Origin of the sequence: uncultured Kluyvera sp., from assembly GCF_902485085.1 — a bacterium.
GTDB classification, from domain to species: Bacteria; Pseudomonadota; Gammaproteobacteria; order Enterobacterales; family Enterobacteriaceae; genus Kluyvera; species Kluyvera ascorbata.
Map to the genome: position 1 here is coordinate 1 of NZ_CABTJS010000115.1, position 52,886 is coordinate 52,886.

The window sequence follows — 52,886 nt, forward strand, 5'->3', positions numbered from 1 at the left end:
CGTTGTTTTTGAGGATATAAGCCACTGCGTTCTCCGACCAACCCCAAATTGGTCGCTTTTCCCAGCCCAAAACGTGAGTAAGTATCTACTAACGCTGAGGACGGCATCGCTAACGCCAGCTTGGAAACACCGACGTTACTCGACTTCTGTAGTACCCCGGTCAGGGTCAATTCGCTGTAGCGCGCCACGTCTTTGATTTCGTGGCCGTTAATACGGTAAGGGATGGTATTCAGTACGGTGTTTTCACGCACCACGCCGCGCTGAAGCGCGGTCATCACTACCATCGGTTTCACCGTGGAACCCGGTTCAAACACGTCGGTAATGGCCCGGTTACGCATGGTGTCTTTCGCGGTACCGGTAAAGTTGTTCGGGTTGTAAGACGGGCTGTTAGCCATCGCCAGCACTTCACCGGTGCTCACGTCGACCAACACGGCGCTGCCGGATTCCGCTTTGTTAAACGCCACGGCGTTGTTCAATTCGCGATAAACCAGCGCCTGCAGGCGTTCATCAATGCTCAACGCCAGGTTATGGGCGGCCTGACTGTCGGTTGAGGAGATGTCTTCAATCACGCGACCATAACGGTCTTTACGGACAATACGCTCACCCGGCTGACCGGTAAGCCATTTATCAAAACTCTTCTCAACCCCTTCAATCCCCTGGCTGTCGACGTTGGTGAAGCCAATGAGGTGAGCGGTTACTTCCCCTGAAGGGTAGTAACGACGAGATTCTTCACGCAGATAAATCCCCGGCAGCTTGAGCTTTTTGATGTAGTCAGCCATATCAGGGTTAACCTGACGCGCCAGGTAGATAAAGCGCATGCGTGGGTTGGTATTGATACGGTTTGCTAGCTGGTCCAGCGGGATGTTCAGGGCATCTGCCAACGCTTTCCAGCGGTTGTTCAGCACCACGCCGCCCGCTTCGTGCAGCTCTTTCGGATCGGCCCAGATAGCTTTCACCGGCACGCTCACCGCCAGCGGACGACCTGAACGGTCGGTAATCATGCCGCGGGAGGTAGAAACCTGCTGAACGCGCAGGGAGCGCATATCGCCTTCGCGAACCAGCTTATCCGGGGCAATAATTTGTAGCCAGGCAGCGCGTCCCAGCAGGAACGCGAGCGCCAGAAAAATACAGCCGCAAAGCAACGCAAAACGCCAACTGATAAAGTTGGCCTGTTCTTCCTGACGTTTTGGCTTAAGCGTTTTTGCCGCTGGTTTCATGCGTTGCAATAATCCTTATTTCTGAACAACAATGTTTTCTTTTGATGGATCAACATGTTGCATCTGCAACTTTTCGGTAGCGATACGTTCAACTCGGCTATGATCGCCCAAAGCATTCTCTTCGAGGATCAGGTTTCGCCACTCAATGTCTAACGCGTCGCGCTCCAACACCAACTGTTCGCGTTGGGCTGTTAACAGGCGAGTATGGTGAGCCGTCGTCACCACCGTTACCGCCGTGACAATAATGCAAATGAACAGACAGAGTGGCAGCTTCCCAAACTGCAAAAGGTCGTCGCGAATAACGCCAGGCAAGGCATGGCGCTCGCCGTTTCCTAACGACCCGGTTACTTTGCTTAGGGCTTCTGTCACTCTGCCGATCATGCGTTCGTCCTTTCTGCAATACGCAGCACTGAACTACGGGCACGCGGATTCTCTGCCACTTCATCTTCGCCCGGCATCAACTTGCCTAATGCTCGTAAATGACGGCCACCCAGCTTCCTGAGTTGCTCTTCAGTCATCGGGATCCCCGCCGGAACCTGAGGACCGCGGCTTTGTTCACGCATAAAGCGTTTCACAATGCGGTCTTCCAGCGAATGGAAACTGATGATTGACAGCCGCCCACCCGGGGCCAGCACGCCAAGCGAGCTTTTTAGCGCTTGCTCTATCTCCTCCAGCTCACTATTCACCCAAATGCGCACCGCCTGGAAGGTACGGGTTGCGGGGTGTTTGAATTTGTCTTTCACCGGCATGGCCGCCGCGATAACTTCCGCCAGTTCTTTCGTGCGGGTCATCGGCTCAACGCGATTGCGTTCAACAATGGCGCGGGCAATACGTTTGCCAAAACGTTCCTCGCCGAAGGTTTTAATCACCCAGGCAATGTCCGCTTCTTCTGCCGTTTGCAGCCATTCTGCTGCTGATTGACCGCGGGTTGGGTCCATACGCATGTCCAGCGGGCCATCGCGCATAAACGAGAAACCGCGTTCTGCGTCATCAAGCTGCGGTGAAGAAACACCAAGATCGAGAAGAATACCGTCGATCTTGCCAACAAGGTCGCGCTCGGCAACGTAGTCCGCCAGCGCAGAGAAAGGACCATGCACGATGGAAAAGCGTGGATCATCAATGGTCTTAGCCACCGCAATCGCTGCGGGATCGCGATCGATCGCAATCAAACGCCCCTGCTCGCCAAGCTGCGACAGGATAAGACGCGAATGACCACCGCGACCAAAAGTGCCATCGATATAGATACCGTCAGGACGAATATTCAGGCCGTTAACGGCCTCGTCCAGCAGTACCGTAGTATGTTTAAAATTTTCCATCATATTTATAAGGACAAATCCTGCAATCGCTCCGACAGCGCCCCTGAAGCAGATTGCTCAGCGTCGATATCTTCCTTGACCCGTTGATACCAGGCCGTTTCATCCCACAGTTCAAACTTGTTGAACTGCCCGACCAGCATCACTTCTTTGGTCAATCCGGCATGTTGCCGTAAAACCGGCGCAATCAATAATCGCCCGGCATTATCCATCTGACATTCGCTAGCATGCCCTAACAACAGTCGCTGTACGCGACGTTCAACGGGGTTCATGCTCGACAAACGCGAGAGTTTTTGCTCGATAATTTCCCATTCGGGCAGAGGATAAAGCAGCAGGCAGGGGTGATGAATGTCAATGGTACAAACCATTTGACCGGTAGCGCTCTCGACAAGCTGGTCCCGATATCGGACAGGGACGGCTAAACGCCCTTTGCTGTCGAGATTGACTAACGTTGCCCCACGGAACATGCCAGCCTCACCCCCATTTACCACTTTGCCCCACAAATTCCCACTTTAAGGAGTTTACGGAGCAGAGGAAAAGCTTGTCAAGCCAGCATGAATGCCAACAGAGTCCAAAAAACCACTATTTGCGGCCGACAATAGCCCTGATTAATAATTATCCAGCAGACGAGGCAAATTAACGCCATGAATACCCGTAAGAAAAATACAGGCTCATTCACATTGCTTTAACGCAACTAAATATCATCGAAAAAATATATAAAGTGCCAGTTTGCGACGCGAGCGGCATTTTAGGACATTCTGTGGCTCGTTAACAGTCCCTGCGGCGCGCCCTTACGAGGAATTCAAGACAGGCCAGTAGCCTATTCTGGTAGGCCAGCTAAGAAGTGTTTGTTATTTCGGCAATCCGCCGTGAGAATGTAACAAAATAATTCAGAAATAATATATTTTTACTTTGCGTTCACATTAAAAACGCTATTTCGCTATCTTATTAGGGGAATTAAATAGAAAGCTAACTAAAATGTAGAATTATCTTAATATTAAAGAAAATAGGGTTTTTATCTAATGAAGGCCACAGCGTGTAGCCTTCATTGAGGTATTGCTTATCGGCGATTCAGACTACCGCGGCGATAGAGGTTACGACGAATACGGCTTAAGCCAGGCTTCGGTTTACGAGGCTCATCAAGGCTTGCCAGCACTATCTCCAGCACTCGTTCTGCAACATCGCGGTGACGCTGAGCAACCGCAAGCACCGGGCATTGCAGGAAGTCGAGCAGTTCGTGGTCGCCAAAGGTGGCAATGGCCAGATCGGTCGGTAGTTTCCCTTCACGACGCAGCGTTACGTCCATCACCCCTTGCAGCAACGCAAATGAAGTGGTGAACAGCGCCTGCGGCATCGGGTGCGTTTCCAGCCATTTTTCAAACAGCTGCGCCGCCGCCTCACGCTCATAGCTATTGGCATAAAGATAATGTACGTCGCGCGGATCGTCTTTCCAGGCTGTACGGAAGCCCTGTTCGCGCAGGAAGCTTACCGACAGTTCCGGTAGCGCGCCAAGATAGAGGACGGTTTCTGCCGGGAAGGTACGCAGTTCTGCGGCGAGCATTTCCGCGTCATCCTGGTCGGCGCCCACGACGCTGGTGAAGTGTTCACGATCGAGCGCACGATCGAGCGCGACAATCGGGAATGAATCGTTCGCCCAACGCTGGTAGAAAGGATGCTCCGGCGGCAACGATGTTGACACGATGATCGCATCTACCTGACGTTGCAGCAGGTGTTCAATGCAGCGCATTTCGTTATCAGGCTGATCTTCCGAGCAGGCGATCAACAGTTGATAGCCACGCTGGCGTGCCTGGCGTTCAAGATAGTTAGCAATGCGCGTGTAGCTGGTGTTCTCCAGATCGGGAATGACCAGCCCAATAGAACGCGTGCGTCCTGCACGCAGCCCGGCGGCTACCGCGTTAGGATGGTAGTTATGCTCACGCACAACGGCCATCACTTTTTCAACAGTTTTATCGCTGACGCGATACTGCTTCGCTTTACCGTTAATCACATAGCTGGCGGTGGTTCGGGAAACACCGGCAAGCCGGGCGATTTCATCCAGTTTCACAATTGCCCCTTGCTTTATAAGTATAATCCGTAACATCTAAACGCAGATTGATCTCATCGGCAATAGCTTTTCTTCGCACTTATTGCTGATTTCGCAAAAAAAAGCCCGACGTCTGGCCGGGCTACGATAAAGCGATGAGACGTGATTAGCGCATAATCTTGTCGCCGCGCGACAAACCGACCACGCCGGAACGTGCCACTTCCACGATTCTCGCCACATCACGCAGTGAAGCGAGGAACGCATCCAGCTTGTCGCTCGTGCCCGCAAGCTGAACAGTATAGAGCGATGGCGTGACGTCGATAATCTGCCCGCGGAAGATTTCCGTGTTGCGCTTGACCTCGTCGCGACCATAACCGCTGGCCTGCACTTTCACCAGCATGATTTCGCGTTCAACATGCGCGCCCTGCCCCAGCTCATTCACCCGCAGCACGTCCACCAGCTTGTGCAGCTGCTTTTCGATCTGTTCGATGGTTTTTTCGTCACCGACCGTCTGGATAGTCATACGAGAGAGCGTCGGATCGTCGGTTGGCGCCACGGTCAGACTTTCGATGTTGTACCCACGTTGTGAAAAGAGGCCAATCACGCGCGACAGCGCGCCGGACTCGTTTTCCAGTAATACAGATAATATCCGGCGCATAATCAGGTTCTCTCCGTTTTGCTCAGCCACATCTCGTCCATTGCCCCGCCGCGAATGTGCATCGGGTAGACGTGCTCGCTGCCATCGACGCAAACGTCGACAAATACCAGGCGGTTATTGCGCACCTGCTCCAGCGCCTGCGCAAGTTTGCTCTCAAGCTCGGATGGTTCGGTGATGCGAATGCCTACATGACCATAGGCCTCAGCCAAGCGGACAAAGTCCGGCAGCGATTGCATATAGGACTGGGAGTGACGGCCAGAATAGATCATATCCTGCCACTGCTTCACCATTCCCAGATAACCATTGTTCAGGTTCAGAATCAGCACCGGCAGCTCGTACTGCAGCGCGGTCGACAGCTCCTGAATATTCATCTGAATACTGCCGTCGCCGGTCACGCAGACTACGGTTTCATCTGGCAGCGCCATTTTCACCCCAAGAGCCGCAGGCAAACCGAAGCCCATGGTGCCGAGACCGCCAGAGTTGATCCAGCGACGAGGTTTATCAAACGGATAATAGAGCGCCGCAAACATCTGGTGCTGGCCCACATCAGAGGTGACGTACGCCTCGCCGTTGGTCAGCTTCCAGATGGCTTCCACTACCGCCTGCGGTTTGATCTGCGCGCTTTGAGTATCGTATTTCAGGCACTGGCGCGCCCGCCATTGTTCAATTTGCTGCCACCAGTCGCGGATCTCATCCAGCGGCTGCGCCGCGCTTTCCTGATCCAGTAGTTCCAGCATTTGATCCAGTACTATTCCCGCATCGCCGACGATCGGAATATCTGCCGGAACCGTTTTAGAGATCGATGTCGGATCGATATCAATATGCAGCACGGTGGCATCCGGGCAGTACTTCGCCAGATTGTTGGTTGTGCGATCGTCAAAACGAACCCCAACGGCAAAAATCACGTCAGAGTGATGCATGGTCATGTTAGCTTCATAGGTACCGTGCATCCCCAGCATGCCCAGCGCCTGACGATGTGTCGCCGGGAAAGCGCCTAACCCCATCAGTGAAGAAGCGACAGGCAGGTTCAGCTTTTCAATCAGCGTACGCAGCTGCGTATGGCACTCGGCGTTCACCACCCCGCCGCCGACATACACCACCGGTTTTTTCGCGGCGATGAGCGTTTGCAGGGCGCGTTTAATCTGCCCTTTATGCCCGGTCGTCGTTGGGTTGTAGGAGCGCATGCTGACCGTATCCGGCCAGACGTACGGCAGCTTATTCGCCGGGTTCAGAATATCTTTCGGTAAGTCGACCACCACCGGGCCAGGTCGGCCGCTGGATGCTAACCAGAATGCTTTTTTGAGCACGCCGGGGATATCCTCGGTCTGCTTCACCAGGAAGCTGTGTTTGACGACCGGTCGCGACACTCCGACCATGTCGCACTCCTGGAAGGCGTCATAGCCAATCAACGAGGTGGCAACCTGGCCGGAAAGTACCACCAGTGGAATGGAGTCCATATAGGCCGTGGCAATACCGGTGATGGCGTTGGTCGCGCCAGGGCCGGAAGTCACCAGCACAACGCCGACTTCGCCGGTCGCACGCGCCAGGCCGTCGGCCATATGCACCGCCGCCTGCTCATGGCGCACCAGCACATGGTCAATACCCCCCACCGTGTGTAGCGCGTCATAAATATCGAGGACAGCGCCTCCCGGGTAGCCAAATACCTGCTTCACGCCCTGATCGATTAACGATCGGACGACCATCTCGGCTCCAGACAACATCTCCATGGTTTGCCTCCAGGCTTCTGTTCTTAATGACCCGAGAATTCATTTCTCTGCGCCATACGCCCGACGGAAGAATTTGTCCGCCGACGCTAAATTATCGGTAAAGAACTAACATAACCGCTCACCACAAGGCAGGCAATTCACACGTCTGGAGTAGAAGCCGTACTAAAAAGAGGAAAAATAAAGGGAAAAGGGAGAATGATGGATGATTACTTCAACGCCAGGAAAAAGAGAGCGTAGATGCTCGGGCGAAACGCGGCATTACAGCAAAACCTGCATTTTTCACATTATTGCTCCCACCGCCAGAGAGTGATAACAGCATAATATTTTTCATTATCATAAAAAAACAAGACAAACAGAATGCATCAACACTCTGTTTGTCTGACGGGTTATTACTGCGGACGGCACGCGCTAATCAGTAACTCTTCCATCCATTGATGGCCTTTATCACGGCCTGCCGCTTCATGCCAGGAAAGATAGCAGGTACGGCTATTTAACTTCATTGGCAACGGTAAAATCTGTAGGCCCAACTGCTCGGAAAACTCTTCCGCCAGACGACGAGGAGCAACGGCAACCAGCTGTGTCTGGGACACAACATTGAGTACGCTTATCAATGCCATTCCCTGATAGGCAATACGACCCTGCTTATCAATGGTGTCATACCAAGGCTGGCTAAACGATGCATAGCGATCCAGAGAAACAACGGCGTGTTCTTCGCTATAAATATCGGCTTCAGTTACCGGTCCATGTATACGGGGATGCTTGTCGCTCGCCACCAGAACCATTTCATCATTGAATAACGGCACACAGGCAAATTCAGGGCGACGGAACTCTTCATAGCCCAACACAAACTCGATTTCCTGATAGCGCAGCTGATGTTCAGTATTTTGATTTAATGACGATTTGAAAACCATATGAATATGCGGCGCTACTTCACTTACTTTATTAAGAATGATTGAAGTTAAATAGTTATCCAGAGGGCTGCATACGCAAAGATTAAATACTCGCTCACTGCTTAATGGTTCAAAACCAGAACCCGGCAATTCATTTTGCACGAGCTGCAACGCCTGGCGGACAGAACCAAACAGCTGGAAGGCACGTGCTGTCGGCTGAATACCGCGGCCATACCGCACAAATAATTCATCATTAAACATCACTTTCAAACGAGCGACAGCGTTACTGACCGCAGGCTGTGACATTCCAAGAATATGAGCGGCGCGAGTAATGTTTTGTTCTTGCATCACCGCGTCAAATACGGTCAGCAAATTTAAATCCACCATCCGCAGCTGGGGTTTATTTCCTTCATTTATTGATGTGCGCTGCTGCTCCGGCGCATTAATGACGCTATCAGACTCCAATGTCATACAAAACTCCCTTTGCTAAATAGCAAAAATAAACTGAGGCTATATGATTTACCATGCATATAAGATCCAAAAAAGAGAATTCAATAAAAAATAGGAATATATAAAGATAACAAGGCAAGTTTGCTGATGAGCAAAATTCAAACCCATCAATATCACCAAGTGAATGTCATGTAGTTTACCCATAGATTGCGCGAATAGACAACATTCCAAAATCGGACGAATATATTAAGTATTATTAAAGTGTTTTATTTTACTGGCTTTAATAATTAACATTTTATATCAAAAAGAGTTCTCTTAAATTCACAACACAACAGAAAAAGAACAACAACCATATATTTATCATAGAGATAGATCGAAACCTCAAAAATGTCAAACTCATGAGCGTTTGCGATGATTCATGTTTAAATGCGACAAAATATGAAAGTCATGAATCAACGCATGAAACGATCATCTATAAAATGCGACCTCCTTCAGCACAATTAGCTAATTCTACCGTTTCGGTTTGATAACGAAATCGGCTTCATTTCACCTGCCAGGGTTGACATCAGAAACCATATCCAGTACCACTAAAAGCATATCGAATTCATCTGGAGAATGATGACATGTTCCGTACCACTCGCTTCAACGGCCTACTACTACTAAACGCCTCTTCTGTGCGCGGTAGGCTGGTGTGCGACGTTCAACGTTAAGTCATCATCAGTAAACGAAAAACCCGCGCCGCTGCGCGGGTTTTTTTATGCTCGTAGCAAGGCGCCCCAAGTTAACCAAGGACCTAAACCATGAGCCAGCAAGTCATTATTTTTGATACGACCTTACGTGATGGTGAACAGGCATTACAGGCAAGCCTGAGCGTGAAGGAGAAGTTGCAGATTGCTTTTGCCCTCGAACGTATGGGCGTTGACGTGATGGAAGTCGGGTTTCCGGTCTCTTCTCCGGGCGATTTTGAATCAGTACAAACCATCGCGCGCAACATTAAAAACAGCCGTGTTTGTGCGCTGGCTCGCTGCGTAGAGGCGGATATTGACGTTGCCGCCGAGTCATTGAAAGTCGCGGAAGCATTCCGTATCCATACTTTTATTGCCACCTCTCCGATGCACATCGCCACCAAGCTGCGCAGCACGCTGGATGAAGTGATTGAGCGCGCGGTGTATATGGTGAAACGCGCACGTAACTACACCGACGACGTTGAGTTCTCCTGTGAAGATGCCGGTCGTACCCCAATTGATCAGCTGGCACGCGTGGTAGAAGCGGCGATTAACGCCGGTGCCACCACCATCAACATTCCAGATACCGTCGGCTACACCCTGCCGTTTGAGTTCTCCAACATTATTACCGGCCTGTACGAACGCGTCCCAAACATCGATAAAGCGATTATCTCCGTTCACACCCACGATGACCTGGGCATGGCGGTCGGTAACTCTCTGGCAGCGGTCCACGCGGGCGCTCGTCAGGTTGAAGGCGCGATGAACGGCATCGGCGAGCGCGCAGGCAACTGCTCGCTGGAAGAAGTGATCATGGCGATTAAAGTGCGCAAAGACATCATGAACGTGCACACCGCCATCAACCATAACGAAATCTGGCGTACCAGCCAGACCGTCAGCCAGATCTGCAACATGCCGATCCCGGCCAACAAAGCTATCGTCGGTACCGGCGCGTTCGCCCACTCCTCCGGTATCCACCAGGACGGCGTGCTGAAGAACCGCGAAAACTACGAAATCATGACCCCTGAGTCCATCGGTTTGAACCAGGTCCAGTTGAACCTGACCTCCCGCTCTGGCCGTGCTGCGGTGAAGCACCGCATGGAAGAGATGGGCTACAAAGATACCGACTACAACATGGACCACCTGTACGACGCGTTCCTGAAGCTGGCGGACAAAAAAGGTCAGGTCTTCGATTACGACCTGGAAGCACTGGCGTTCATCAATAAGCAGCAGGAAGAGCCAGAGCATTTCCGCCTGGATTACTTCAGCGTGCAGTCAGGCTCCAGTGATATTGCCACCGCCTCCGTGAAGCTGGCCTGCGGTGAAGAAACCAAAGCCGAAGCCGCGAACGGTAACGGCCCGGTTGATGCGATTTACCAGGCGATTAACCGTATCACCGGCTACGACGTTGAGCTGGTGAAATATGACCTGAACGCCAAAGGCCAGGGCAAAGACGCGCTGGGTCAGGTCGATATCGTCGTTAACTATAACGGTCGCCGCTTCCACGGCGTCGGTCTGGCGACGGACATCGTGGAATCCTCCGCAAAAGCAATGGTTCACGTGCTGAACAACATCTGGCGCGCCGCTGAAGTTGAAAAAGAATTGCAACGCAAAGTTAAGAATAACGAGAACAACAAGGAAACCGTGTAATGTCGAAGAATTACCATATTGCTGTGTTACCAGGTGACGGTATTGGCCCTGAAGTCATGACACAGGCATTGAAAGTACTGGAAGCCGTGCGCCAACGTTTTGATATGCGCATTACCACCAGCCATTACGATGTTGGCGGCATCGCCATCGACCGTCACGGCGAACCGCTGCCACAGGCGACCGTTGAAGGCTGCGACCAGGCTGACGCCATTCTGTTTGGTTCCGTGGGCGGCCCTAAATGGGAAAATCTGCCGCCAAACCAGCAGCCAGAACGCGGCGCACTGCTGCCGCTGCGTAAACACTTCAAGCTGTTCAGCAACCTGCGTCCAGCGAAACTGTACCAGGGGCTGGAAGAGTTCTGCCCGCTGCGTGCCGATATCGCCGCTAACGGCTTCGATATCCTGTGCGTCCGCGAACTGACCGGCGGTATCTACTTCGGTCAGCCGAAGGGTCGTGAAGGCAGCGGTCAGCACGAAAAAGCGTTTGATACCGAGGTATATCACCGCTTTGAGATCGAACGTATCGCCCGTATCGCGTTTGAATCTGCGCGCAAGCGCCGTCACAAAGTGACCTCTATCGATAAATCCAACGTGCTGCAGTCCTCCATTCTGTGGCGCGAAATCGTCAGCGAAATCGGCAAAGAGTATGCCGACGTTGAGCTGGCACATATGTACATCGACAACGCCACCATGCAGCTGATTAAAGACCCGTCACAGTTCGACGTGGTGCTGTGCTCTAACCTGTTCGGCGACATTCTCTCCGACGAGTGCGCGATGATCACCGGCTCTATGGGTATGTTGCCGTCTGCCAGCCTGAATGAAGAAGGCTTTGGCCTGTACGAACCGGCCGGCGGCTCGGCTCCGGATATCGCTGGCAAAAACATCGCTAACCCGATTGCGCAGATCCTCTCTCTGGCGCTGCTGCTGCGCTACAGCCTGGACGCCAACGACGCGGCCACCGCCATTGAAAATGCCATTAACCGCGCACTGGAAGAAGGCGTACGAACCAGTGATTTAGCGCGCGGCGCCGCGGCAGTCAGTACCGATGAAATGGGCGACATCATCGCCCGCTATGTTGCCGAAGGGGTGTAATCATGGCGAAGACCTTATACGAAAAATTGTTTGATGCTCACGTGGTTTACGAAGCGCCAAACGAAACGCCGCTGCTGTATATCGACCGCCACCTGGTGCATGAAGTGACTTCACCGCAGGCGTTTGACGGCCTGCGCGCGCACAATCGTCCGGTGCGTCAGCCGGGTAAAACCTTCGCCACCATGGATCACAACGTCTCTACGCAGACCAAAGACATCAACGCCTCCGGCGAGATGGCGCGTATCCAGATGCAGGAGCTGATTAAGAACTGCAACGAATTCGGCGTCGAACTGTATGACCTGAATCACCCGTATCAGGGCATCGTCCACGTCATGGGGCCAGAACAGGGCGTTACCCTGCCGGGCATGACCATCGTCTGCGGCGACTCCCATACCGCGACGCACGGCGCATTCGGCGCGCTGGCGTTTGGTATCGGCACCTCCGAAGTGGAACACGTGCTGGCAACCCAGACCCTGAAGCAGGGTCGCGCCAAAACCATGAAGATTGAAGTGAACGGCAAAGCCGCACCGGGTATCACCGCCAAAGACATCGTGCTGGCAATTATCGGTAAAACCGGTAGCGCAGGCGGCACCGGCCACGTGGTGGAATTCTGCGGTCAGGCGATTCGCGACCTGAGCATGGAAGGCCGTATGACCCTGTGCAACATGGCTATTGAGATGGGGGCGAAAGCGGGCCTGGTTGCGCCAGACCAGACGACCTTCAACTATGTGGAAGGCCGTCTGCACGCGCCGAAAGGCAAAGATTTTGACGAAGCCGTCGCCTACTGGAAAACCCTGCAAACCGACGACGGCGCGGCCTTCGATACGGTGGTTACCCTGCAGGCGGAAGAGATTGCGCCGCAGGTGACCTGGGGCACTAACCCAGGCCAGGTGATTTCCGTGAATGACAACATTCCGGACCCGTCATCGTTCAGCGACCCGGTTGAACGCGCCTCCGCGGAAAAAGCGCTGGCGTATATGGGTCTGAAATCCGGTATCCCGTTGACCGACGTGGCTATCGACAAAGTGTTTATTGGCTCCTGCACCAACTCGCGTATTGAAGATTTACGCGCGGCGGCGGAAATCGCCAAAGGCCGTAAAGTCGCCCCAGGCGTACAGGCGCTGGTCGTGCCTGGCTCCGGCCCGGTGAAAGCGCAGGCGGAAGCAGAAGGTCTGGATAAGATCTTTATCGAAGCCGGTTTTGAATGGCGTCTGCCGGGCTGTTCTATGTGTCTGGCAATGAACAACGACCGTCTGAACCCAGGCGAGCGCTGTGCTTCTACCAGCAACCGTAACTTTGAAGGCCGTCAGGGCCGCGGTGGTCGTACCCATCTGGTTAGCCCGGCCATGGCCGCAGCGGCCGCGGTAACCGGCCATTTCGCCGACATTCGTAGCTTGAAATAAGGAAACACCATCATGGCTGAGAAATTTACCCAACATACGGGACTGGTGGTGCCTCTGGATGCCGCGAACGTCGATACCGATGCCATCATTCCAAAACAGTTTTTGCAGAAAGTGACCCGCACCGGTTTTGGCGCGCACCTGTTCAACGACTGGCGCTTCCTCGACGACAAAGGCGAGCAGCCGAACCCTGAGTTCGTGCTGAACTTCCCTGAGTTCAAAGGTGCTTCCATTTTGCTGGCGCGCGAAAACTTCGGCTGTGGTTCATCACGCGAGCACGCACCGTGGGCGCTGACCGATTACGGTTTTAAAGTGGTCATTGCCCCAAGCTTCGCCGATATCTTCTACGGCAACAGCTTTAATAACCAGTTGCTGCCGGTGACATTGAGCGATGCACAGGTGGACGAGATGTTTGCGCTGGTGAAAGCCAACCCGGGCATTACGTTTGAAGTGGATCTGGAAGCGCAGGTGGTTAAAGCGGGGGAGAAATCCTACAGCTTTAAGATTGACGACTTCCGTCGTCACTGCATGTTGAACGGGCTGGATAGCATTGGCCTGACGCTGCAACACGAAGACGCTATTTCGGCTTACGAAAACAAGCAGCCGGCGTTTATGCAGTAATCCGTAACGCCGCTGCCTCCCCGGAGGTGGCGCGTTCGCGCCTTATCCGGGCTACCAGCCCAGATAAGGCGGGACGGCTCCAGACTAAACGTCCTTCACCCGCCCGGTCATCACCAGCGTCACCAGCGAAATCCCGGCAATCACCCAGTACACCGAGAAATGGCCAAAGCTCTGCGCCAGCGCCCCCTGAATAATCCCCGCCAGAATCACCCCGGTTGAAATGCTGTTGGTAAACAGCGTGGTCGCTGCCCCCGCACGCCCCGGCATCAGGTCCTGGAACCACAGCATGCCAATCCCGGCAACAATACCGATAAACACCGCGTTAAACAGCTGGAGCACCAGCAGCGACGTGTGGCTGTGGAAGAAGATCAGCCCGACGTAGAACAGCACCCCGGCGGCTACCGCCGTCACCATCATCCGCCGCTTACCAAAGCGCTTCACGTAGTAACCCGCGAGGATCATCGCCGGAATTTCCAACCCCGCCGCCGTCCCCATCAGGATCCCCGCCAGGCTATCCGACAGACCGAGATCGCTACTGATCCACAGCGGCATATCAATGATATACATGGTGTTGCAGGTCCACATCAGCGTGGAGGCAATAAACAGCATCCGCACGTTGCTGTCCTTCCAGCCGCTAATCTGATTCTGCACCACGTCGGCGGGCTGTTCGACCCTCGCCACCGACGGTAGCGTCAGAGCAATCAGCGTCAGGCTAATCACGAAAATCACGGCGGCAATAGAGAACATGGCGGTAAAGCCATAGTTGAGCGCCAGCATAAAGGCCAGCGGCGGGCCAATCACCCACGCCAGCGACAGCTGCGCACGCATCACCGAGCTGAACATCACCACTTCACGCGCCGAGCTATCGGCATATTCACGCGCCAGCGCAAACAGCTGCGGCATCGCCGCATTGGCGATGGAAGCCAACAGCACGCCGCAGGTAATCAGCGTCAGGTAGTGGCGGTTGAAGGCGAAAAGCAGCGCGTTGCCCACCGCCATCAGGCAGCAGAACATAATCAGCTTACGTCGGGCACCCCGGTTATCGGATCGTTTTGCCAGCCCCAGGCTGACGACGATCCCGGCGATAGCATTGACGGTGTAGAACAGCCCTACCCAGAACGGCTGCACCCCAACTTCTCGACTGAGATACAGGCTCAGCGTTGGCGCCTGCAACGCCCCCGCCACGCCCATCATAAACGCCACCAGCATAAAGGCGGCATACACACCGTTGAGACGTCGTCCCATCGTCATTAACCAGAGCATCAGAAATCCTTTCGCGAAAGAATAAAAAAAAGCCAGCAGATGATACCTGCTGGCAAATACTCAGTCACACATGATTAGGCGAATTAATACTCAGAGGTCGGGTTCGTAACTTCCCATTGCATCAGATAGTTCAGCACTTCAAGCCGCTGTGCAGTCGCCTGACGGGCCAGCCAGGAAACATTTTTGGTGGCAGAGAAATAACGCCGGTAGAACTGATACATGGTGACCTCCTCATTTCCCCTTCGCTTCATCGAAATCAATTATTGGCTTAATATAGGGATTAATAAATTGCTGAGTTTTTATCAGGAGTTCCCCTTTTATGCCTTCAGGTCGATTACAGCAGCAGTTCATCCGTTTGTGGCAGTGCTGTGAGGGAAAATCACAGGAAACCACGCTCAACTCACTGGCCGAGCTGCTGAACTGCTCTCGCCGTCATATGCGTACGCTTTTAAACACCATGGAGGCACGCGGATGGTTGACCTGGGAGGCGGAAGCCGGGCGCGGCAAGCGCTCTAAGCTGACTTTCCTTTATACCGGGCTGGCGCTTCAGCAACAGCGCGCGGAAGATTTGCTCGAGCAGGATAGGATCGATCAACTGGTACAGTTAGTCGGCGATAAGGCGGCGGTGCGCCAGATGCTGGTGTCGCATCTTGGCCGCAGCTTCCGTCAGGGGCGGCATATTCTGCGGGTGCTTTACTATCGCCCGATGCACAATTTACTGCCTGGAACGGCGCTTAGACGCTCGGAAACCCATATCGCGCGGCAGATATTCAGCGCACTGACCCGAGTAAACGAGGTAAATGGGGAACTGGAAGCGGATATTGCGCACCATTGGCAGGCCATTTCCCCATTACACTGGCGTTTTTACTTGCGCCCCGGCATTCATTTTCATCACGGTCGCGAACTGGAAATGGAAGACGTCATCAGTTCGCTGCATCGCAGCATGACGCTATCGCTCTTTTCCAACATCACGCGCATTCATTCTCCTACCGCCTGGACGCTCGACGTGCATCTGAGCGAGCCCGATCGCTGGCTGCCGTGGTTGTTCGGCCAGGTATCGGCGATGATCCTGCCCCGCGAATGGCAATCGCTCAGCGACTTCTCGCGCATGCCGGTGGGGACCGGGCCGTATGCGGTCGCCCGCAACAACCAGAACCAGCTGAAGATCCACGCCTTTGACGACTACTTCGGTTTCCGGGCGCTGATTGACGAGGTGAACGTTTGGGTACTGCCAGAAATCAGCGAAGAACCGAACGGCGGCCTGACGCTTCAGGGCACCACCCAGAGCGAAAAGGCAGTGGAAAGCCGTCTCGAAGAGGGCTGCTACTATCTGCTGTTTGACGCACGCAGTTCGCGCGGCAACAACCCGGCAGTACGACAGTGGCTGAGCCACATTTTCCACCCGAACAACCTGCTGTATCACGCAGGCGAGCAGCACCAGAGCCACTGGTTCCCGGCCTACGGCCTGCTGCCCCGCTGGCACCATGCCCGTAGCCACACCTGTGAGAAACCGGCAGGTCTTGAGTCGGTCACCCTCACCTACTATCGCGATCATGTTGAACACCGGACTATCGGCCAGATAATGGAAGCGCTGCTGGCGGCGCATCAGGTCAAGCTGGTTATTCAGGAAGTGGACTATGATGAGTGGCACCGCGGCGAGGTGGTCAGCGATATCTGGCTTAACAGCGCCAACTTTACGCTGCCGCTCGATTTCTCACTCTTTGCCTATCTTTATGAAGTCCCGCTGATTCGCCACTGTATCCCCATCGACTGGGAACAGGACGCGCAGCGCTGGCGCGCGGGGGAGCTGTCGCTGCCTGACTGGTGCCAAAGTCTGCTGGCAAATCAGTCTATTGTGCCGCTGATCCACCACTGGCTGATGCTACAAGGCCAGCGCAGTATGCGCGGCGTTCGCATGAACACCCTCGGCTGGTTCGACTTTAAATCCGCCTGGTTTGCACCGCCGGATCCTTAAGGCTTTTGATTTATTCACGTAATCATTACAATGTGCCGTTCTCAACGGGGTGCTGATAAACATACACAAAATAATTCGTGCTGTATCAAGGCGGCAAGTGAGTGAGTCCCCAGGAGCATAGATAACTATGTGACTGGGGCGAGCGAGCGTAGCCAACGCAGAGACAGCGCGAAGGATGAAGTGTATGGGCTGAGAAAATACCCGTCGAACCTGATCCGGATAATCCCGGCGAAGGGATTTGAGGCTAACTCAAAATCCTTTGCCACCATTTTATAAAGGTGCAAAGTGCTCAAAAAATTACTCCCCCTGCTGGTGCTGGTTGCCGCTCCGGCCCTCGCCAAGCCTGTACTGACCGTCTATACCTACGACTCTTTTTCGGCTGATTGGGGCCCGGGCCCGGCAGTGAAAAAAGCGTTTGAAGCCAATTGCAACTGCGAGCTGAAGTACGTGGCGCTGGAAGATGGCGTTTCGCTGCTCAACCGCCTGCGCATGGAAGGCAAAAACAGCAAAGCCGACGTGGTGCTGGGGCTCGATAACAACCTGCTACAGGCCGCAACCGACACCAGGCTGTTCGCCAAAAGCAACGTCCCAACGGATGCCGTGACCGTACCAGGCGGCTGGAACAACGACACCTTCGTGCCGTTCGACTACGGCTACTTCGCCTTCGTCTACGACAAAAACAAGCTGAAGAACCCACCGAAAAGCCTGAAAGAGCTGGTCGAAAGCGACCAGAAATGGCGCGTGATTTATGAAGATCCGCGCACCAGCACGCCGGGTCTCGGCCTGCTGCTGTGGATGCAAAAAGTCTACGGTGACAAAGCGCCAGAAGCCTGGCAGAAGCTGGCGGCGAAAACGGTCACCGTGACCAAAGGCTGGAGCGAAGCCTATGGCCTGTTCCTGAAAGGGGAAAGTGACCTGGTGCTGAGCTACACCACCTCTCCGGCGTACCACATCATCGATGAGAAGAAAGATAACTACGCGGCGGCGAACTTTAGCGAAGGCCACTATCTGCAGGTGGAAGTCGCGGCCAAAACCGCGGCCAGCAAACAGCAGAAGCTGGCCGATGAGTTCCTGAAGTTTATGGTTTCTCCGGCCTTCCAGAACACCATTCCAACCGGCAACTGGATGTATCCGGTGACCAACGTCACGCTGCCTGAAGGCTTTAATAGTCTGGTGAAACCGCAAACCTCTTTGGAATTTACCCCACAGCAGGTGGCCACCGAACGTCAAAACTGGATTAACGCATGGCTTCGCGCAGCCAGCCGCTAATTCCCCGCTGGCTGTATCCAGGGCTAACGGCAACCACGCTGATGGTTGCCGTCGCGCTGGCGGCGTTTCTGGCGCTGTGGTTGAACGCGCCGGAAACATCGTGGTCAACGCTGCTCGGCGATAGCTACCTGTGGCACGTGGTGCGCTTCTCCTTCTGGCAGGCGTTCCTGTCGGCGCTGCTGTCAGTCGTACCCGCTATTTTCCTGGCCCGAGCGCTTTACCGACGGCGTTTCCCTGGCCGCGCGCTGCTGCTGCGGCTGTGCGCCATGACGTTGATTCTCCCGGTGCTGGTCGCCGTCTTCGGCATTCTAAGTGTGTACGGACGTCAGGGCTGGCTGTCCCAGCTTTTTGCCTGGCTTGGCTGGCAGTGGCGCTTCTCGCCTTACGGTCTGCAGGGCATTCTGCTCGCACACGTGTTCTTTAATATGCCAATGGCGACCCGCCTGCTATTACAGGCGCTGGAGCAAATCCCCGGCGAGCAGCGCCAGCTTGCCGCTCAATTAGGCATGCGTGGTTACCCGTTTTTCCGCCTGGTGGAATGGCCGTGGATGCGCCGACAGCTCCTCCCCATCGCCACGCTGATTTTCATGCTCTGTTTCGCGAGCTTTGCTACCGTACTGTCGCTCGGCGGTGGGCCTTCGGCGACTACCATCGAACTTGCTATCTACCAGTCCCTGAACTTTGACTACGACCCCGCGCGCGCCGCGATGCTGGCGCTTATCCAGATGGGTTGCTGCCTGATGCTGGTGCTGCTGAGCCAACGGTTGAGTCGAGCCATCGCCGTAGGTAATAGCCAGGTTCACGGCTGGCGCGATCCGGACGACCGCTGGCACAGCCGAATAACCGACACCCTGTTGATTATTCTCACCCTACTGCTGCTGCTACCGCCGCTGCTGGCAGTAGTGATTGATGGGGTGAATCCATCGATGTTCCAGGTCTTTACCCAGCCGGTACTCTGGCAGGCGCTTGGCACCTCATTGCGCATCGCCGTTGCCGCCGGGGTTCTCTGCGTGGTGCTGACCATGATGCTGCTATGGAGCAGCCGCGAGCTGCGCGCCCGCAACCAGCCGCTGGCCGGGCAGGCGATGGAGCTGAGCGGCATGCTGATCCTCGCCATGCCGGGCATCGTGCTGGCCACCGGCTTCTTCCTGCTGCTCAACAACACCGTTGGTCTGCCCGACTCTGCCGACGGTATTGTGATTTTCACCAACGCCCTGATGGCGGTGCCTTATGCCCTTAAAGTGCTGGAAACGCCGATGCGCGATATTACCGCCCGCTACAGCATCCTGTGTGAATCGCTGGGGCTTTCTGGCTTTAATCGACTGAAAGTGGTTGAGCTTCGCGCCCTGAAACGCCCGCTGGCGCAGGCGCTGGCCTTTGCCTGCGTGCTGTCGATAGGTGATTTCGGCGTCGTGGCGCTGTTTGGCAATGAAAATTTCCGCACGTTGCCGTTTTATCTCTATCAGCAAATTGGCGCCTACCGCAGCCAGGATGGCGCGGTGACCGCGCTGATTTTGCTGCTGCTCTGCTTCCTGCTGTTCACCGTTATTGAAAAGTTACCCGGACGCCATGTTAAAACTGAATGATGTCACCTGGCTTTACCAGCACCTGCCGATGCGCTTTAACGCCTCGATTGCCCAGGGCGAGAAAGTGGCAATCCTCGGCCCTAGCGGCGCGGGGAAATCCACGCTGCTGAACCTGATTGCCGGCTTTCTCACGCCGGCCAGCGGCACGCTGATGCTTGAAGGCCGAGTGCATACCCATACGCCGCCGTCGCAGCGCCCGGTGTCGATGCTGTTTCAGGAAAATAACCTCTTCAGTCACCTGACCGTGCGCCAGAACATTGGGCTGGGCATGAGCCCGCGCCTGTCGCTCACCGCGGAGCAGAAGCGAAAGTTACAGGTGATTGCCGGGCAGATGGGCATTGAGTCCATGCTGGACAGGCTACCCGGTGAGCTCTCCGGCGGCCAACGTCAACGCGCGGCGCTGGCGCGGTGTCTGGTGCGCGAGCAGCCGATTTTACTGCTGGATGAACCGTTCTCGGCGCTTGACCCGGCGCTACGGCAGGAGATGCTGCAGCTGGTTGATGAAGTGTGTCAGCGGCAAAACTTAACGTTGCTGATGGTTTCGCACAGCGTAGAGGACGCCGCAAGGATTGCACAGCGCGCGATGGTCGTTGCGGAAGGGCGTATCGCCTGGGACGGCGATACGCAGGCGTTATTGAGCGGGAAAGCCAGCGCGTCCGCGCTGCTTGGCATTCGGGCGTGATGTTCTGCCGGATGGCAGCGATGCTTTATCCGGCACACTACAGCCCCACCACCTTCCGCAAAATCTCGATATACACCGGCATCAGCGGGTGACGAATCACGCTTACCAGCGCCACCACGCCAACGCCCAGCACCAGCGGGGCCAGCAACAGCAGACGCTGACGCGTTAACAGCGCGCTCAGGCGGTCATGATTCTCTTTGGCGCTGCGCCATAAGCGCCAGCACAGCCATCCCGCTACCCACAGCAGCAGCGCCGCCGCCAGCAGCAGCCATTTAAAGCTGGCGCTGTGTTCATCCGCAGGAATGTCGATTGCCGCTCCGGCCAGAATGCCCGGCAGGAAGTAAAGCGGTGGCCACAGCACGCAGCCAATGATATTGGGGGTGATAAACTTGGCGATCGGCAGGTCGAGTATACCGGCCACCATCGGCACCAGCGGGCGCGTCGGGCCGACAAAACGGCCCACCAGGATAGTGAACATGCTGTGCTGATGCAGCGCATGTTCGGTTTTATCCAGCAGCGATTTGTTTTTCTTCATAAATGACCAGCGATGCAGCGGCTTTTTAAAGCGCCATCCCAGCCAGAAAGAGACCCAGTCACCCAGCAGGCAGCCAATAATACCCACCAACCACGCCTGCCAGAAATTCACCTCGCCGCTGCCAATAAGCGCCCCCAGCCCCGCCATCATCACGGTGCCTGGCAGAATCAGCCCCACCAGCGCCAGTGATTCCAGAAACGCCACCAGCGCCACCGCAATCAGCGAGTAGGTTGTGGACTGAGTAATAAAGTGTTCCAGCAGTGCTTGCATAGTGTGCCCGGTTTGAAAACGAAGCAGGGATTCTCCAGAGCGTCTCCCCCATCGTCAAGCCTTCAATTGTCTTTAGAGTTTACTGGCAAAGACAAAAACCAACACACCGCATTTCCTTTTCTTTACTTTTTATTCACACCCCGCGCGAAATTCGCTGGGACTCGCGCCGGTGCATTTTTTAAATACGCGGGAAAAATAGAGCTGATCTTCAAAGCCGACGTTGCGCCCCACGGTGGCGATAGGCATTCGCGTGGTGCTAAGCAGTAGCTTGGCCTGGCTGATGCGCTGATCCTCGCGCCAGCTCAGCACGCTGACGCCAAGCTGCTGGCGGAACAGGTGCGACAGGCGCGACGGCGACAGGCAGACGTGCTGCGCCACGCTTGCAATATCAAAGTGGCTATCAGCAAGGTGGTCGCTGATGTACTGGCACGCATCGCGCACACGGTTATCCATCGGGGGATGCAGCGATTCATTGATGGCTTCCATGCGGCGCAGCAGCAACTGTTCCAGCAGGTTAATCGCCAGATGCTCCGAGTAGCGCCCAATTCCCTGCCCGGCGTCGATTATCTTGCCAAACAGTTCAGAAATTTCCGTTTGATGCGCCTCGTCCGGGCGATAAAAACCAGTTTGCGCGACGATAGCGGGCCAGTTCAGCCACTCGTGCCAGTAGGCGCGCGGGCGGAAATAGACCCATTGGTGATACCACTCACTGGCATCCGGGTGACGGCCATAGTGGTGAATTTCGCCCGGCGGAAACAGCAGCATATCGCCCTGACGGCAGACGAACTGCTTGCCCTGGTTCTCAATCACCCCTTCACCACGCACCGTCAGGTTGAGGATAAACCCTTTCATCCCCAGCGGACGGTCGATAAAGAAATCCAGATAACCACCGGCTTCAATCGGCGTTAAACCCGCGACCAGATGGGCGTTAAAGGAGTAGCCCGGTAGCAGGGGATCGTTTTGCATTTCAGCCATTTCTGCTCGCTCTCGCTTCGCTCTTAAGAAACCAATTATCCATACTCCGCTTTTTAGCGTTATCCATGCCGTGCTGTCGATGCAGCGAGGAAGGAGTGACAGACATCCCTTGATGAACAAGGCATTTAGAGAATAAACCCTGCTAGACGCCACCTTCAGGATAACAACTGAAGTGTCTATAAGGACGGCAGAAAAGTCCACATTGAATATTTGCACGGCGTCACACTTTGAACAGTCACAGCAAGATAATCCATAAGATTAGCGGTTCCAGCCTGACGGTTTTTTGCGGGGATATCTACTGTTTCACTATCACGTATTCTTTGAGATGGAGTAACACGATGGCAATCGCAATTGGCCTCGATTTTGGTAGTGATTCAGTCCGCGCCCTGGCGGTAGATTGTGCGACGGGCGAAGAGATCGCGACCAGCGTCGAATGGTATCCACGCTGGCAGGAAGGGCGTTTCTGCGACGCGCCAAATAACCGTTTTCGCCACCACCCGCGCGACTATATCGAATCCATGGAAGCCGCGCTGAAAGGCGTACTGGGTGAACTCTCCAGCGCACAACGCGCCGACGTCGTCGGTATTGGCGTCGATAGCACCGGCTCAACGCCTGCGCCTATTGATGCCGACGGTAACGTCCTGGCGCTCAAAGAAGAGTTTGCCGACAACCCGAACGCCATGTTCGTGCTGTGGAAAGACCACACCGCGGTGGAAGAGGCCGAAGCCATCACCCGCCTGTGCCACCAGCCGGGCAAAGAAGACTACTCCCGCTATATTGGCGGCATATATTCCAGCGAGTGGTTCTGGGCCAAAATCCTGCACGTTACCCGCGAAGACAGCGCCGTTGCGCAGGCTGCGGCCTCCTGGATTGAGCTGTGCGACTGGGTGCCTGCTCTGCTCTCCGGCACCACACGTCCGCAGGACATCCGCCGCGGCCGCTGCAGCGCCGGGCATAAATCGCTGTGGCACGAAAACTGGGGCGGCCTGCCGCCAGCGGCATTCTTTGACGAACTCGATCCGATTCTTAATCAGCACCTGCCTTGCCCGCTGTTTAGCGAAACCTGGACGGCCGATATTCCGGTTGGCAACCTGACCGCTGAGTGGGCGAAACGCCTGGGGCTGTCGACGAACGTGGTTATCTCCGGCGGCGCATTCGACTGCCATATGGGGGCGGTCGGTGCGGGGGCTCAACCGAATACGCTGGTAAAAGTTATCGGCACGTCAACCTGCGACATCTTAATTGCCGATAAAAACAGCGTCGGCAACCGCACGGTAAAAGGCATCTGCGGTCAGGTTGACGGCAGCGTGGTGCCGAACTTTATCGGCATGGAAGCAGGTCAATCTGCCTTCGGCGATATCTATGCCTGGTTTGGCCGCGTTCTCGGCTGGCCGCTGGAGCAGCTTGCGGCTCAACATCCAGAGCTAAAAGCACAGATCAAAGACAGCCAGAAACAGCTGCTGCCAGCCCTGACTGAAGCCTGGGCGAACAACCCTTCTCTCGACCATTTGCCGGTCGTCCTCGACTGGTTTAACGGTCGCCGTACGCCAAATGCCAACCAGCGTCTGAAAGGGGTCATCACCGACCTGAATCTTGCTACCGATGCCCCGGCGCTGTTCGGCGGGCTGATTGCCGCCACGGCTTTTGGTGCTCGCGCCATTATGGAGTGCTTCACCGAGCAGGGCATTCCGGTCAACAACGTTATGGCGCTGGGCGGTATCGCCCGTAAAAACCGCGTCATCATGCAGGCCTGTTGCGACGTACTGAACCGTCCGCTGCAAATTGTCGCCTCTGACCAATGCTGTGCGCTGGGCGCGGCCATCTTCGCCGCCGTTGCCGCACGCGTACATACCGACATTCCGGCTGCCCAGCAACAAATGGCAAGCCAGGTCGAACACACCTTGCAACCACAGCCACAGCAGGCTCAGCGCTTTGAAGAACTCTATCAGCGCTATCTGCAATGGGCCGTGAGCGCCGAACAACATTATCTCCCGGCTGCATCCGCGGAAAAATCCGCCGCTTCTCAGGCAGCCCTGACTCATTAAAGGATACGACTATGACCGTTTTTGATAATTATGAAGTGTGGTTTGTCATTGGTAGCCAGCACCTGTACGGGCCGGAAACGCTGCGCCAGGTGACGCAAAACGCGGAGCAGGTCGTCAATGCCTTAAATGCGGAAGCGAAACTGCCGTGCAAACTAGTGCTAAAACCGCTGGGCACGCGCCCGGATGAAATTACCGCCATCTGTCGCGATGCCAACTACGACAACAAATGCGCCGGTATGATCGTCTGGCTGCACACCTTCTCACCCGCGAAGATGTGGATCAATGGCCTGACTATCCTCAATAAACCGCTGCTGCAGTTCCACACGCAGTTCAATGCCTCCCTGCCATGGGACAGCATCGATATGGACTTTATGAACCTGAACCAGACCGCGCACGGCGGCCGCGAGTTCGGCTTCATCGGCGCGCGTATGCGTCAGCAGCACAGCGTTGTAACCGGCCACTGGCAGGATAAACACGCCCACGAGCGTATTGGCTCCTGGATGCGTCAGGCCGTCTCTAAACAGGATACCCGTCAACTGAAAGTGTGCCGCTTCGGCGATAACATGCGTGAAGTGGCGGTCACCGACGGTGATAAAGTCGCCGCGCAGATTAAGTTCGGTTTCTCGGTCAATACCTGGGCTGTCGGCGATCTGGTGCAGGTGGTTAACGCCGTGACCGAAGGCGAAATCAATGCGCTGATTGACGAGTACGAAAGCAGCTACCGCTTCACGCCCGCCACGCAGATTCACGGGGACAAACGTCAGAATGTCCTGGACGCGGCACGCATTGAACTGGGAATGAAACGCTTCCTGGAAGAAGGCGGTTTCCACGCGTTCACCACCACCTTTGAAGATTTGCACGGCCTGAAGCAGCTCCCGGGCCTCGCCGTGCAGCGCCTGATGCAGCAGGGCTACGGCTTTGCGGGTGAAGGCGACTGGAAAACTGCCGCCCTGCTTCGCATTATGAAAGTGATGTCGACCGGTCTACAGGGCGGCACCTCATTTATGGAAGACTACACCTACCACTTCAACGGTGGGAACGACCTGGTACTGGGCTCGCACATGCTGGAAGTCTGCCCATCCATTGCTGTGGAAGAGAAACCACTGCTCGACGTACAGCACCTGGGCATTGGCGGTAAGGCCGACCCAGCGCGTCTTATCTTCAACACCCAAACCGGCCCGGCCGTCGTGGCGAGCATGATTGACCTCGGCGACCGTTATCGTCTGCTGGTCAATACCATCGAAACGGTGAAAACCCCTCACGACCTGCCGAAACTGCCGGTGGCCAACGCGCTGTGGAAAGCTCATCCGAACCTGGAAACCGCCTCAGAAGCGTGGATCCTGGCCGGTGGCGCGCACCACACCGTATTCAGCCATGCGCTGACGCTGGACGACATGCGCCAGTTCGCCGAACTGCACGATATCGAGATTGCCGTTATCGACAACGACACCCGCCTGCCGGCGTTTAAAGACGCGCTGCGCTGGAACGAAGTGTATTACGGGTTCAAACGTTAAGCCGATTTTCCCCTCACCCAACCCTCTCCCCGAAGGCGAGAGGGTACCGATAGCGCGCATAGTCGCCCTTCCTCCTCTCCCTCCGGGAGAGGGCCGGGGTGAGGGAAATTCAGACTCGGAGCAAAACATGTTAGAAGATCTCAAACGCCAGGTGCTGGAAGCCAACCTGGCACTGCCAAAGCACAATCTGGTGACCCTGACCTGGGGCAACGTCAGCGCCGTTGACCGCGAGCGCGGTGTGCTGGTTATCAAACCTTCCGGCGTCGACTACAGCGTGATGACCGCGGACGATATGGTGGTGGTGAGCCTGGAAACCGGCGAAGTAGTGGAAGGTAACAAAAAACCGTCCTCGGATACTCCAACCCATCGCCTGCTGTATCAAGCATTCCCAACGCTCGGCGGCATTGTCCACACCCACTCCCGCCACGCAACCATCTGGGCGCAGGCCGGACAACCTATCCCCGCCACGGGAACGACCCACGCGGACTATTTCTACGGCTCGGTGCCCTGCACCCGCCTGATGACCGATGCGGAAATCAACGGTGACTACGAGTGGGAAACCGGCGCGGTCATCGTCGAAACCTTCCGCGAGAACGACATCGACCCAGCGCAAATGCCCGGCGTGCTGGTGCACTCCCACGGCCCATTTGCCTGGGGCAAAAACGCCGAAGACGCGGTGCACAACGCTATCGTGCTGGAAGAGATTGCCTATATGGGCATCTTCTGCCGTCAGCTCGCGCCACAGCTTCCGGATATGCAGCAGACGCTGCTGGATAAACACTACCTGCGTAAGCACGGGGCAAAAGCGTATTACGGCCAGTAACTCCGGCAGCGCTCTCTGTAGCCCGGATGAGACGCAGCCGACTCCGGGATCTCACCGATAACACCTGTATAAACCACCAGCACTCTCCCTTAAACCAGGCTATAATCAAGCCTGGTTTTTTTATGGATGAGCTCACGCGTGACCCAGCCACAAGCAGGTTTTCTCCTTACCCGTCACTGGCGGGATACCCCGCAGGGTACCGAACTGGCTTTCTGGCTAGCGACGGACGACGGCCCGCTACAGGTTACCTTACCGCCGCAGGAGTCGGTGGCGTTTATCCCCGAGGCTCAGCGCGCACAGGTTGAACGCCTGCTGAAGGATGAAAACGGCCTGCGCCTTGCGCCGCTTACGCTCAAAGATTTCCATCGCCAGCCTGTTTTTGGCCTCTACTGTCGCGCGCATCGCCAACTGATGCGGCTGGAAAAACTGCTGCGTGAAAACGGCATTACCGTCTACGAAGCTGATATCCGTCCGCCAGAGCGCTATCTGATGGAGCGCTTTATCACCGCACCGGTTTGGGTAGAAGGCACCGCGCGCGGCAACGCATTGACCCAGGCGCGCATGAAGCCCAACCCGGAATACCGTCCGCCGCTGAAGTGGGTATCGTTAGATATCGAGACCAGCCGCCACGGCGAGCTCTACTGCATTGGCCTTGAAGGCTGCGGGCAACGCACCGTCTATATGCTCGGCACCGAGCCAGAGCAGCAGCCGCAGGTCGATTTCCACCTTGAATATGTCGCCAGCCGTCCGCTGCTGCTGGAGAAACTCAACGCCTGGTTTGCCGAACATGATCCGGACGTGCTGATTGGCTGGAACGTGGTGCAGTTCGATCTGCGCGTGCTGCAAAAAAGCGCCGAACGCTACCGGGTGCAGCTGTTGTTGGGCCGTGGAAACAGCGAACTCGAATGGCGCGAACACGGCTTTAAGAACGGCGTCTTCTTCGCCCAGGCCGCTGGACGCTTAATTATCGACGGCATCGACGCCTTAAAATCCGCCTTCTGGAGCTTCACGTCGTTCTCGCTGGAAAACGTCTCCCGGGAGCTGCTGGGCGAAGGCAAAGCTATCGATAATCCGTGGGACAGAATGGACGAAATTGACCGCCGTTTCGCCGAAGATAAGCCCGCATTAGCCACCTATAACCTCAAAGACTGCGAGCTGGTCACGCGCATCTTTCACAAAACCGAGATCATGCCATTTTTGCTGGAACGCGCGACGGTTAACGGGCTGGCGGTCGACCGGCACGGTGGCTCGGTAGCCGCCTTCAGCCACCTCTATTTTCCGCGTATGCACCGCCTGGGCTTTGTTGCGCCAAACCTCGGTGAAGTGCCGCCGCAGGCAAGCCCCGGCGGTTATGTCATGGACTCGCGCCCCGGGCTGTACGATTCCGTACTGGTGCTGGATTATAAAAGCCTGTACCCGTCGATCATCCGCTCATTCCTGATTGATCCGGTTGGATTGATTGAAGGTATGGCACATCCGGACACGCAGCACAGCACTGAAGGTTTTCTCGACGCCTGGTTCTCTCGCGACAAACACTGCCTGCCGGGGATCGTCAGCCAGATCTGGCACGCCCGCGATGAAGCCAAGCAACACAAAAACAAGCCACTATCGCAGGCGCTGAAGATCATCATGAATGCCTTTTATGGCGTGCTGGGCACCAGCGCCTGCCGCTTTTTCGACCCTAGGCTGGCGTCGTCGATCACCATGCGCGGCCACGCGATCATGCGTCAGACCAAAGCGCTGATTGAATCTCAGGGCTACGACGTGATTTACGGTGATACCGACTCCACCTTCGTCTGGCTCAAACGGGCTCACGGCGAAGAAGAGGCCGGAGCCATTGGCCGCGCGCTGGTCGATTTCGTCAACCAGTGGTGGGCAGATGAACTGCAAAAAAAAGGGCTGACCAGCGCGCTGGAGCTGGAGTTTGAAACTCACTTCTGCCGCTTCCTGATGCCAACCATCCGCGGTGCCGATACCGGCAGCAAAAAACGCTATGCGGGGATGATTCAGGAAGGCAGCGAACAGCGGATGCTGTACAAAGGGCTGGAAACGGTGCGTACCGACTGGACGCCGCTGGCGCAACAATTCCAGCAGGCGCTGTATTTGCGCATCTTCCGCAACGAGCCCTACCGGGACTTCATCCTTGAAACCATTGATAAACTGATGGCAGGCGAACTCGATGACCAGCTGGTTTACCGCAAGCAATTGCGCCGCCCGCTGGCCGAGTATCAGAAAAATATTCCGCCGCACGTGCGCGCCGCCCGTCTTGCTGATGAACACAACGTGCGGTTAGGACGTCCGCAGCAGTATCAACAGCGCGGCAGCATTCGCTACGTCTGGACCACCAACGGCCCGGAACCACTGGCCTATCAGCAATCACCGCTCGATTACGACCACTACCTGACCAAACAATTAGCCCCGGTTGCTGAAGGAATTCTCCCCTTTGTCGACGATGATTTTGCTACAATAGTGACAGGGCAACTGGGTCTATTTTGACAGGTGACTAACGTCTCGCCATCCAGTACCATAGCGCCCTTTCCATTCCTGGACCAAATTCACTCACCGCCTGTTTATAAAGGTGGTGGATGAATATTGCCTGCAATTTATTAAAGATAGAGCCGAACGCATATGCCTTTTACACTTGGTCAACGCTGGATCAGCGATACAGAAAGCGAACTGGGACTTGGTACCGTTGTTGCAATGGATGCACGCACCGTCACCCTACTCTTCCCGGCAACCGGAGAGAATCGTCTGTATGCGCGTAGCGACTCCCCCGTGACCCGCGTTATGTTTAATCCCGGCGACACGATTACAAGCCATGAAGGCTGGCAGCTGCTCGTTGACGAAGTAATAGAAGAAAATGGCCTGCTGGCCTACATCGGCACCCGTCAGGACACCGAAGAGACCGGCGTCATGATGCGCGAAGTGCTGCTCGACAGCAAACTGGTGTTCAGCAAACCGCAGGACCGTCTCTTTGCCGGGCAAATCGACCGCATGGACCGATTTGCTCTGCGCTATCGCGCGCGTAAATACCAGAGTGAACAATACCGTATGCCGTGGAGCGGCCTGCGCGGTCAGCGCACCAGCCTTATCCCGCACCAGCTCAACATCGCCCATGACGTGGGCCGTCGCCATGCGCCGCGCGTGCTGCTGGCAGACGAAGTCGGCTTAGGTAAAACCATTGAAGCCGGGATGATCCTGCACCAGCAGTTGCTGTCTGGTGCCGCCCAGCGCGTGCTGGTCATCGTCCCGGAAACCCTCCAGCACCAGTGGCTGGTTGAAATGCTGCGTCGTTTCAACCTGCGCTTTGCGCTGTTCGACGATGAACGCTATGCCGAAGCTCAGCACGATGCCTACAACCCGTTTGAAACCGAACAGCTGGTTATCTGCTCGCTGGACTTCGTTCGCCGCAACAAGCAGCGTCTGGAAAACCTGTGCGAAGCTGAGTGGGATATCATGGTGGTCGACGAAGCGCACCACCTGGTGTGGAGCGAAGATGCGCCAAGCCGCGAATATCAAGCCATTGAACAGCTCGCCGAGCGCGTACCTGGCGTACTGTTGCTGACGGCAACCCCGGAACAGCTGGGGATGGAAAGCCACTTTGCGCGTCTGCGTCTGCTGGACCCAAACCGCTTCCACGATTTCGAGCAGTTTGTTGAAGAACAGAAAAACTACCGCCCGGTAGCCGACGCTGTCGCCCTGCTGCTGGCAGGCAACAAGCTCAGCAACGACGAACTGAACATGCTGGGCGAACTGATTGGCGAGCAGGATATCGAAGCCCTGCTGCAAACCGCCAACAGCGATCGCGACGGTGCTGAAGCGGCTCGTCAGGAGCTTATCAGCATGCTGATGGACCGCCACGGCACCAGCCGCGTGCTGTTCCGTAACACCCGTAACGGCGTGAAAGGCTTCCCGAAACGCGAACTGCACACCATCAAGCTGCCGCTGCCAACCCAGTATCAAACGGCCATTAAAGTTTCCGGCATTATGGGCGCGCGCAAAACGGCTGAAGAACGCGCACGCGATATGCTGTATCCAGAGCAGATTTATCAAGAATTTGAAGGCGACACCGGCACCTGGTGGAACTTCGACCCACGCGTCGAATGGCTGATGGGCTACCTGACCAGCCACCGTTCGCAGAAAGTGCTGGTTATCTGCGCCAAAGCGGCCACCGCCCTGCAGCTGGAGCAGGTTCTGCGCGAACGCGAAGGCATCCGTGCCGCCGTGTTCCACGAGGGCATGTCGATTATTGAACGCGACCGCGCCGCCGCCTGGTTCGGCGAGGAAGACAGCGGCGCACAGGTACTGTTGTGCTCGGAAATCGGTTCTGAAGGCCGTAACTTCCAGTTCGCCAGCAACCTGGTGATGTTCGACCTGCCGTTCAACCCGGACCTGCTGGAACAGCGTATCGGCCGTCTGGACCGTATCGGTCAGGCGCACGATATTCAGATTCACGTCCCGTACCTGGAAAAAACCGCGCAGTCAGTGCTGGTTCGTTGGTTCCACGAAGGTCTGGATGCCTTTGAGCACACTTGCCCGACCGGTCGTACCATTTATGACAGCGTGCATGACCAGTTAATCAACTACCTGGCAGCACCGGAAAACAGCGACGGCTTCGACGACCTCATCAAGAACTGCCGCGAACAGCACGAAGCGCTGAAAGCACAGTTGGAACAGGGCCGCGACCGTCTGCTGGAGATCCACTCCAACGGCGGAGAAAAGGCGCAGCGTCTTGCTGAAAGCATCGAAGAGCAGGATGACGACACCAACCTGATCGCCTTCGCCATGAACCTGTTCGATATCGTCGGTATCAACCAGGACGATCGCGGTGAGCACCTGATCGTCCTGACTCCGTCCGACCACATGCTGGTTCCGGACTTCCCGGGCCTGCCGGAAGATGGCTGCACCGTCACCTTCGAGCGTGACGTGGCGTTGTCTCGCGAAGACGCACAGTTCCTGACCTGGGAACACCCGCTGATTCACAACGGTCTGGATCTCATCCTCTCCGGTGATACCGGCAGCAGCACTATCTCCCTGCTGAAAAACAAAGCGCTGCCGGTGGGTACGCTGCTGGTCGAGCTGATTTACGTGGTTGAAGCGCAGGCACCGAAACAGCTGCAGCTCAACCGCTTCCTGCCGCCAACGCCGGTGCGTATGCTGCTGGATAAAAACGGCACTAACCTTGCCGCGCAGGTTGAGTTTGAAACCTTCAACCGCCAGCTCAGCGCGGTGAACCGTCATACCGGCAGCAAGCTGGTGAACGCGGTGCAGCAGGACGTGCATACCATTCTGCAAAAAGGTGAAGCGCAGATTGAGCAAGCCGCTCAGGCGCTGATTACCGCGGCACGGGAAGAGGCGGACGAGAAGCTCAGCGCGGAACTGTCGCGTCTGGAAGCGTTGAAGGCGGTGAACCCAAACATCCGTGACGACGAGCTGTCCGCGATTGAAAGCAACCGCCAGCAGGTGATGGAAAGCCTGTCGCAGGCGGGATGGCGTCTGGACGCACTGCGTCTTATCGTCGTCACTCACCAGTAATCGGAGCCGCTATGGGCATGGAAAACTATCATCCGCCACAGGACCCGTGGCTGGTGATCCTCTACCAGGACGAGCACATTATGGTGGTCAACAAGCCAAGCGGCCTGTTGTCCGTCCCGGGCCGTCAGGAAGAGCATAAAGACAGCGTGATGACCCGCGTACAGCGCGATTATCCGCTGGCGGAGTCCGTACACCGCCTCGATATGGCGACCAGCGGCGTTATCGTCGTGGCCCTGACCAAAGCGGCAGAAAGAGAACTGAAGCGTCAATTCCGTGAGCGCGAGCCGAAAAAGCAGTACGTGGCGCGCGTATGGGGTCACCCGCAGCCGCAGGAAGGCCTGGTGGATTTACCGCTGATTTGCGACTGGCCGAACCGGCCGAAGCAGAAGGTGTGTTATGAAACCGGCAAGTCTGCGCAAACGGAGTATGAAGTGCTGGAATATGCGCCGGATAACACCGCGCGGGTGAAGCTCAAACCGATTACCGGGCGTTCACACCAGCTGCGCGTGCATATGCTGGCGCTGGGTCACCCGATTCTGGGCGACCGCTTTTATGCGCACGACGAAGCGCTAGCGATGGCACCGCGTTTGCAGCTCCATGCGGAGACGCTCACCATTACCCATCCGCAGTTTGGTAATAGCATGACGTTTAAGGCACCGGTCGATTTTTAGATTGTGCCAGGGTTTTCCCGGGGTCGCTGGCGCTCGCCCGGGCTACCAATATGCACGAATGTAGCCCGGGCAAGCACCAGCGACCCCGGGTTCACGCACCTTACTTAAATCCCTTCTGTTCTTTTATCAGCTCGTACGCTTTCTGAATTTCCTGCGCCTTCTGCTTGGCCATCTCCATCATCTCCGGCGGCAGCCCTTTCGCCACCAGCTTATCCGGGTGATGTTCGCTCATCTGCTTGCGATAGGCGCGTTTGATGGTCGTGGCATCGTCACTCGGCTTCACGCCCAGCACGTTACACGCATCTTCTAGCGTCGGCCCGCGCTGCGCCTGTTGCCAACCGCCACCCTGACCGCCCTGAGACTGCTGATGGTAGCCGCCGCCAAACTGCGCGCCGCCCTGCATCATGCGCAGGAACTGGTCGAACTGCGCGTGGGAAATCCCCAACTCTTCGGCAATCACGTACAGCACGTCGCGTTCGTTGGGATGCAGAGACCCGTCGGCAAACGCCGCCTGAATCTGAATCTCCAGAAACATACGAATAAGATCAAAACGACCAAAGCAGACGCTACGGAACTGACGCATCTTTTCGCGCAGCGGGTAGTTGTCGGCTTTACCCACGCGAAACGCCTGCTGTGCCGCCGTGCGGGACTCGCCGTGCAGATTCATGCGGTCCATAAACAGACTGGCGACATGAATATCCGCTTCGGTCACGCGCCCTTTCGATTTGGTCAGATGGCCCATCACTTCAAAGGTGGTGGCAAAAAACAGCGACTGACGCTGCTGTTGATTGGCAAACCAGTTCATACGACGGCTTCGCGCCTTGTCAAACATATGACCCACGAGCAGCCCGAGGACAACGCCCCAGAACCCTCCGCCCATCATCAGGGCGACGGCCACACCAATCACTTTTCCCCAATACTGCATATACTCCCCAAATCGTCATGCCAGCGGCTAAAATATGCATTATCATACCTGTCATTCAATGCCGTGCATAACACCTCTGGCAAGAACGGGCAGGATAGACTCGATGAATTTCACGTTGCAGCCAACGGCACTGCAACTTAGAAGCCGACGAGCATTAACACTAGCGTCATCACGATGAGTACGTTAGTCTCTGACCGTTTGCAAGCCGCAATGCTATAGATGACGGAACAACAAATACAACGTATGAAAAAACGTATTCCCACTCTCCTCGCGACCATGATCGCCAGCGCCTTGTACAGCCAGCAGGGAATGGCAGCAGATCTCGCCTCTCAATGTATGCTTGGCGTACCGAGTTACGATCGCCCGTTAATCAGCGGTCCTGCGAACGAACAACCGGTCACTATCACAGCAGATCATGCAAAAGGTAATTACCCTGATAACGCCGTATTTAGCGGCAACGTCGATATTAATCAGGGGAATAGCCGTTTACAGGCCGATGAAGTTCAGCTTCATCAAAAACAGCCTGAGGGGCAGCCTACACCGGTTCGCACCGTCGATGCACTCGGCAACGTTCACTACGACGATAATCAGGTTATTCTGAAAGGGCCAAAAGCCTGGTCAAACCTGAATACCAAAGATACCAACGTCTGGAAAGGTGATTACCAGATGGTCGGCCGTCAGGGCCGCGGTACGGCGGATGTCATGAAACAGCGCGGTGAGAACCGCTACACCATTCTCGAAAACGGCACCTTTACCTCCTGTCTGCCGGGTTCTAACACCTGGAGCGTCGTGGGTAGCGAAGTTATCCACGACCGCGAAGAGCAGGTTGCCGAAATCTGGAACGCACGCTTTAAAATTGGTCCGGTACCGGTCTTCTATAGCCCATACCTGCAGCTCCCGGTCGGCGACAAACGCCGCTCTGGCTTCCTGCTGCCAAGCGCTAAATACGGTAGTACTAACCACTTTGAGTTCTCATTACCGTATTACTGGAACATTGCGCCTAACATGGACGCCACCCTGACGCCGCACTATATGGACAAGCGTAGCGGCGTGATGTGGGAAAACGAATTCCGCTATCTGACCGATGCCGGTGAAGGCCTGTTTGAACTGGACTATCTGCCGTCAGACAGCGTCTACTCCAACGAACATCCTAATGATGACAATAGCCGCCGCTGGCTATTCTACTGGCGTCACGCCGGGGTCATGGATCAAGTATGGCGTTTCAACGCCGACTACACCAAAGTCAGCGATCCAGATTACTTTAACGACTTTGACTCGAAATACGGCTCAAGTACCGACGGCTACGCCACGCAGAAACTGAGCGTGGGCTATGCGGTACAAAACTTCGATGCCACCGTATCGACGAAACAGTTCCAGGTCTTCGACCGCAGCAACAGCAACTCCTATTCGGCCGAGCCGCAGCTGGATATCAACGCCTACCAGAACGATGTGGGGCCGTTTGATACCCATCTCTATGCTCAGGCGGTGAAGTTCACCAACAGCAACAGCGATTTGCCTGAAGCGACGCGAGTCCACCTCGAGCCGACCATCAGTCTGCCGCTGGGCAACCGTTGGGGTAGCCTCACCACAGAAGCAAAACTGCTGGCGACGCACTACAACCAGACCAATATCGACGACTACAATAATGACTCGGCCAACGCCAACAAGCTGGCCAGTTCAGTCAACCGCACCATGCCGCAGCTGAAAGTGGACGGCAAAATGGTGTTTGAGCGCGATGTTGAGCTGACGCCGGGCTACACCCAGACGCTGGAACCACGTATGCAGTACCTGTACGTGCCGTACCGCGACCAAAGCAAAATCAATAACTACGACTCCACGTTCCTGCAATCCGATTATACGGGTCTGTTCCGTGACCGTAGCTACAGCGGTCTCGACCGCATCGCTTCCGCAAACCAGATTACGACCGGGGTCACATCACGTATTTATGATGACGCCGCCGTTGAACGTTTTAACGTTTCTGTTGGTCAAATCTACTATTTCACCGAGTCTCGCACCGGTGATGACAACATTAACTGGGAGAAAAACGACAAAACGGGTTCACTGGTTTGGGCGGGCGACACCTACTGGCGTATCAGCGATCAATGGGGTTTACGCGGTGGTATTCAGTACGACACGCGTCTGAACAACGTCTCCACCAGCAGTTCAGCCATCGAATGGCGTCGGGACGAAGAACATTTAGTGCAGTTGACTTACCGTTACGCCAGCCCGGAATATATTCAGGCAACGCTGCCGAGTTACTCCACGGCAGAACAGTATAAAAACGGGATTTCGCAGGTTGGTGCAACCGCGAGCTGGCCAATCGTCGACCGCTGGTCCGTCGTAGGTGCTTATTACTATGACACCAACTCCGGCAGCGCCGCTGACCAGATGCTGGGCGTTCAGTATAACTCCTGCTGTTACGCTATCCGCGTAGGCTACGAGCGTAAACTCAACGGTTGGGACTACAACAGTACCACTGGCGGTCAGTCCAAATATGACAACTCCATCGGCTTCAGCATTGAGCTGCGTGGTCTGAGCTCTAACTACGGTCTGGGTACTCAGCAGATGCTGCGTTCCAACATCATGCCGTACCAAAGCTCGCTGTAATGTCACTGGTTAGACACATCATCCGCATTGCGGTTAATTGAAATGGAAAAAGTATGAAGAACTGGAAAACGCTGCTTCTCGGTATCGCCTTAGTTGCGAATACCAGCTTCGCTGCCCCGCAGGTTGTCGATAAAGTAGCAGCCGTCGTGAACAACGGCGTCGTCCTTGAAAGTGATGTTGATGGTCTGATGCAGTCCGTCAAAATGAACGCCGGCCAGGCGGGTCAACAGCTGCCGGATGACGCTACGCTTCGTCACCAGATTCTGGAACGCCTGATCATGGATCAGATAATCCTGCAGATGGGGCAGAAGATGGGTGTCAAGATCACTGACGATCAGCTCGATCAGGCGATCGCCAACATCGCAAAACAAAACAACATGACGATGGATCAGATGCGCAGCCGTCTGGCTTACGATGGGATGAACTACAACACCTATCGTAACCAGATCCGCAAAGAGATGCTGATTTCCGAAGTGCGTAACAACGAAGTGCGTCGCCGCATTACCGTGCTACCACAGGAAGTCGACGCGCTGGCAAGCCAGATTGGCAACCAGAACGACGCCAGCACCGAGCTGAACCTCAGCCACATCCTGGTTGCGCTGCCGGAAAACCCAACCTCCGATCAGGTTAACGAAGCACAAAGCCAGGCCGAGTCCATCGTTGAACAGGCTCGCGGCGGTGCTGATTTTGGTAAGCTCGCTATCACCTACTCCGCAGACCAACAGGCGCTGAAAGGCGGCCAGATGGGCTGGGGTCGTATTCAGGAACTGCCTGCTATCTTCGCTCAGGCGCTGAGCACGGCGAAAAAAGGCGATGTTATTGGCCCTATTCGTTCCGGCGTAGGCTTCCACATCCTGAAAGTTAACGATATGCGCGGCCAGACCCAGAACATCTCGGTAACGGAAACCCACGCTCGCCATATCCTGTTGAAGCCATCGCCAATCATGACCGACGATCAGGCACGTGCGAAGCTGGAACAGGTTGCAGCGGATATTCGTAGCGGCAAAACCACCTTTGAGAAAGCGGCTAAAGAGCTGTCTCAGGACCCAGGCTCTGCTAACCAGGGCGGTGATTTAGGTTGGGCAACGCCGGATATCTACGATCCGTCATTCCGCGATGCGCTGATGAAGCTGAGCAAAGGCCAGATGAGCGGCCCAGTTCACTCTTCCTTCGGCTGGCACCTGATTCAGCTGCTCGATACGCGTAACGTTGACCGTACCGACGCCGCACAGAAAGACCGTGCTTACCGCATGCTGATGAACCGTAAATTCTCTGAAGAAGCGGCGACCTGGATGCAGGAACAGCGCGCAAGCGCTTACGTTAAAATTCTGAGCAACTAATGACGCAACACGCTCGTGTCGTTATCACTCCCGGCGAACCCGCCGGGATTGGTCCGGACCTTGTTATCCAACTGGCCCAGCGCGACTGGCCGCTTGAACTGGTCGTTTGCGCTGATGGCCGCCTGCTCACCGAGCGGGCAACGCTTCTCGGCCTTCCTCTCACGCTATTGCCCTACTCTCCCGAAAAAACCGCTGCACCACAGCGCGCCGGTACGCTCACGCTGTTACCCGTCGCCCTGCATGCCGAGGTTACGCCGGGAACGCTCAACGTTGAGAACGGTCGCTATGTTGTTGAAACGCTCGCCCGCGCCTGCGATGGCTGCCTGAACGGTGAGTTTTCCGCGCTGGTCACCGGCCCGGTCCACAAAGGCATCATTAACGATGCCGGCATCGCCTTTACCGGGCACACCGAGTTCTTTGAAGAGCGCGCTGGCGCACCGAAAGTCGTGATGATGCTGGCGACCGAAGAACTGCGCGTCGCGCTGGCAACGACCCACCTGCCGCTGAAAGCGGTGAGCGATGCCATCACGCCGGACCTGCTGCGGGAGGTTATCACCATCCTGCACGACGACTTGCAGAACAAGTTTGGTCTTGCCGAACCGCACGTGCTGGTCTGCGGCCTGAACCCACATGCGGGGGAAGGTGGGCATATGGGTACGGAAGAGATAGACACCATTATTCCGGTGCTGGAAGAGTTGCGTGCAAAAGGGATGAATCTGAGCGGGCCGCTGCCTGCCGATACCCTTTTCCAGCCTAAGTATCTTGACCATGCCGATGCCGTGCTCGCAATGTACCACGATCAGGGCCTACCCGTGCTAAAATACCAGGGCTTTGGCCGTGGCGTGAACATTACGCTCGGTTTACCCTTTATTCGCACCTCCGTTGACCATGGTACCGCCCTTGAACTGGCAGGCCAGGGGAAAGCGGATGTCGGCAGTTTTATTACGGCGCTTAACCTCGCCATCAAAATGATTGTTAACTCTAATGAATAATCGAGTCCATCAGGGCCACTTAGCCCGTAAACGCTTCGGGCAAAACTTTCTCAACGATCAATTCGTGATCGACAGTATTGTTGCGGCTATTAACCCGCAAAAAGGCCAGGCCATGGTTGAAATCGGCCCGGGTCTTGCCGCGCTGACCGAGCCGGTTGGCGAACGTCTTGACGAAATGACCGTTATTGAACTGGACCGCGACCTCGCCGCGCGTCTGCAAACGCACCCGTTCCTGGGGCCGAAGCTGACCATCTATCAGCAGGATGCCATGACCATGAACTTTGGCGAGCTGTCTGAGAAGCTGGGTCAGCCGCTGCGCGTGTTCGGTAACCTGCCGTACAACATCTCCACGCCGCTGATGTTCCACCTGTTTAGCTATACTAATGCTATTGCGGACATGCACTTCATGCTGCAAAAAGAGGTGGTTAACCGTCTGGTTGCCGGTCCAAACAGTAAAGCCTATGGTCGTCTGACCGTAATGGCGCAATACTACTGCAACGTGATCCCGGTACTTGAAGTGCCGCCAACCGCGTTCACTCCACCGCCAAAAGTGGATTCCGCCGTTGTACGCCTGGTGCCGCATAGCACTAAACCGTACCCGGTAAAAGATGTCCGCGTCCTGAGCCGTATTACGACCGAAGCCTTTAACCAGCGTCGTAAAACTATCCGCAACAGTCTGGGCAACCTGTTTAGCGTTGAGCTGTTGACGGAGCTGGGTGTAGACCCGGCCATGCGCGCGGAAAATATCTCTGTTGCGCAGTACTGCCGGATGGCCAACTATCTGTCAGAGAATGCGCCCTCGAAGGAGAGCTAAACCATGATCGATTCGCCGCGAGTTTGCGTCCAGGTACAGAGCGTCTACATTGAGACGCACTCCCAGCCGGAAGAAGAGCGTTACGTTTTTGCTTATACGGTGACCATTCGCAATCTCGGGCGAAGCGCGGTGCAGCTTCTCGGCCGTTACTGGCTGATTACCAACGGCCACGGCCGTGAAACTGAAGTCCAGGGTGAAGGTGTGGTCGGCGTGCAGCCGCACATCGAGCCCGGTGAAGAATATCAATATACCAGCGGTGCCGTGCTGGAAACTCCGCTCGGCACTATGCAGGGTCACTACGATATGGTCGATGTGGACGGTGTGCCGTTCTCCATCGACATACCCGTTTTCCGTCTCTTTGTTCCCACGCTGATTCATTAAAACATGGCTACATACCTTATTGGCGACGTTCACGGTTGCTTTGACGAGTTAATTGCCCTGCTCGAGCAGGTGGCGTTCACCCCGGACGTCGATACCCTGTGGCTGACGGGCGATCTGGTTGCCCGTGGCCCCGGTTCGCTGGAAGTGCTGCGCTACGTTAAATCGCTGGGCGACTGCGTGAAAGTGGTGCTCGGTAACCACGATCTGCATCTGCTGGCGGTATTTGCTGGCATTAGCCGCAATAAGCCGAAGGATCGCCTGAACCCGCTGCTGGAAGCGCCGGATGCCGATGAGCTGCTCAACTGGCTGCGTCGCCAGCCGCTGATGCAGGTCGATGAAGATAAAAAGCTGGTAATGGCGCATGCAGGCATCACGCCGCAGTGGGATATGGAAACCGCGAAACAGTGCGCACGCGACGTTGAAGCGGTGCTCTCAAGCGATTCCTATCCGTTCTTCCTCGATGCCATGTACGGCGATATGCCCAACAACTGGTCACTGGATCTCTCAGGGCTGGCGCGCCTGCGCTTTATCACCAACGCCTTTACCCGCATGCGCTACTGCTTCCCGAACGGCCAGCTGGATATGTACAGCAAAGAGTCGCCGGAGAACGTGCCTGCGCCACTGAAGCCCTGGTTTATGCTGCCGGGACCGATCACCAGAGAGTACAGCGTGGCCTTTGGTCACTGGGCCTCGTTGGAAGGTAAAGGTACACCGGAAGGGATTTACGCGCTGGACACCGGCTGCTGCTGGGGCGGTGATTTAACCTGTCTGCGCTGGGAAGATAAAAAGTATTTTGTGCAGCCGTCAAACCGTAAGCTGTCGCCGGGCGAGAGCGAGGCGGTGGCTTCGTAGTGGGGTGCATCCCCATTGATAAATAAAAAACGCCGGGCTTCCACCCGGCGTTTTTTATTTTAGTAGCCCGGCCAGGCGAAGCGCCGCCGGGAAGGCTCGGTCTTAACGACGCTCAAGCACCTCAAAGCAGTAGCTATGAGAGTTCTGCTCATCCGCATCATGGAACTCGCTGAACACCGACTCCCACTGGTCTGGGTCGTAATCAGGGAAATGGGTGTCGCCTTCGACTTCCGCATCAATGTGCGTCAGATACAGCTTCTGCGCTTTTGGCAGGAACTGCTCGTACACACGACCGCCGCCAATCACCATAATCTCTTCCACGTCGCCACAGGCAGCGATCGCTTCATCCACCGATTTCACCCACTGTACGCGATCGTCAGTGCCCGGTTGGCTGCTGATGACGATGTTCTTACGGCCCGGCAACGGGCGTCCGATGGACTCCCAGGTCAGGCGGCCCATCACCACAGGTTTGTTTAAGGTGTTACGTTTAAACCAGGCCAGATCGGCTGGCAGGTCCCAGGGCATGGCGTTTTCCATACCGATAACGCGATCTACCGCTAGCGCAGCAATCAGACTGATCATTGAGTGTGTCCCAGATACGAAAAAAAATTGTCGCCACTATACGGAAAGCTTAATCTTTCGTCGACTGGCAGCCAGGTAAAGAATAAGAAAATTTTTCGTTTTGCTGGCAAGTCCACGGTGGATAAGTGGACAGCCAGCATTACACCTAATACAACATTACAGCGTTGGTTTTACTTCCGGCTCATCTTCCGGGTTGCCGCTGTGCTTTCCTTCTTCCGTTCCTTGCCAACCGTGACGCTGAATCACCGACAAATGGTTGCGATCTTCGTTGATAATCTCGGTCAGCATGGCGCTGGTGCGTTTAAACGCCGCCGCCCGTGACGTATCATCGTTTTCCGCCATCTCGACCATTTCGTCCATCAACTGCATGTTAAAACGGCGGAACAGGTCGGCACGCTCGCGCGCTTCATAGGCACCAAGCCCCAGCGATTCCAGCGCCTGACGGCCCGATTTCAGCGCCCCTTCGAAGGTTTCACGCTCCGGCGCCTCTACCCCAGCCTGACGCAGCTTGATGTAGTGCTCAACGTCGCGGGCACGGGCAATAATCGTCAGATTAGGGAAGTGTTCTTTCGCCACTTCGGTCAGCTCAAGGCTTGCCTGCGGATCATCAATCGCGTTAATCAATACTTCCGCTTTCGCCGCCCCTGCCGATTCCAGCAGATCGGCCCGCGTCGCATCGCCGTAAAACACCTTCATATCGAACTTACGCAGCGTATCGACATGATCCGGGTCGTGGTCGAGGACCACCATCTTCACACCGCTCGACAGCAGTAAACGGCCGGTAATCTGACCAAAGCGCCCGAAGCCCGCGATGATCACCCGTGGCTGTTCTTCATCGATTTCATCCGCTTCGCGCGCATCGCCCGCGCTGTTGCGTTTCTCAAGGCGAGTCAGCAGCACCAGCAGAATCGGCGTAGCGGCCATCGACAGCGCCACCGCCAGCGTCAGCGCTTTTGCCCATTCTGGGTCCAGCACGTTAGCCATTTGCGCAGCGCCAAAGACCACGAAGGCGAACTCACTCCCCTGCCCCAGCAGCGCCGCGAACCACAGGCGCTGCGAGCGCGGCACCTGGAGCGGTTTGGCAATCAGCCACAGCAGAACAGATTTAATGACCAGGAAACCAACCAGCAGCGTAATAATGCGCAGCGGGTTGTGGATAAGCGTACCAAAATCGATGGACATTCCGACGCCGATAAAGAACAGCCCCAGCAGCAGCCCTTTAAACGGCTCGATATCGCTCTCCAGCGCGTGACGGTACTCCGAGCTCGCCAGCAGCACCCCAGCGAGGAACGCCCCCATCGCCATCGACAGCCCGACCTCTTCCAGCAGCAAACCGAAGCCAAAGACCAGGAACAGGGCCACGGCGCTGAACACTTCTCGCAGGCCAGAGCGTGCCACGAAGCGTAACAGCGGTCGCGTAACATAACGTCCGAGTACCACCACCAGCGCCAGCGCACCGGCCACTTTCAGCGCCGAGAACGCAAACGCGCCGAGCGTCGTGGAACCGCCGCTGGTTGCCAGCAGCGGAATCATCGCCACCAGCGGAATGGCGGCAATGTCCTGGAACAGCAGCACGGCGAAGGCGCTGCGCCCCACCTGCGTCACCGTCAGGTTACGTTCGTTCATCGCCTGCATGGCAATCGCGGTGGACGATAACGCCAGCGTCATGCCAATAAGCTCCGCCACCTGCCAGCGCAGGCCGAGGAAAATACAGAAGACGCCAATTAACGCGCCGCACAGCACCATCTGCAACAGCCCGCCGCCAAACACCGAGGCGCGCAGTTTCCACAGGCGCTGCGGATCAAGCTCAAGGCCAATCACGAACAGCATCAGCACCACGCCAATTTCGGCAAAGTGCAGAATAGACTCCGCATCGGTCACCAGACGCAGCCCCCAAGGGCCGATAATGCAACCGGCGATCAGGTAGCCGAGCACGGAACCGAGGCCCAGACGCACGGCAATCGGCACAATCAGCGCCGCGGAACCGAGATAAATCAGCGCCTGTATTAGCGTATGGCTATCCATTGTTGTGCTCCTCCTGCCAGGCCAGTAACCGTTGTTTGTAGTGTCGTGCCTTTGCCTGCAGCGTCTCTTCATCGCAAATAAACGTACAGTGCACGGCAAACGGCGGCAGCCATTTCATGCCGCAGTACACCGCGGTGGCCTCCAGCGGCTGCCCAAGAACATCAAACCCCGGATGCGAGCCGATTTCGAAGTGGCTCTCGCCACCGCCGGTGGTGACCGCCCACATGATGCTCTTACCGTGCAGCGCCGTGCCGCCGTGACCGTAGGCCCAGCCGTGCGCCAGCACTTTATCCAGCCACAGCTTCAGCAGCGGCGGCGTGCTATACCACTGCATTGGGTGTTGCAGAATGACCAGATCGGCACGAGACAACGCCTCCTGCTCGGCGGCAACGTCGATATTAAAATCGGGATAGAGGTGATAGAGAGAACGGATTTCAACGCCGTCGAGCGTCCTTACCTGCTCAAGCATCCGTTTATTCGCATGCGAGTGATGCGGATAAGGATGCGCATAAATAATAAGAATCATGTTTCGCCTGTCTTACTTCATTATTTTATTCCTGAGTTTAGACAGTTAATGATGACACTTACAGGATCAGTTCACACAACCGCAGGAATTGGGGGGCGTGAGGGCCACGCCCCGGCAGGGTCAGGAGGGTTGATTGGCCGGTTTATCCGCCACCGGCGGTTTGTCAGATGACGCGGTCAGGTCACAGTGTTTCGGCAGGAAGAAGGTGATGGTCCCGGCAATAATCAGCGAGCCCGCCAGCGCACATACCGCCACGTTCTGGCCATAGAAGTAGATCATCACGCCGACCAGATACGGGCCGCAGAAGCCGCCCAGGTTGCCCAGGCCGTTGATCACCCCGCGTGCGCTGCCCGCCACTTCCGGCATGGCGATACGCCCCGGAATCGACCAGAACGGGCTGGTCGCCGCTTTCAGGAAGAAGCCGCACACGACCAGCGCGATATAGGCCGCCACCACATGATCACGCAGTACCACTGAAGCCAGCAGCGCGGCGGCAAAGCCGTAGAGCGAGAAGCGAACCCATAGGCGCCGTTTCCCGCTACGGTCGCTGAACAGGGAGATAATATAGATACCCGCCAGCGTAGCGATAAACGGCAGGATAGCCAGCACGCCCACGCTTGCCATATTGGCGCCGGTCAGGTTTTTGAGGATAGTCGGCAGCCACAGCGTGTAGCCGTAATCCCCGGTCTGGTAGAAGAAGTTGAGCAGCACCAGCTTCATCAATCCGGAGTTGCGGAACACTTCCCGCACCGGCGCATTGCTGACCGGCGCTTCCGAACGTCGCGCCTCTCGCTCGGCGGTTAACGCGGTAATCAGATACTCACGCTCACGCTCCGGCAGCCAGCGCGCCTCTTCCGGGCGGTCGCTGATCATCAGCCACCATATCGTCAGTACGACAAACGACAGCAGCCCTTCGATGATAAACAGCCACCGCCAGTCGAGCGCGGAGATAATCGCCCCGGAGACCGGCGCGGTGAGCATGCCGCCCAGCGGGGCGAACATCATCACAAAGGCGTTAGCGCGACCAATCTCTTTTTCCGGGAACCAGTTGCTGACCATGGTCAGCACCACCGGCAGCATGCCGCCCTCGGACACGCCGAGGATAAAGCGCAGCGCCAGCAGCTGATATTCGTGGGTCACGAAGCCGGTCGCAATCGAGACAATCGCCCAGGCCAGCAGCGACCAGGCGATAAAGCGCTTACCGCTGCCGTGTACCGCAATGCGCCCGCCCGGTATTTGCAAAAAGAGATAGCCAATAAAGAATATCCCGCTCGCCACCCCCGCCATCTGGCTGGTAATCCCCAGGTCGGATTCCATGCCGCCGGGCAAGGCGAAGCTGATATTAACCCGGTCCATAAACGAAATAATGCACGCGATGAGAACAGGCGCAATGATGCGCAGCCAGCGAGTGCCAGGTATTTTCTCAGTCATTATTTATACTCTCTCTCGAGGGGAGCCATGCTCAGCATGGCGAAAAGCGCCGATGATTAATCAATGGCATTCGGTAGCGGCGTATCGCTGAAGAAGGCGGCGACGTTATTGAACACCACCTCGCTCATCCGCTGACGCGTTTCGTGAGTGGCGCTCGCCACATGCGGCAGCAGCACAACGTTATCCATCACCATCAGCGCTTCAGGCACATGCGGTTCGTCTTCATACACATCCAGTCCCGCACCGGCAATAACGCCGTTTTGCAGGGCGTGAATCAGGGCTTTCTCATCTACCAGGGTGCCGCGCGCGATGTTAATCAGCCATGCGTGTTTTGGCATCACGTTAAACACGCTGGCATCGATGAGCCCGCGGTTTGCCGCACCGCCGGAAGCCGCAATCACCAGGAAATCACTTTCGTGGGCCAGGGTGTGCAGGTCGGCGCACCACTGATAATCCACGTGGTTGAGCTTTTTGCGGTCGGTGTAGAGGATCTCCATATCAAATCCACTCGCGCGACGAGCAATGGCCTGGCCGATATTGCCCATGCCGAAGATGCCGATACGTTTGCCGCTCACCTGCGTCGCCAGCCCCGGCCCTTGTTTCAGCCATTTGCCTTCGCGAACAAATTTGTCGCCCTGGCAAAGTTGACGTGCGCCCGCCAGCAGCAGCCCCATCGCCAGGTCGGCAACGTCGTTGGTCAGCACGCCAGAAGTGATGGTGACGGCAATGTCATGAGCGCGGGTATAGTCGAGATCCACCGCATCGGTACCGACACCAAACACCGCCACCAGCCCAGCGCTCGGCAATTGCTCCAGTACGGCGCGGGTGACGCCGATATCACCACGGGTGACCACCGCCTGCACCTGATGGCCCACTTCGCGCAAGAAAGCCTGCGGGTCAGCCTGTTCATACAGGCGATAGACCAGGAAAGCGGTGGAGAGTTTATCCAGCAGGCCGTCTACGACCGGGGCAATTAACAGTACCGTGTTTGGGTTTGCAGTATTCATCGTGTTACCTGTTTAAGCGTTTAGAAATTTGTTACGCCTATCAAACGGGTTTTCACGATGTCATTTTGCGATCTGCATCACGCCAGATCGTGTTAGAACTCCGTGTTACGGATGACGTGATCGTGGAAGCAAAAGCCCGCTGGAATGCGGGCTGGATGGCAACAATTGAATAACATTGCCGACGTGGCGTGTAAAGGTCAGATGGTTTCGCCCATCGATAAACGATAGTGCAGGTCAACCTTCTCGATAGTCGGTAACCCTTTTATTTTCTTGATTAAAATCTCGGTGGCGACCTTGCCCATCTCAAAGCGTGGGGTCAATACGCTCGCCAGACGCGGGCTCACCACCTGGCCAATCTCCAGCCCGTGGAACCCGGCAATCGCCATCTCCTGCGGCACCGTGATACCCGAAGCGATGCACTCCTGTAACACCCCAACCGCAAGGTCATCATTGGTGCAGAGAATGGCATCCATCTCTTTATACATCTGGCGGGCAAGGGTCATCATGCCAGTGCCAATCGACACCGAAGAGACCTTGTTTGGCGCAATGCGCCCGACCGCCAGACCCGCCTCCTCCATCGCCCGGCAGTAGCCCGCATAGCGCTGCTCATCGCGAATATCCGACATCGAACCAAAATAGATAATCTGCTTTTTGCCGCTCGCCAGCAGCATGTTGGTCATATCCAGCCCGGCACGGTAATTATCAAAACCTACGTTAATGCGGTCTGCGTTATCCGATAAGCCCATCACCTCAGCAACCGGAATTTTTGCGGCCTTCAGGTATTTTTCTGCCCGCAGCGTATGGACGGATTCGGTTAGCAGCAGCGCTTTAACGTTCAGCGCCAGCACGGTGGCAATCTGCTCTTCTTCACGCTGGCTGTCGTAATCGTAATTCACCACCAGCGTCTGGTAGCCGTGGGCGGTGGTGACCGATTCGATGCCCGCTAATACATCGGAGAAAATCTGGTTATTAAAGGAGGGAACAAGCACCCCAATGCGCGGTGCGGCATTGCTGCTGATGGCGGGGTTATCGGCATCTGGCTGGTAGCCCACCTCTTCAATTACGCTGGCAATGCGCTCGGCGGTTTCCGGCCTCACCTTCTCAGGCGTGCGTAAATAGCGGCTGACGGTCATTTTGGTTACCCCCGCCAGCGCGGCGATATCCTCTAACGTGATGCGTTGTACTTTCATTAGCCCTGCCCGTCATTGCCGAAATCCTGTGGCCTATTATGCCAGCAGGTTACAAAAAAGAGAAAGCGATAACCCACCGTCAAAGCCCCGCATGGCGCGGTTTTCGCCCTGTTTTCCTCTTCAGGATCACACATGCTGTAACCCCTTTTTGTAACATAACTGAGAGTGATCTACGTCACAGTTTCACCGAGGCAAAAACCGTGAGATAGAGAACATCTTCTTAGCGCATCGGCTCGCAATACAGGACACTGTGATGAACAACTTATTCAGCCTGCAAGGCAAACGCATTTTAATTACCGGCTCCGGACAGGGCATCGGCTACGTAATGGCCCAGGGGCTGGCCCAGTACGGCGCGGAAATCATCATCAACGATATCTCCGCTGAACGCGCCGAGCAGGCAGCGATGAAACTCCGCGACGAGGGCGCCGTCGCGCATACCGCGGTCTTTAACGTCACTGACCCAGAGTCGGTGGAAAACGCCGTGGCCGATATTGAAGCGCGCATCGGCGCTATTGACGTGCTGTTTAATAACGCCGGTATCCAGCGCCGCCACCCGTTCACCGAGTTCCCGGTGAAAGAATGGAACGACGTGATCGCCGTGAACCAGACCGCCGTTTTCCTGGTTTCCCAGGCCGTGGCCAAACGCATGATGACGCGCGGCGCGGGGAAAATCGTCAATATCTGTTCAATGCAGAGCGAACTGGGGCGCGACACTATCACCCCGTACGCCGCCGCCAAAGGCGCAGTCAAAATGCTGACCCGCGGGATGTGCGTAGAGCTGGCACGCCACAACATTCAGGTTAACGGTATTGCGCCGGGCTACTTTAAAACCGCCATGACGCAGGCATTGGTTGATGATAAAGCTTTTACCGACTGGTTGTGCAAACGTACGCCGGCCGCCCGCTGGGGCGACCCGCAGGAGCTGGTTGGCGCGGCGGTGTTCCTGTCGTCGAAAGCCTCTGATTTTGTGAATGGGCATCTGCTGTTTGTTGACGGCGGCATGCTGGTTGCCGTCTGAGTCGGGAGCAAAACCATGGCAGGACAGTGCATTATTTTAATGGGTGTCTCCGGCACCGGCAAAACCACCGTCGGGCAGGCGCTTTCTCAGGCATTGGGCGCGAAATTTATCGACGGTGATGACCTTCACCCGCGGGCAAATATTGTCAAAATGGCCGCCAGCCAGCCGCTGGAGGATAGCGACCGCCAGCCGTGGCTGGAGCGTATTGGCGATGTGATCTTTAGCCTCGGGCAGAAAAACGAGTCCGGCGTACTGGTCTGCTCGGCGCTGAAAAAGCGCTACCGCGACCAGCTACGCGCGGGTAATCCGCATCTGCGCTTCCTGTGGCTGACCGGCGACTACGACTGCATTTTGCGACGTATGCAGGCGCGCAAGGGCCACTTTATGCCGGAAGCGCTTCTGCAAAGCCAGTTTGCCGCGCTGGAAGCGCCGGACGACCACGAGCCGGACATTCTGCCGGTCGATATTTCCGGCGACGTTCCGAGCATTGTCGCCCGCTCGCTCACCCTTTTAGCCCATCAACCGACATCGGGAGTTACGGCATGATTATCGACACGCTCCATAACGCGGAGAAAACCGCCTTTTATCCGCAGGCTATCCGCAAGGCGCTGCGCGCCGTGATTAATCAAGAGCCGCATACGCTACCGCCGGGAAAATATACCGTCGATGGCGATAACCTGTTCTTCAACGTGGTGGAAGGGGAAAGCAAACCGCTTGCCGAACAGCGCCCGGAGTACCACCGCCAGTATATTGATATTCACATCGTGCTGAAGGGCGAAGAGATTATTGGTGCGGGGAATAAGGGGCTGGAGATTGTCGAAGACGGCGCGTTTAACGACGCGCATGATATCGGTTTCTGCACACAAATCAGCAGCGAAACGCTGATTCACCTGCACCCGGAAGAGATTGCTATCGTCTTCCCCGGCGAGCTACACCGCCCGATGAGCAGCCTTGGCGCGGGCGCGCCGCTGCGTAAAATCATCGTCAAAATCAATAGCGACCTGCTTTAAGCGGTATACGCTGGCCCCGCACGGCATTCGCGGGGCCACGAATAACGTTTAGTTATCGAGCTCACCCATCGACCGAACCTGATCGCGGTTGATCTGTTCGGTTTTCCCGGTTTCGGCATTTTTATACGACACCAGACCGGTATCCTCATCGACCTGTGGTTTTCCGTCGGTCACGATAGTTTTCCCATCGGTGGTTTTCAACGCCTGGTTGGATGAACACCCAGCAACGGTAAAGAGTGCGCCAGCCGTCAGAATCGCTACGGTAAGTCGCTTATATTGCATCATGTTTCCCTCCTGCTTCTCAGCTAAAATCGTTATCACTCTAACCATTTTAGGTTAGCTGGCTGAAAGCGAGAGGGAAACCAGAACACTCCGAAGCGGCATTTTAGCCGTGTTGTTGTGTAAAGCTCACCGCCGCGCCGATAAGATTGGCATCGTTGCGGTACTGGCACAGCAGCAGTTTCGGCATAAATTCCGCGAGATTTTTTTCCGCAACCAGATCGGTTAAGCGAGAGACGATCCCAGCAAAAATCGCATCACTGGCAGAGATCCCGCCGCCAATAACCAGACAATCTGGATCATAGCAGACCTGTAAATTGAGCAGGCCGACGGCCATCCAGTGATAGAACTGTACCACTTCCTGTTTCGCGACCTCATCGCCCTGCTCAGCAAGAAGAAACACCTCGGCTCCGGAAACCGAATCCCGTTCAAGCGACATCCGCTGGGCATAACGGCGCGCCATCGCCACGGCGGTACCCAGCTCGCTGAACGTCTGCCCGCCCTCCAGCGTCATCAGGCCAAATTCTCCCGCGTAGCCATGGCTACCGCGGCGTAACACTTTATCTTCCAGGATAGCGCCACCGACACCGGAGCCGACAATCACAAACAGCACGTGTCGGTCGTCGCGTCCGGCCCCCAGCGCTGCTTCGGCAATGCCTGCGGCGTTGGCATCATTTTCAATGCTGACCGGCAGGCAAACAGCGTCGTCAGCGCCTCGACGATGGGGAAATGGTGGATGTAAGGAATGGCGCTCAGGCCACCTATCACCCCGCGTTCAGGATCTACGCTGCCGGGAGCGCTGATTGCCACCCCCTGAATATCATAGCGCTGCTGGTACTGATGGCAGATTTCCAGCAGCTGCGCCTGCATTTTCTCCCAGCTATCAGGCGTTTTTACCGCGGCCGTATCACTCAGCGTCTGCTGGTGCCAGACGCCGTATTTAATAGAACTCCCACCCCAATCAAATAACAAAATAGCCATATATATTCAGTAGTTATGAGTAATGCTGGCAAAAGAGAGGGCTATTATGCCGGGTGGTCAAGTGCTGAAACTTGCGCCCTCTCCCAACATTGAACAGTACGGCGAGTCCGTTTCCCCGACGCACGATTTCTATGGTACAAAGTATCAGCCATTTTTTTCAGGGGTTTACCATGTCTGCATCCATCGACATCATTTCCTGTATTACCGACCGTTTTGTCGAGCTGACCGCCACCGAGAAGCGGATCGCCCAGTTTATTCTCGATGACGTTCAGACGGCGACCACCTTACCCATTGCCGAAATGGCGAAGCTTACCGAGACCAGTCAGGCATCGATTACCCGTTTCGCCCGCGCCATTGGCTGCAAAGACGTCCGCGAGCTAAAAGTGAAACTCGCGCAGTCGCTGGCAGTAGGGCAGCGCTTTATTCTCGATGTGCCGGATCTGGAAGGGGTGCAGGGGATCTACGAAACGATCATCAACGTGCTGGAGATGAACCGCCGAGCGCTGGATCCCGACTCGCTCAACCGCGCCGTCGAGTGGCTCAGCAGCGCGCGGCAGATCCTCGCCATCGGCATGGGCGGCGGTTCCACTATCTGCGCCCAGGAGATACAGTTCCGCCTGTTCCGCCTTGGTCTGCCAGTGGTGAGCCAGAGCGACGGGCTGCTGGTGAGAATGATGTGCTCAGCGGTGTCGCCAAACGATGTGGTGCTGGCGCTATCGCTTGGCGGCTATACGCAGGAAGTGGTGGAAAGCGCGGCGATTGCGCGTCAGTACGGCGCAAAGGTGATTGCCATTACCCCAGAGGCAACGCCGCTTGCCGAGAACGCCGATTTGGTACTGCCGCTGATCGTGCGGGAAAATGACTATATCTTTAAGCCCAGCACCTCGCGCTACGCGATGCTGGCGATGGTTGACGTGCTGGCGACGGAATTGGCGGTGGTGAATAAGGCGGAGACGAAAAACCGTCTGCGGCGAATTAAGCTGGCGCTGGATAGCCATCGGGGCGGGGCTGACCGGCAGCCGCTGGGGGATTAGTGCGGGGGGTACCCCTCACCTCAGCGCCTTACGCTCTATCTCCTGCGAGGACGATGACCGAGAATTTATTCCTGATATTATGGGAATGCTGATTTGATGGACATAGACTAAGAGGCCATATTATTTGGCCTCTTAGTCTGAATATCCTACTTAATTAAAGGGTTGCATCCATCTCTAACACCCTTAAAGCCTTAAGATAATCAACATTTACTGACTCAGGTTTTTTCACCATATCGATAATTAGAGGGTAAGGAATTGGAAATCTCGGAATTTCTTTTCTATCCACTCTTTCAATATCTTTTAAGACCTTCATTAAGTCAAGATCTTCAACAATCGACAGATACTTTTTAACGGCATCTATAACCGTATCAGTCATAAGTCTATTAGCATATCTTTCATGCTTTAAAATAGTAGCGTAAGCATCATGCTTCGAGATTGGAAGCATGATCGCCTCGGGAATATCACGATATTCAGAATAATTCAAGTTGATCCTATAACGTTGAGCGACTTGAAGTTTAAAGTATTCATATATCACTCTATGAATCTTGGTTGGTTTTGCATGTCCATCTTCTAAAAAATGCTCTAGGTAACATTCCAGAATAAAAGCAGAACGAGTAAAAACCTTCTCATCGAAATATTTCAGAGTATCAACAATATAATTTTTATAGAAATCACCCGGGTAGGCATCCAATAAAAAACCAGTCCTTTCCTCATCAGAAAAGTTAGTGGAGTATGATTCACCTAAGTTATCTGAAAAATAATGTAAAAAATGTGAGTAAGTTACTGGCTCATTTTGTGGAGGAGTTAATATAAGTCCAAATAGCTCGGCAATATCTTCATAGGTCCTATGACCTGCTCCCCGTTGATTAGTACACCCCGATGTTAGTAATGTCTTCATAAGCCACATGAGGACATCCCCATGAAGAAGCGTTTTTCCGACGAACAGATCATCAGTATTCTCCGCGA

General features: G+C 55.7%; 47 protein-coding genes, 1 pseudogene and 1 riboswitch. Of the genes and pseudogenes, 25 read left to right on the forward strand and 23 right to left on the reverse strand.

Features of this window, described 5'->3' with window-relative positions:
• The 8 genes from ftsI to leuO all read right to left on the reverse strand — a co-directional run.
• On the reverse strand, window positions 1-1,217 hold a 1,217-nt coding region (ftsI, locus tag RDN66_RS13615; RefSeq protein WP_308537919.1), incomplete at its 3' end, for a peptidoglycan glycosyltransferase FtsI.
• Between the two features lie 15 nt (window positions 1,218-1,232).
• Complete coding sequence (ftsL, locus tag RDN66_RS13620) at window positions 1,233-1,598, reverse strand: cell division protein FtsL (protein WP_035893020.1); 366 nt, start codon at window positions 1,596-1,598, stop codon at window positions 1,233-1,235.
• Window positions 1,595-2,536 carry a 16S rRNA (cytosine(1402)-N(4))-methyltransferase RsmH gene (gene rsmH / locus RDN66_RS13625; protein ID WP_035893019.1) on the reverse strand — a complete coding sequence of 314 codons (942 nt, stop codon included), beginning with the start codon at window positions 2,534-2,536 and terminating at the stop codon, window positions 1,595-1,597. The genes ftsL and rsmH overlap by 4 nt, the downstream gene beginning before the upstream one ends.
• Window positions 2,537-2,538: 2 nt before the next feature.
• Window positions 2,539-2,997: a division/cell wall cluster transcriptional repressor MraZ gene (gene mraZ / locus RDN66_RS13630; protein ID WP_035893018.1), complete on the reverse strand. Its 459-nt coding sequence runs from the start codon at window positions 2,995-2,997 to the stop codon at window positions 2,539-2,541.
• Between the two features lie 593 nt (window positions 2,998-3,590).
• Window positions 3,591-4,595 carry a catabolite repressor/activator gene (gene cra, locus RDN66_RS13635; RefSeq protein WP_035893017.1) on the reverse strand — a complete coding sequence of 335 codons (1,005 nt, stop codon included), beginning with the start codon at window positions 4,593-4,595 and terminating at the stop codon, window positions 3,591-3,593.
• Between the two features lie 145 nt (window positions 4,596-4,740).
• Window positions 4,741-5,232, reverse strand: a complete 492-nt coding sequence (gene ilvN, locus RDN66_RS13640) for an acetolactate synthase small subunit (RefSeq protein ID WP_035893016.1) — start codon at window positions 5,230-5,232, stop codon at window positions 4,741-4,743.
• 2 nt (window positions 5,233-5,234) lie between these two features.
• Window positions 5,235-6,959, reverse strand: coding sequence for an acetolactate synthase 3 large subunit (gene ilvI / locus RDN66_RS13645; protein ID WP_123650739.1), 1,725 nt, complete (start codon window positions 6,957-6,959; stop codon window positions 5,235-5,237).
• 389 nt (window positions 6,960-7,348) lie between these two features.
• The gene (gene leuO, locus RDN66_RS13650; RefSeq protein WP_035893013.1) at window positions 7,349-8,320 is read right to left on the reverse strand and encodes a transcriptional regulator LeuO; all 972 of its coding nucleotides are present in this window, start codon (window positions 8,318-8,320) and stop codon (window positions 7,349-7,351) included.
• Between the two features lie 602 nt (window positions 8,321-8,922).
• Between leuO and leuL the strand changes: the two genes are divergently transcribed.
• The 5 genes from leuL to leuD all read left to right on the forward strand — a co-directional run bounded on the left by leuL (window position 8,923) and on the right by leuD (window position 13,783).
• Entirely contained in the window at window positions 8,923-9,009 is an 87-nt protein-coding gene (leuL, locus tag RDN66_RS24310) for a leu operon leader peptide (protein WP_100249930.1), read from the forward strand.
• 90 nt (window positions 9,010-9,099) lie between these two features.
• Entirely contained in the window at window positions 9,100-10,671 is a 1,572-nt protein-coding gene (gene leuA, locus RDN66_RS13655) for a 2-isopropylmalate synthase (protein WP_115074864.1), read from the forward strand.
• A complete protein-coding gene (gene leuB / locus RDN66_RS13660) occupies window positions 10,671-11,762 on the forward strand; it encodes a 3-isopropylmalate dehydrogenase (RefSeq protein ID WP_035893011.1) in 1,092 nt (363 codons plus the stop codon). The genes leuA and leuB overlap by 1 nt, the downstream gene beginning before the upstream one ends.
• A 2-nt stretch (window positions 11,763-11,764) precedes the next feature.
• Entirely contained in the window at window positions 11,765-13,165 is a 1,401-nt protein-coding gene (leuC, locus tag RDN66_RS13665) for a 3-isopropylmalate dehydratase large subunit (protein WP_035893010.1), read from the forward strand.
• A 12-nt stretch (window positions 13,166-13,177) separates the two neighbouring features.
• On the forward strand, window positions 13,178-13,783 hold the full coding sequence (gene leuD / locus RDN66_RS13670; RefSeq protein WP_035893008.1) for a 3-isopropylmalate dehydratase small subunit: 606 nt from the start codon (window positions 13,178-13,180) through the stop codon (window positions 13,781-13,783).
• 84 nt (window positions 13,784-13,867) lie between these two features.
• Here the strand turns inward: leuD and RDN66_RS13675 are convergent, their stop codons facing one another.
• Complete coding sequence (locus RDN66_RS13675; protein ID WP_308537920.1) at window positions 13,868-15,046, reverse strand: sugar efflux transporter; 1,179 nt, start codon at window positions 15,044-15,046, stop codon at window positions 13,868-13,870.
• Window positions 15,047-15,129: 83 nt separating this feature from the next.
• Window positions 15,130-15,267, reverse strand: a complete 138-nt coding sequence (gene sgrT / locus RDN66_RS13680; RefSeq protein WP_115074862.1) for a glucose uptake inhibitor SgrT — start codon at window positions 15,265-15,267, stop codon at window positions 15,130-15,132.
• A gap of 98 nt (window positions 15,268-15,365) precedes the next feature.
• Between sgrT and sgrR the strand changes: the two genes are divergently transcribed.
• The 4 genes from sgrR to thiQ all read left to right on the forward strand — a co-directional run bounded on the left by sgrR (window position 15,366) and on the right by thiQ (window position 20,558).
• The gene (gene sgrR / locus RDN66_RS13685; protein WP_035893004.1) at window positions 15,366-17,021 is read left to right on the forward strand and encodes an HTH-type transcriptional regulator SgrR; all 1,656 of its coding nucleotides are present in this window, start codon (window positions 15,366-15,368) and stop codon (window positions 17,019-17,021) included.
• Window positions 17,022-17,056: 35 nt separating this feature from the next.
• A riboswitch (TPP riboswitch) is annotated at window positions 17,057-17,276 on the forward strand.
• 30 nt (window positions 17,277-17,306) lie between these two features.
• Window positions 17,307-18,290, forward strand: a complete 984-nt coding sequence (thiB, locus tag RDN66_RS13690) for a thiamine ABC transporter substrate binding subunit (protein ID WP_123650730.1) — start codon at window positions 17,307-17,309, stop codon at window positions 18,288-18,290.
• Complete coding sequence (gene thiP, locus RDN66_RS13695) at window positions 18,266-19,876, forward strand: thiamine/thiamine pyrophosphate ABC transporter permease ThiP (RefSeq protein ID WP_202216494.1); 1,611 nt, start codon at window positions 18,266-18,268, stop codon at window positions 19,874-19,876. Before thiB ends, thiP begins: the two co-directional genes overlap by 25 nt.
• The gene (thiQ, locus tag RDN66_RS13700) at window positions 19,860-20,558 is read left to right on the forward strand and encodes a thiamine ABC transporter ATP-binding protein ThiQ (RefSeq protein WP_202216495.1); all 699 of its coding nucleotides are present in this window, start codon (window positions 19,860-19,862) and stop codon (window positions 20,556-20,558) included. Before thiP ends, thiQ begins: the two co-directional genes overlap by 17 nt.
• 37 nt (window positions 20,559-20,595) lie before the next feature.
• On the opposite strand, the gene RDN66_RS13705 is transcribed toward thiQ, so the two are convergent.
• Both RDN66_RS13705 and araC read right to left on the reverse strand, forming a co-directional pair.
• Window positions 20,596-21,363: a DedA family protein gene (locus tag RDN66_RS13705; RefSeq protein WP_308537921.1), complete on the reverse strand. Its 768-nt coding sequence runs from the start codon at window positions 21,361-21,363 to the stop codon at window positions 20,596-20,598.
• A gap of 129 nt (window positions 21,364-21,492) precedes the next feature.
• Window positions 21,493-22,338 carry an arabinose operon transcriptional regulator AraC gene (gene araC, locus RDN66_RS13710; RefSeq protein WP_123650728.1) on the reverse strand — a complete coding sequence of 282 codons (846 nt, stop codon included), beginning with the start codon at window positions 22,336-22,338 and terminating at the stop codon, window positions 21,493-21,495.
• A 338-nt stretch (window positions 22,339-22,676) separates the two neighbouring features.
• On the opposite strand from araC, the gene araB reads away from it, so the two are divergent.
• The 6 genes from araB to rluA all read left to right on the forward strand — a co-directional run bounded on the left by araB (window position 22,677) and on the right by rluA (window position 32,926).
• Entirely contained in the window at window positions 22,677-24,383 is a 1,707-nt protein-coding gene (gene araB / locus RDN66_RS13715) for a ribulokinase (RefSeq protein ID WP_202216496.1), read from the forward strand.
• A gap of 11 nt (window positions 24,384-24,394) precedes the next feature.
• Window positions 24,395-25,897 (forward strand): L-arabinose isomerase, encoded by a 1,503-nt coding sequence (gene araA / locus RDN66_RS13720; RefSeq protein ID WP_035895433.1) that lies wholly within the window; start codon window positions 24,395-24,397, stop codon window positions 25,895-25,897.
• A 127-nt stretch (window positions 25,898-26,024) separates the two neighbouring features.
• A complete protein-coding gene (araD, locus tag RDN66_RS13725) occupies window positions 26,025-26,720 on the forward strand; it encodes an L-ribulose-5-phosphate 4-epimerase (RefSeq protein WP_202216497.1) in 696 nt (231 codons plus the stop codon).
• A gap of 138 nt (window positions 26,721-26,858) precedes the next feature.
• Complete coding sequence (polB, locus tag RDN66_RS13730; RefSeq protein ID WP_202216498.1) at window positions 26,859-29,216, forward strand: DNA polymerase II; 2,358 nt, start codon at window positions 26,859-26,861, stop codon at window positions 29,214-29,216.
• 132 nt (window positions 29,217-29,348) lie between these two features.
• Entirely contained in the window at window positions 29,349-32,255 is a 2,907-nt protein-coding gene (gene rapA / locus RDN66_RS13735) for an RNA polymerase-associated protein RapA (protein WP_202216499.1), read from the forward strand.
• A gap of 11 nt (window positions 32,256-32,266) precedes the next feature.
• Entirely contained in the window at window positions 32,267-32,926 is a 660-nt protein-coding gene (gene rluA, locus RDN66_RS13740; protein ID WP_202216500.1) for a bifunctional tRNA pseudouridine(32) synthase/23S rRNA pseudouridine(746) synthase RluA, read from the forward strand.
• Window positions 32,927-33,026: 100 nt separating this feature from the next.
• On the opposite strand, the gene djlA is transcribed toward rluA, so the two are convergent.
• Window positions 33,027-33,851, reverse strand: coding sequence for a co-chaperone DjlA (gene djlA, locus RDN66_RS13745; RefSeq protein ID WP_035895425.1), 825 nt, complete (start codon window positions 33,849-33,851; stop codon window positions 33,027-33,029).
• A gap of 243 nt (window positions 33,852-34,094) precedes the next feature.
• Here djlA and lptD point away from each other — a divergent pair, with 243 nt between their 5' ends.
• From lptD to apaH, 6 genes are read left to right on the forward strand one after another with little or no spacing between them, the layout of a single operon-like run.
• A complete protein-coding gene (gene lptD, locus RDN66_RS13750) occupies window positions 34,095-36,458 on the forward strand; it encodes an LPS assembly protein LptD (protein WP_202216501.1) in 2,364 nt (787 codons plus the stop codon).
• A 53-nt stretch (window positions 36,459-36,511) separates the two neighbouring features.
• Window positions 36,512-37,798 carry a peptidylprolyl isomerase SurA gene (gene surA, locus RDN66_RS13755; RefSeq protein ID WP_035895422.1) on the forward strand — a complete coding sequence of 429 codons (1,287 nt, stop codon included), beginning with the start codon at window positions 36,512-36,514 and terminating at the stop codon, window positions 37,796-37,798.
• Window positions 37,798-38,790: a 4-hydroxythreonine-4-phosphate dehydrogenase PdxA gene (gene pdxA / locus RDN66_RS13760; protein ID WP_202216502.1), complete on the forward strand. Its 993-nt coding sequence runs from the start codon at window positions 37,798-37,800 to the stop codon at window positions 38,788-38,790. The genes surA and pdxA overlap by 1 nt, the downstream gene beginning before the upstream one ends.
• Window positions 38,783-39,604 (forward strand): 16S rRNA (adenine(1518)-N(6)/adenine(1519)-N(6))-dimethyltransferase RsmA, encoded by an 822-nt coding sequence (gene rsmA / locus RDN66_RS13765; RefSeq protein WP_035895418.1) that lies wholly within the window; start codon window positions 38,783-38,785, stop codon window positions 39,602-39,604. Before pdxA ends, rsmA begins: the two co-directional genes overlap by 8 nt.
• A 3-nt stretch (window positions 39,605-39,607) precedes the next feature.
• Window positions 39,608-39,985, forward strand: a complete 378-nt coding sequence (apaG, locus tag RDN66_RS13770; protein WP_123650718.1) for a Co2+/Mg2+ efflux protein ApaG — start codon at window positions 39,608-39,610, stop codon at window positions 39,983-39,985.
• A gap of 3 nt (window positions 39,986-39,988) precedes the next feature.
• A complete protein-coding gene (gene apaH, locus RDN66_RS13775; protein ID WP_202216503.1) occupies window positions 39,989-40,837 on the forward strand; it encodes a bis(5'-nucleosyl)-tetraphosphatase (symmetrical) ApaH in 849 nt (282 codons plus the stop codon).
• A gap of 102 nt (window positions 40,838-40,939) precedes the next feature.
• Here apaH and folA read toward each other — a convergent pair whose 3' ends face one another.
• The 6 genes from folA to RDN66_RS13805 form a co-directional block, all read right to left on the reverse strand.
• The gene (folA, locus tag RDN66_RS13780; protein ID WP_035896030.1) at window positions 40,940-41,419 is read right to left on the reverse strand and encodes a type 3 dihydrofolate reductase; all 480 of its coding nucleotides are present in this window, start codon (window positions 41,417-41,419) and stop codon (window positions 40,940-40,942) included.
• 156 nt (window positions 41,420-41,575) lie between these two features.
• Window positions 41,576-43,444 (reverse strand): glutathione-regulated potassium-efflux system protein KefC, encoded by a 1,869-nt coding sequence (gene kefC / locus RDN66_RS13785; RefSeq protein ID WP_308537922.1) that lies wholly within the window; start codon window positions 43,442-43,444, stop codon window positions 41,576-41,578.
• On the reverse strand, window positions 43,437-43,970 hold the full coding sequence (kefF, locus tag RDN66_RS13790; protein WP_035896026.1) for a glutathione-regulated potassium-efflux system oxidoreductase KefF: 534 nt from the start codon (window positions 43,968-43,970) through the stop codon (window positions 43,437-43,439). The genes kefC and kefF overlap by 8 nt, the downstream gene beginning before the upstream one ends.
• 120 nt (window positions 43,971-44,090) lie before the next feature.
• Window positions 44,091-45,401: an MFS transporter gene (locus tag RDN66_RS13795; protein ID WP_035896025.1), complete on the reverse strand. Its 1,311-nt coding sequence runs from the start codon at window positions 45,399-45,401 to the stop codon at window positions 44,091-44,093.
• A 56-nt stretch (window positions 45,402-45,457) separates the two neighbouring features.
• Window positions 45,458-46,408 (reverse strand): 2-hydroxyacid dehydrogenase, encoded by a 951-nt coding sequence (locus RDN66_RS13800; RefSeq protein ID WP_202216505.1) that lies wholly within the window; start codon window positions 46,406-46,408, stop codon window positions 45,458-45,460.
• Window positions 46,409-46,605: 197 nt separating this feature from the next.
• The gene (locus tag RDN66_RS13805; protein ID WP_202216506.1) at window positions 46,606-47,598 is read right to left on the reverse strand and encodes a LacI family DNA-binding transcriptional regulator; all 993 of its coding nucleotides are present in this window, start codon (window positions 47,596-47,598) and stop codon (window positions 46,606-46,608) included.
• A 253-nt stretch (window positions 47,599-47,851) separates the two neighbouring features.
• Here RDN66_RS13805 and idnO point away from each other — a divergent pair, with 253 nt between their 5' ends.
• The 3 genes from idnO to RDN66_RS13820 are packed head-to-tail and all read left to right on the forward strand — an operon-like array spanning window position 47,852 to window position 49,626.
• The gene (gene idnO, locus RDN66_RS13810; RefSeq protein ID WP_035896019.1) at window positions 47,852-48,616 is read left to right on the forward strand and encodes a gluconate 5-dehydrogenase; all 765 of its coding nucleotides are present in this window, start codon (window positions 47,852-47,854) and stop codon (window positions 48,614-48,616) included.
• Between the two features lie 15 nt (window positions 48,617-48,631).
• Complete coding sequence (locus RDN66_RS13815) at window positions 48,632-49,162, forward strand: gluconokinase (RefSeq protein ID WP_035896017.1); 531 nt, start codon at window positions 48,632-48,634, stop codon at window positions 49,160-49,162.
• Window positions 49,159-49,626, forward strand: coding sequence for a YhcH/YjgK/YiaL family protein (locus tag RDN66_RS13820; RefSeq protein WP_035896015.1), 468 nt, complete (start codon window positions 49,159-49,161; stop codon window positions 49,624-49,626). Before RDN66_RS13815 ends, RDN66_RS13820 begins: the two co-directional genes overlap by 4 nt.
• Before the next feature lie 48 nt (window positions 49,627-49,674).
• On the opposite strand, the gene RDN66_RS13825 is transcribed toward RDN66_RS13820, so the two are convergent.
• The 3 genes from RDN66_RS13825 to RDN66_RS13835 form a co-directional block, all read right to left on the reverse strand.
• Window positions 49,675-49,908 carry a YgdI/YgdR family lipoprotein gene (locus RDN66_RS13825; protein WP_035896033.1) on the reverse strand — a complete coding sequence of 78 codons (234 nt, stop codon included), beginning with the start codon at window positions 49,906-49,908 and terminating at the stop codon, window positions 49,675-49,677.
• A 103-nt stretch (window positions 49,909-50,011) separates the two neighbouring features.
• Window positions 50,012-50,599, reverse strand: coding sequence for an ROK family protein (locus tag RDN66_RS13830; protein ID WP_308537923.1), 588 nt, complete (start codon window positions 50,597-50,599; stop codon window positions 50,012-50,014).
• Window positions 50,506-50,886: a hypothetical protein gene (locus tag RDN66_RS13835; protein ID WP_227675109.1), complete on the reverse strand. Its 381-nt coding sequence runs from the start codon at window positions 50,884-50,886 to the stop codon at window positions 50,506-50,508. Before RDN66_RS13835 ends, RDN66_RS13830 begins: the two co-directional genes overlap by 94 nt.
• A 170-nt stretch (window positions 50,887-51,056) precedes the next feature.
• On the opposite strand from RDN66_RS13835, the gene RDN66_RS13840 reads away from it, so the two are divergent.
• On the forward strand, window positions 51,057-51,920 hold the full coding sequence (locus RDN66_RS13840; RefSeq protein WP_202216507.1) for a MurR/RpiR family transcriptional regulator: 864 nt from the start codon (window positions 51,057-51,059) through the stop codon (window positions 51,918-51,920).
• 154 nt (window positions 51,921-52,074) lie between these two features.
• Here the strand turns inward: RDN66_RS13840 and RDN66_RS13845 are convergent.
• Window positions 52,075-52,886, reverse strand: a pseudogene (locus RDN66_RS13845) (hypothetical protein); the annotation flags it as partial.

Bases quoted from the DNA above. Each gene is read 5' to 3' on its own strand.
- ftsL (WP_035893020.1), bottom strand. From the start codon at position 1,598: ATGATCGGCAGAGTGACAGAAGCCCTAAGCAAAGTAACCGGGTCGTTA.
- rsmH (WP_035893019.1), bottom strand. From the start codon at position 2,536: ATGATGGAAAATTTTAAACATACTACGGTACTGCTGGACGAGGCCGTT.
- mraZ (WP_035893018.1), bottom strand. From the start codon at position 2,997: ATGTTCCGTGGGGCAACGTTAGTCAATCTCGACAGCAAAGGGCGTTTA.
- ilvN (WP_035893016.1), bottom strand. From the start codon at position 5,232: ATGCGCCGGATATTATCTGTATTACTGGAAAACGAGTCCGGCGCGCTG.
- ilvI (WP_123650739.1), bottom strand. From the start codon at position 6,959: ATGGAGATGTTGTCTGGAGCCGAGATGGTCGTCCGATCGTTAATCGAT.
- leuO (WP_035893013.1), bottom strand. From the start codon at position 8,320: ATGACATTGGAGTCTGATAGCGTCATTAATGCGCCGGAGCAGCAGCGC.
- leuL (WP_100249930.1), top strand. From the start codon at position 8,923: ATGTTCCGTACCACTCGCTTCAACGGCCTACTACTACTAAACGCCTCT.
- leuA (WP_115074864.1), top strand. From the start codon at position 9,100: ATGAGCCAGCAAGTCATTATTTTTGATACGACCTTACGTGATGGTGAA.
- leuB (WP_035893011.1), top strand. From the start codon at position 10,671: ATGTCGAAGAATTACCATATTGCTGTGTTACCAGGTGACGGTATTGGC.
- leuC (WP_035893010.1), top strand. From the start codon at position 11,765: ATGGCGAAGACCTTATACGAAAAATTGTTTGATGCTCACGTGGTTTAC.
- leuD (WP_035893008.1), top strand. From the start codon at position 13,178: ATGGCTGAGAAATTTACCCAACATACGGGACTGGTGGTGCCTCTGGAT.
- RDN66_RS13675 (WP_308537920.1), bottom strand. From the start codon at position 15,046: ATGCTCTGGTTAATGACGATGGGACGACGTCTCAACGGTGTGTATGCC.
- sgrT (WP_115074862.1), bottom strand. From the start codon at position 15,267: ATGTATCAGTTCTACCGGCGTTATTTCTCTGCCACCAAAAATGTTTCC.
- sgrR (WP_035893004.1), top strand. From the start codon at position 15,366: ATGCCTTCAGGTCGATTACAGCAGCAGTTCATCCGTTTGTGGCAGTGC.
- thiP (WP_202216494.1), top strand. From the start codon at position 18,266: ATGGCTTCGCGCAGCCAGCCGCTAATTCCCCGCTGGCTGTATCCAGGG.
- thiQ (WP_202216495.1), top strand. From the start codon at position 19,860: ATGTTAAAACTGAATGATGTCACCTGGCTTTACCAGCACCTGCCGATG.
- RDN66_RS13705 (WP_308537921.1), bottom strand. From the start codon at position 21,363: ATGCAAGCACTGCTGGAACACTTTATTACTCAGTCCACAACCTACTCG.
- araC (WP_123650728.1), bottom strand. From the start codon at position 22,338: ATGGCTGAAATGCAAAACGATCCCCTGCTACCGGGCTACTCCTTTAAC.
- araB (WP_202216496.1), top strand. From the start codon at position 22,677: ATGGCAATCGCAATTGGCCTCGATTTTGGTAGTGATTCAGTCCGCGCC.
- araA (WP_035895433.1), top strand. From the start codon at position 24,395: ATGACCGTTTTTGATAATTATGAAGTGTGGTTTGTCATTGGTAGCCAG.
- araD (WP_202216497.1), top strand. From the start codon at position 26,025: ATGTTAGAAGATCTCAAACGCCAGGTGCTGGAAGCCAACCTGGCACTG.
- rapA (WP_202216499.1), top strand. From the start codon at position 29,349: ATGCCTTTTACACTTGGTCAACGCTGGATCAGCGATACAGAAAGCGAA.
- rluA (WP_202216500.1), top strand. From the start codon at position 32,267: ATGGGCATGGAAAACTATCATCCGCCACAGGACCCGTGGCTGGTGATC.
- djlA (WP_035895425.1), bottom strand. From the start codon at position 33,851: ATGCAGTATTGGGGAAAAGTGATTGGTGTGGCCGTCGCCCTGATGATG.
- lptD (WP_202216501.1), top strand. From the start codon at position 34,095: ATGAAAAAACGTATTCCCACTCTCCTCGCGACCATGATCGCCAGCGCC.
- surA (WP_035895422.1), top strand. From the start codon at position 36,512: ATGAAGAACTGGAAAACGCTGCTTCTCGGTATCGCCTTAGTTGCGAAT.
- pdxA (WP_202216502.1), top strand. From the start codon at position 37,798: ATGACGCAACACGCTCGTGTCGTTATCACTCCCGGCGAACCCGCCGGG.
- rsmA (WP_035895418.1), top strand. From the start codon at position 38,783: ATGAATAATCGAGTCCATCAGGGCCACTTAGCCCGTAAACGCTTCGGG.
- apaG (WP_123650718.1), top strand. From the start codon at position 39,608: ATGATCGATTCGCCGCGAGTTTGCGTCCAGGTACAGAGCGTCTACATT.
- apaH (WP_202216503.1), top strand. From the start codon at position 39,989: ATGGCTACATACCTTATTGGCGACGTTCACGGTTGCTTTGACGAGTTA.
- folA (WP_035896030.1), bottom strand. From the start codon at position 41,419: ATGATCAGTCTGATTGCTGCGCTAGCGGTAGATCGCGTTATCGGTATG.
- kefC (WP_308537922.1), bottom strand. From the start codon at position 43,444: ATGGATAGCCATACGCTAATACAGGCGCTGATTTATCTCGGTTCCGCG.
- kefF (WP_035896026.1), bottom strand. From the start codon at position 43,970: ATGATTCTTATTATTTATGCGCATCCTTATCCGCATCACTCGCATGCG.
- RDN66_RS13795 (WP_035896025.1), bottom strand. From the start codon at position 45,401: ATGACTGAGAAAATACCTGGCACTCGCTGGCTGCGCATCATTGCGCCT.
- RDN66_RS13800 (WP_202216505.1), bottom strand. From the start codon at position 46,408: ATGAATACTGCAAACCCAAACACGGTACTGTTAATTGCCCCGGTCGTA.
- RDN66_RS13805 (WP_202216506.1), bottom strand. From the start codon at position 47,598: ATGAAAGTACAACGCATCACGTTAGAGGATATCGCCGCGCTGGCGGGG.
- idnO (WP_035896019.1), top strand. From the start codon at position 47,852: ATGAACAACTTATTCAGCCTGCAAGGCAAACGCATTTTAATTACCGGC.
- RDN66_RS13815 (WP_035896017.1), top strand. From the start codon at position 48,632: ATGGCAGGACAGTGCATTATTTTAATGGGTGTCTCCGGCACCGGCAAA.
- RDN66_RS13820 (WP_035896015.1), top strand. From the start codon at position 49,159: ATGATTATCGACACGCTCCATAACGCGGAGAAAACCGCCTTTTATCCG.
- RDN66_RS13825 (WP_035896033.1), bottom strand. From the start codon at position 49,908: ATGCAATATAAGCGACTTACCGTAGCGATTCTGACGGCTGGCGCACTC.
- RDN66_RS13835 (WP_227675109.1), bottom strand. From the start codon at position 50,886: ATGGCTATTTTGTTATTTGATTGGGGTGGGAGTTCTATTAAATACGGC.
- RDN66_RS13840 (WP_202216507.1), top strand. From the start codon at position 51,057: ATGTCTGCATCCATCGACATCATTTCCTGTATTACCGACCGTTTTGTC.